The organism is Pseudomonas sp. TE24901, from assembly GCF_054058375.1.
In genome coordinates this window covers 341,254-385,429 of sequence record NZ_JBSSAF010000007.1, presented here as the reverse complement: position 1 = coordinate 385,429, position 44,176 = coordinate 341,254, and the positions used below count along the sequence as shown (strand labels likewise).

38 protein-coding genes, 4 tRNA genes, 1 pseudogene and 1 riboswitch (1 of these 44 cut by a window edge) are annotated in these 44,176 nt (G+C 60.5%); of the genes and pseudogenes, 30 read left to right on the top strand and 13 right to left on the bottom strand.

From position 1 onward, the window contains the following. Both ACVWVP_RS16965 and ACVWVP_RS16960 read right to left on the bottom strand, forming a co-directional pair. Positions 1 to 308, bottom strand: a pseudogene (locus ACVWVP_RS16965) (ribonucleotide-diphosphate reductase subunit beta); the annotation flags it as partial. Positions 309 to 866: 558 nt separating this feature from the next. Then, positions 867 to 1,136, bottom strand: coding sequence for a DUF2790 domain-containing protein (locus ACVWVP_RS16960; RefSeq protein ID WP_178925465.1), 270 nt, complete (start codon positions 1,134 to 1,136; stop codon positions 867 to 869). A 396-nt stretch (positions 1,137 to 1,532) separates the two neighbouring features. On the opposite strand from ACVWVP_RS16960, the gene acs reads away from it, so the two are divergent. The 7 genes from acs to argR all read left to right on the top strand — a co-directional run bounded on the left by acs (position 1,533) and on the right by argR (position 9,588). Continuing rightward, a complete protein-coding gene (gene acs, locus ACVWVP_RS16955) occupies positions 1,533 to 3,488 on the top strand; it encodes an acetate--CoA ligase (RefSeq protein WP_176997966.1) in 1,956 nt (651 codons plus the stop codon). 705 nt (positions 3,489 to 4,193) lie between these two features. Then, a complete protein-coding gene (locus ACVWVP_RS16950) occupies positions 4,194 to 4,979 on the top strand; it encodes an ABC transporter substrate-binding protein (protein ID WP_178925467.1) in 786 nt (261 codons plus the stop codon). 91 nt (positions 4,980 to 5,070) lie between these two features. Beyond that, positions 5,071 to 5,760 carry an ABC transporter permease gene (locus ACVWVP_RS16945; protein ID WP_016973726.1) on the top strand — a complete coding sequence of 230 codons (690 nt, stop codon included), beginning with the start codon at positions 5,071 to 5,073 and terminating at the stop codon, positions 5,758 to 5,760. Further along, on the top strand, positions 5,757 to 6,455 hold the full coding sequence (locus ACVWVP_RS16940) for an ABC transporter permease (RefSeq protein WP_176997965.1): 699 nt from the start codon (positions 5,757 to 5,759) through the stop codon (positions 6,453 to 6,455). Before ACVWVP_RS16945 ends, ACVWVP_RS16940 begins: the two co-directional genes overlap by 4 nt. A gap of 1 nt (position 6,456) precedes the next feature. After that, positions 6,457 to 7,569 carry a succinylglutamate desuccinylase/aspartoacylase family protein gene (locus ACVWVP_RS16935; RefSeq protein WP_259173105.1) on the top strand — a complete coding sequence of 371 codons (1,113 nt, stop codon included), beginning with the start codon at positions 6,457 to 6,459 and terminating at the stop codon, positions 7,567 to 7,569. 27 nt (positions 7,570 to 7,596) lie between these two features. Next, positions 7,597 to 8,361 (top strand): ABC transporter ATP-binding protein, encoded by a 765-nt coding sequence (locus tag ACVWVP_RS16930; protein ID WP_016973723.1) that lies wholly within the window; start codon positions 7,597 to 7,599, stop codon positions 8,359 to 8,361. 246 nt (positions 8,362 to 8,607) lie between these two features. Beyond that, positions 8,608 to 9,588: a transcriptional regulator ArgR gene (gene argR / locus ACVWVP_RS16925; RefSeq protein WP_259173104.1), complete on the top strand. Its 981-nt coding sequence runs from the start codon at positions 8,608 to 8,610 to the stop codon at positions 9,586 to 9,588. Positions 9,589 to 9,594: 6 nt separating this feature from the next. Here argR and ACVWVP_RS16920 read toward each other — a convergent pair whose 3' ends face one another. After that, positions 9,595 to 11,076, bottom strand: coding sequence for a leucine-rich repeat domain-containing protein (locus ACVWVP_RS16920; protein ID WP_457407283.1), 1,482 nt, complete (start codon positions 11,074 to 11,076; stop codon positions 9,595 to 9,597). 1,069 nt (positions 11,077 to 12,145) lie between these two features. Next, entirely contained in the window at positions 12,146 to 15,460 is a 3,315-nt protein-coding gene (locus ACVWVP_RS16915; protein WP_457407266.1) for a dermonecrotic toxin domain-containing protein, read from the bottom strand. A 244-nt stretch (positions 15,461 to 15,704) separates the two neighbouring features. On the opposite strand from ACVWVP_RS16915, the gene ACVWVP_RS16910 reads away from it, so the two are divergent. From ACVWVP_RS16910 to astE, 7 genes are all read left to right on the top strand, one after another. Next, positions 15,705 to 16,925, top strand: coding sequence for an aspartate aminotransferase family protein (locus ACVWVP_RS16910; RefSeq protein WP_457407264.1), 1,221 nt, complete (start codon positions 15,705 to 15,707; stop codon positions 16,923 to 16,925). A 181-nt stretch (positions 16,926 to 17,106) separates the two neighbouring features. Next, complete coding sequence (aruF, locus tag ACVWVP_RS16905) at positions 17,107 to 18,126, top strand: arginine/ornithine succinyltransferase subunit alpha (protein ID WP_176997960.1); 1,020 nt, start codon at positions 17,107 to 17,109, stop codon at positions 18,124 to 18,126. A 53-nt stretch (positions 18,127 to 18,179) separates the two neighbouring features. Next, complete coding sequence (astA, locus tag ACVWVP_RS16900) at positions 18,180 to 19,205, top strand: arginine N-succinyltransferase (RefSeq protein WP_178925476.1); 1,026 nt, start codon at positions 18,180 to 18,182, stop codon at positions 19,203 to 19,205. Continuing rightward, positions 19,205 to 20,671 carry a succinylglutamate-semialdehyde dehydrogenase gene (gene astD / locus ACVWVP_RS16895; protein WP_457407260.1) on the top strand — a complete coding sequence of 489 codons (1,467 nt, stop codon included), beginning with the start codon at positions 19,205 to 19,207 and terminating at the stop codon, positions 20,669 to 20,671. Before astA ends, astD begins: the two co-directional genes overlap by 1 nt. Before the next feature lie 190 nt (positions 20,672 to 20,861). Then, a complete protein-coding gene (gene astB, locus ACVWVP_RS16890) occupies positions 20,862 to 22,208 on the top strand; it encodes an N-succinylarginine dihydrolase (protein WP_178925480.1) in 1,347 nt (448 codons plus the stop codon). Between the two features lie 25 nt (positions 22,209 to 22,233). Then, a complete protein-coding gene (locus tag ACVWVP_RS16885; RefSeq protein ID WP_003214319.1) occupies positions 22,234 to 22,524 on the top strand; it encodes a hypothetical protein in 291 nt (96 codons plus the stop codon). Between the two features lie 11 nt (positions 22,525 to 22,535). Beyond that, positions 22,536 to 23,540: a succinylglutamate desuccinylase gene (gene astE, locus ACVWVP_RS16880; protein ID WP_178925482.1), complete on the top strand. Its 1,005-nt coding sequence runs from the start codon at positions 22,536 to 22,538 to the stop codon at positions 23,538 to 23,540. Here astE and ACVWVP_RS16875 read toward each other — a convergent pair. Both ACVWVP_RS16875 and ACVWVP_RS16870 read right to left on the bottom strand, forming a co-directional pair. Beyond that, a complete protein-coding gene (locus ACVWVP_RS16875) occupies positions 23,537 to 25,057 on the bottom strand; it encodes a M91 family zinc metallopeptidase (protein ID WP_259173100.1) in 1,521 nt (506 codons plus the stop codon). The genes astE and ACVWVP_RS16875 overlap by 4 nt on opposite strands. A 146-nt stretch (positions 25,058 to 25,203) precedes the next feature. Further along, positions 25,204 to 25,710, bottom strand: coding sequence for a 6,7-dimethyl-8-ribityllumazine synthase (locus tag ACVWVP_RS16870; protein ID WP_178925486.1), 507 nt, complete (start codon positions 25,708 to 25,710; stop codon positions 25,204 to 25,206). A gap of 113 nt (positions 25,711 to 25,823) precedes the next feature. Further along, positions 25,824 to 25,993: riboswitch (FMN riboswitch) on the bottom strand. 190 nt (positions 25,994 to 26,183) lie between these two features. Here ACVWVP_RS16870 and ltaE point away from each other — a divergent pair. The 8 genes from ltaE (at position 26,184) to mgtE (ending at position 33,927) form a co-directional block, all read left to right on the top strand. Then, entirely contained in the window at positions 26,184 to 27,188 is a 1,005-nt protein-coding gene (gene ltaE / locus ACVWVP_RS16865; RefSeq protein ID WP_178925488.1) for a low-specificity L-threonine aldolase, read from the top strand. A 146-nt stretch (positions 27,189 to 27,334) separates the two neighbouring features. Beyond that, a complete protein-coding gene (alaS, locus tag ACVWVP_RS16860) occupies positions 27,335 to 29,953 on the top strand; it encodes an alanine--tRNA ligase (RefSeq protein WP_457407257.1) in 2,619 nt (872 codons plus the stop codon). 97 nt (positions 29,954 to 30,050) lie between these two features. Next, positions 30,051 to 31,292 carry an aspartate kinase gene (locus ACVWVP_RS16855; protein WP_024076998.1) on the top strand — a complete coding sequence of 414 codons (1,242 nt, stop codon included), beginning with the start codon at positions 30,051 to 30,053 and terminating at the stop codon, positions 31,290 to 31,292. A gap of 176 nt (positions 31,293 to 31,468) precedes the next feature. Beyond that, on the top strand, positions 31,469 to 31,657 hold the full coding sequence (csrA, locus tag ACVWVP_RS16850) for a carbon storage regulator CsrA (protein WP_003175645.1): 189 nt from the start codon (positions 31,469 to 31,471) through the stop codon (positions 31,655 to 31,657). Between the two features lie 62 nt (positions 31,658 to 31,719). After that, a tRNA-Ser gene (locus ACVWVP_RS16845) sits at positions 31,720 to 31,810 on the top strand. A gap of 108 nt (positions 31,811 to 31,918) precedes the next feature. Continuing rightward, a tRNA-Arg gene (locus ACVWVP_RS16840) sits at positions 31,919 to 31,995 on the top strand. 72 nt (positions 31,996 to 32,067) lie between these two features. Then, positions 32,068 to 32,144, top strand: a tRNA-Arg gene (locus tag ACVWVP_RS16835). Between the two features lie 340 nt (positions 32,145 to 32,484). Then, positions 32,485 to 33,927 carry a magnesium transporter gene (gene mgtE, locus ACVWVP_RS16830; protein ID WP_176997952.1) on the top strand — a complete coding sequence of 481 codons (1,443 nt, stop codon included), beginning with the start codon at positions 32,485 to 32,487 and terminating at the stop codon, positions 33,925 to 33,927. A gap of 165 nt (positions 33,928 to 34,092) precedes the next feature. On the opposite strand, the gene ACVWVP_RS16825 is transcribed toward mgtE, so the two are convergent. The 3 genes from ACVWVP_RS16825 to ACVWVP_RS16815 all read right to left on the bottom strand — a co-directional run bounded on the left by ACVWVP_RS16825 (position 34,093) and on the right by ACVWVP_RS16815 (position 35,225). Next, entirely contained in the window at positions 34,093 to 34,419 is a 327-nt protein-coding gene (locus ACVWVP_RS16825) for an Arc family DNA-binding protein (protein ID WP_024076996.1), read from the bottom strand. A 394-nt stretch (positions 34,420 to 34,813) separates the two neighbouring features. Continuing rightward, on the bottom strand, positions 34,814 to 34,993 hold the full coding sequence (locus tag ACVWVP_RS16820) for a PA3371 family protein (RefSeq protein WP_178925494.1): 180 nt from the start codon (positions 34,991 to 34,993) through the stop codon (positions 34,814 to 34,816). A 10-nt stretch (positions 34,994 to 35,003) separates the two neighbouring features. Continuing rightward, positions 35,004 to 35,225: a hypothetical protein gene (locus ACVWVP_RS16815; RefSeq protein WP_178925497.1), complete on the bottom strand. Its 222-nt coding sequence runs from the start codon at positions 35,223 to 35,225 to the stop codon at positions 35,004 to 35,006. 323 nt (positions 35,226 to 35,548) lie between these two features. Here ACVWVP_RS16815 and ACVWVP_RS16810 point away from each other — a divergent pair. Together ACVWVP_RS16810 and ACVWVP_RS16805 are read left to right on the top strand one after the other, a co-directional pair. After that, positions 35,549 to 35,625, top strand: a tRNA-Arg gene (locus tag ACVWVP_RS16810). 269 nt (positions 35,626 to 35,894) lie between these two features. Further along, positions 35,895 to 37,280, top strand: coding sequence for an MFS transporter (locus tag ACVWVP_RS16805; RefSeq protein ID WP_259173093.1), 1,386 nt, complete (start codon positions 35,895 to 35,897; stop codon positions 37,278 to 37,280). 59 nt (positions 37,281 to 37,339) lie between these two features. Here ACVWVP_RS16805 and ACVWVP_RS16800 read toward each other — a convergent pair whose 3' ends face one another. The 4 genes from ACVWVP_RS16800 to flgA form a co-directional block, all read right to left on the bottom strand. Beyond that, on the bottom strand, positions 37,340 to 38,089 hold the full coding sequence (locus tag ACVWVP_RS16800; RefSeq protein WP_178925508.1) for a flagellar brake protein: 750 nt from the start codon (positions 38,087 to 38,089) through the stop codon (positions 37,340 to 37,342). 96 nt (positions 38,090 to 38,185) lie between these two features. Beyond that, positions 38,186 to 38,656, bottom strand: coding sequence for a flagella synthesis protein FlgN (locus ACVWVP_RS16795; protein ID WP_457407252.1), 471 nt, complete (start codon positions 38,654 to 38,656; stop codon positions 38,186 to 38,188). Between the two features lie 48 nt (positions 38,657 to 38,704). Beyond that, positions 38,705 to 39,028 (bottom strand): flagellar biosynthesis anti-sigma factor FlgM, encoded by a 324-nt coding sequence (gene flgM / locus ACVWVP_RS16790; RefSeq protein ID WP_176997946.1) that lies wholly within the window; start codon positions 39,026 to 39,028, stop codon positions 38,705 to 38,707. A 142-nt stretch (positions 39,029 to 39,170) separates the two neighbouring features. Then, positions 39,171 to 39,935, bottom strand: coding sequence for a flagellar basal body P-ring formation chaperone FlgA (flgA, locus tag ACVWVP_RS16785; protein ID WP_457407248.1), 765 nt, complete (start codon positions 39,933 to 39,935; stop codon positions 39,171 to 39,173). Positions 39,936 to 40,015: 80 nt separating this feature from the next. Here flgA and ACVWVP_RS16780 point away from each other — a divergent pair, with 80 nt between their 5' ends. The 6 genes from ACVWVP_RS16780 to flgE form a co-directional block, all read left to right on the top strand. Then, positions 40,016 to 40,948: a chemotaxis protein CheV gene (locus ACVWVP_RS16780; RefSeq protein ID WP_178925512.1), complete on the top strand. Its 933-nt coding sequence runs from the start codon at positions 40,016 to 40,018 to the stop codon at positions 40,946 to 40,948. 42 nt (positions 40,949 to 40,990) lie between these two features. Then, positions 40,991 to 41,818, top strand: coding sequence for a protein-glutamate O-methyltransferase CheR (gene cheR, locus ACVWVP_RS16775; protein WP_178925514.1), 828 nt, complete (start codon positions 40,991 to 40,993; stop codon positions 41,816 to 41,818). A gap of 307 nt (positions 41,819 to 42,125) precedes the next feature. After that, on the top strand, positions 42,126 to 42,533 hold the full coding sequence (gene flgB, locus ACVWVP_RS16770) for a flagellar basal body rod protein FlgB (RefSeq protein ID WP_178925516.1): 408 nt from the start codon (positions 42,126 to 42,128) through the stop codon (positions 42,531 to 42,533). Between the two features lie 3 nt (positions 42,534 to 42,536). After that, positions 42,537 to 42,980 carry a flagellar basal body rod protein FlgC gene (gene flgC / locus ACVWVP_RS16765; protein ID WP_016973698.1) on the top strand — a complete coding sequence of 148 codons (444 nt, stop codon included), beginning with the start codon at positions 42,537 to 42,539 and terminating at the stop codon, positions 42,978 to 42,980. A 16-nt stretch (positions 42,981 to 42,996) separates the two neighbouring features. After that, a complete protein-coding gene (gene flgD, locus ACVWVP_RS16760; RefSeq protein ID WP_178925518.1) occupies positions 42,997 to 43,725 on the top strand; it encodes a flagellar hook assembly protein FlgD in 729 nt (242 codons plus the stop codon). A gap of 31 nt (positions 43,726 to 43,756) precedes the next feature. Next, on the top strand, positions 43,757 to 44,176 hold the beginning of the coding sequence (flgE, locus tag ACVWVP_RS16755; RefSeq protein WP_178925520.1) for a flagellar hook protein FlgE. The gene runs 897 nt beyond the window's last position; 420 of the gene's 1,317 nt are visible here — the first part of the coding sequence; the start codon lies at positions 43,757 to 43,759; its stop codon lies beyond the right edge, outside the window.

Below are 44,176 nucleotides of genomic sequence, written 5' to 3'. Positions count from 1 at the left end.
TACTTGAAGGGTACGAGTTGGTTGAGGTCGGCGCGGCAGTTGATCATGCGCTTTTCGTCAACGGCGACGCGGGCGGAGGCGCCTTCGAGTTCGGCAAGGCCTTCGGCGACGTCGAGGCTGTCGAGGGCGGCCTTGGCGCGCTTGATGGCGGCGGAGTCACTGGCGGTGACGGCGCGGGCTTCGATGGCGGCGGCGGCGCCGGCACCGTCGAGGCGGTCCATGTTGGCTTCGGTGGCGTGGCCGGCGTTGGCGCCTTTGGTGGCTACTTCGCCTTCTTCTTCTTTGTCGAATTCGTCCCAGCTCAGCATGACGTGTCGTCTCCTGCGTGAGGGCTCAAAGGTGCCCGTGTGAAACCGGATGGTTGGGTGTTCACACGGCCCTGAGGCCGCGGTGGATCTTAAGGAATCGTTTGTTGCAACAGCTCGCGCAGGCAAATAAACGGAATTGGGTTACGGGTTCTGCGTGAGGCTTGAGGTGCGGAGCGCTAGGTGCATGCTCCAGCGGAGGCCTCAGGTCTGGCTCTTCATCCCAGTGTAAAGGGATATTGCAGGCCCGATTTACCCGCGCATTATAGGGAAAAAATCGGGTTTGTGTTGCGGCGGATGGTCTCGGATCACAGACAAAAAGCCTGCTATTTGAGCCAGAGTGAGGGTTTACAGGGGTTTGGTGGGGTGACAGGCGGTGGAGGTATTTTGTTGAGCCTGGAGGAGGGGGTGTAGCTGATTGCATCGGTGTGGCGGCTACCGCCATCGCAGGCAAGCCAGCTCCCACATTGGGATAGGGGAATTCAGGGGGAGGGTTCTTGGCCGCAAGAACGATTTCTTGCGGCGGCCAAGATCCGGGTTTACAGCGAACTTGAGAAGTTGTTATCCGTTAGAGCAACCATTGCCCATGACTTGGTATTTAAGAATATGTCGTTGGCCTTGTGAATCTTCATATTCCATTTGTACCGGTACAACTTCGCAGACTTCTGGAACAGTGCTCATGGACACTACTTTGGCAACGTCCAGGTGGGTGCTGTAAGTGTAGTCTTCAACAATCGGGGTATTGCGGCCAGCTACGTCAGTCGCGGCCTCGTCGGCCAGGGCGGCGGTGGCGCACAAGCTGCTGAGGGCCATAACTACTAAAGCTTTCATTTCTCTATTTACCTTATTGAGGTCGAAGTGGGTCACGGGGCCCTCGTGAGGCCACGTGTGTAACTTGGGGTTGGAAAGTTCGGATTAACGTTGCCTTCGTGGGGGCTGTTGCGTTGTTAATCACAGTGTCGCGTTGACGGAATGAATTTTAGGCTCCCGGGTTATATTCATATACCCGTGCTTTTGATAAACACTATTGGCGGTTTTTGTAACAATCCCGTGGTAAAGCTTTTTTCATCAAGGCGCAAAGCGCCGCGGGCTGCGGGCCAGAGCTGTGAACGCACATAGCAGGGCAAAATGTAGGGGCTTGTTACTACCATCGTCGAATGGTTCTATGGGGCAGCCCCGGCTACAACGGGGCATACAAAAACAACTATTGTCACCGAGGTAAGAAAGATGAGTGCGGCTTCCCTGTACCCCGTTCGCCCCGAAGTAGCAGCCAACACGCTGACCGACGAGGCGACCTACAAGGCCATGTACCAGCAGTCGGTGGTCAACCCCGACGGTTTCTGGCGCGAGCAAGCCAAGCGCCTTGACTGGGTCAAGCCTTTCACCGCGGTGAAGCAGACCTCTTTCGACGATCACCATGTCGATATCAAATGGTTTGCCGATGGCACCCTGAACGTTTCCTACAACTGCCTGGACCGTCACCTCGCCGAGCGCGGCGATCAGGCAGCCATCATTTGGGAGGGCGACGACCCTTCCGAAAGCCGCACCATCACCTACCGCGAATTGCATGAAGAAGTCTGCAAGTTCGCCAACGCCCTGCGCGGCCAGGATGTGCACCGCGGCGACGTGGTGACTATCTATATGCCGATGATCCCCGAAGCCGTGGTCGCCATGCTGGCGTGTACCCGCATCGGTGCGATCCATTCCGTGGTGTTTGGCGGCTTTTCGCCGGAAGCCCTGGCTGGTCGCATCATCGACTGTCGGTCGAAGGTGGTGATTACGGCCGACGAAGGCATTCGCGCCGGTAAGAAAATTCCGCTGAAGGCCAACGTCGACGACGCCCTGACCAACCCGGAAACCAACAGCATCCAGAAAGTCATCGTGTGCAAGCGCACCAATGGCAACATCAAGTGGAACCAGCACCGCGACATCTGGTACGAAGACCTGATGAAAGTGGCGGGCACCGTGTGCGCGCCTAAAGAGATGGGCGCCGAAGAAGCGCTGTTCATCCTGTACACCTCCGGCTCCACCGGCAAGCCAAAGGGCGTGCAGCACACCACCGGCGGCTACCTGCTCTACGCAGCCCTGACCCATGAGCGCGTGTTCGACTACCGCCCGGGCGAAATCTACTGGTGCACCGCCGACGTCGGCTGGGTCACCGGCCACACCTATATCGTCTACGGCCCGCTGGCCAACGGCGCGACCACCTTGCTGTTCGAAGGCGTGCCGAACTACCCGGACATCACTCGGGTGGCGAAGATCGTCGACAAGCACAAGGTCAACATCCTCTACACCGCGCCGACCGCCATCCGCGCGATGATGGCTTCCGGCACCGCTGCCGTGGAAGGCGCCGATGGCAGCAGCCTGCGCCTGCTGGGGTCGGTGGGTGAGCCGATCAACCCGGAAGCCTGGGACTGGTACTACAAGAATGTCGGCCAATCCCGTTGCCCGATCGTCGATACCTGGTGGCAGACCGAAACCGGCGGCAACATGATGAGCCCGCTGCCAGGCGCCCATGCGCTCAAGCCGGGGTCGGCGGCACGGCCGTTCTTCGGCGTGGTGCCGGCGCTGGTGGATAACCTGGGCAACCTGATCGAAGGGGCGGCCGAGGGTAACCTGGTGATCCTCGATTCGTGGCCGGGCCAGGCGCGTACGCTGTACGGCGACCATGACCGCTTTGTTGATACTTACTTCAAGACCTTCCGTGGCATGTACTTCACCGGTGACGGTGCGCGTCGTGACGAGGACGGTTACTACTGGATCACCGGGCGTGTGGACGACGTGTTGAACGTGTCCGGCCACCGCATGGGCACCGCCGAGATTGAAAGCGCCATGGTCGCCCACCCGAAAGTCGCCGAGGCGGCGGTGGTCGGTGTGCCCCATGACATCAAAGGGCAGGGCATCTATGTGTATGTCACCCTCAAGAACGGTGAAGAGCCGAACGAAGCGCTGCGCCTGGAGCTGAAAAACTGGGTGCGCAAGGAGATCGGGCCGATTGCCTCGCCGGATGTGATCCAGTGGGCACCGGGCTTGCCGAAGACGCGTTCGGGCAAAATCATGCGGCGTATCCTGCGCAAGATTGCCACGGCGGAATATGACGGGTTGGGGGATATCTCCACCCTAGCAGACCCGGGCGTGGTGGCGCATTTGATTGAGACCCACAAGACCATGAACGTCGCGTAAGGCGGGTTAGTGGTAACGAGCCCCATTCGGCGCAAGCCGGGTGGGGCTTTTTTGTTAGGCGCAGTTCAATACCGCTGAAGAAACCGGGTCACTGTGGGAGCTGGCTTGCCTGCAATGAGGGTGTATCAGGCATAGGTGGGCTAACTGACAGATTGCCATCGCAGGCAAGCCAGCTCCCACAGTTGGAGTGCATCTCAAATCAAGGTCGGTGGGCTGTCTGACGGCCTTACTCAACGCAGAGGCCAATAAATATCGGTTTCCCTTGTGGGAAGTTTCTGAATGTTACCGCGCCCCCTGAATGTGTAACCCCACGCCCAAACATGAGGCAATGTGCTACGCCAGTGCCCCGAAAACCCTCGTCCCAGACACCCCCAGAAATAAGATTAAACGCCAGACTTGCCGTGCTAGAAGGGTTTGCGAATAATAGGCCCGCAATTTGCAGCATCAACAGGTTTAATATCTTTTGTCTCTGCATAAAATCCAGGGACTGTCAATGTGCTGGAACCGCTTTCTCAGTGCTTCTGTAAATTGTTGTCGCATTGAGGAAATATCGGCTTCCGGCCTGTCGTTAGAATGCCGATCACTCGCTCGTCGTCGCAGGCGTATAGCTCGCGTAGGACGCAGCACCGCTATTCGGTTTCACTTAAGTCGCATCGTGGGCCCCGGCTCATACTGCTTTTTGCCCTATACCGATGGAGTCCCAAGATGAAGAAACTCGTGCTGTTGGGCGCCCTGGCGCTGTCCGTGCTGTCCATGCAGGCTTTCGCTGATGAGAAGCCCCTGAAGATTGGTATCGAAGCGGCTTACCCTCCGTTTGCCTCGAAGGCGCCGGATGGCAGCATCGTGGGTTTTGACTACGACATCGGCAACGCCCTGTGCGCAGAGATGAAGGTCAAGTGTGTATGGGTCGAGCAAGAGTTCGACGGCCTGATCCCGGCGCTGAAAGTGCGCAAGATCGACGCGATCCTGTCGTCCATGTCCATCACTGAAGACCGCAAGAAGTCCGTGGACTTCACCACCCGCTACTACCTGACACCGGCGCGCCTGGTCATGAAGGAAGGCACCACCGTCAGCGACAGCCTGGACGAACTCAAAGGCAAGAAAATCGGCGTGCAGCGCGGTTCGATCCACGATCGTTTCGCCAAGGAAGTCCTGGCTCCGAAAGGCGCCACCGTCGTGCCTTACAGCTCGCAGAACGAAATCTACCTGGACGTGGAAGCTGGTCGCCTTGACGGCACCGTGGCCGACGCCACCCTGCTGCAAGATGGCTTCCTGAAAACCCCGGCCGGTAAAGGCTACGCGTTCGTGGGCCCACAGTTCACCGACGTCAAATACTTCGGCGACGGCGTAGGCATCGCGGTGCGCAAAGGCGACAAGGCCGAGCTGGACAAGATCAACGCAGCCATCGCGGCGATCCGTGCCAACGGCGAATACAAGAAAATCCAGGACAAATACTTCGACTTCGATATTTACGGCGCTGACCCTAAGTAACTCGTCGCAGCTGTCTGTCCCCAATGGCGCAAGCAACAGAATTCCTGAGGTTTGCGCCATTTTTTCATCCCCCTTTTCGAGGACCTGAATCATGTTGAAAGGCTACGGGGCCGTCATCCTCGATGGCGCATGGTTGACGCTTCAGCTCGCCTTGTCGTCCATGGCCTTGGCCATTGTTCTGGGTCTGATCGGGGTCGCGTTACGCCTGTCGCCGGTGCGCTGGTTGGCCTGGCTGGGTGACCTGTATTCCACCGTGATCCGTGGGATCCCGGACCTGGTGCTGATCCTGCTGATTTTCTACGGCGGTCAGGACCTGCTCAACCGCGTCGCGCCGATGCTCGGCTACGACGACTATATCGACTTGAACCCCTTGGCCGCCGGCATCGGCACCCTGGGTTTCATCTTTGGCGCCTACCTCTCGGAAACCTTCCGTGGCGCCTTCATGGCCATTCCCAAGGGCCAGGCCGAAGCCGGCATGGCGTATGGCATGAGCCCGTTCCAGGTGTTCTTCCGGGTGATGGTGCCGCAGATGATTCGTCTGGCGATCCCCGGGTTTACCAACAACTGGCTGGTACTGACCAAGGCCACCGCGCTGATCTCGGTGGTGGGCCTGCAAGACATGATGTTCAAGGCCAAGCAGGCGGCAGACGCCACCCGCGAGCCTTTTACCTTCTTCCTCGCAGTGGCGGCGATGTACCTGGTGATCACCAGCGTTTCGTTGCTGGCCTTGCGTCATCTTGAGAAGCGCTACTCGGTAGGCGTAAGGGCGGCTGATCTATGATCTTCGACTACAACGTCATTTGGGACGCCATGCCGCTGTACCTCGGCGGCTTGTTGACCACCCTGAAACTGCTCGCCATCTCGCTGTTCTTCGGCCTGCTCGCCGCCTTGCCCCTGGGCTTGATGCGTGTGTCCAAGCAGCCGGTGGTCAACGGTGCAGCCTGGTTGTTCACCTACGTGATCCGCGGCACGCCGATGTTGGTGCAGCTGTTCCTGATCTACTACGGCCTGGCCCAGTTTGACGCGGTGCGCGAAAGCTTCCTCTGGCCGCTGCTGTCCAGCGCCACGTTCTGTGCGTGCCTGGCGTTTGCGATCAACACCAGCGCCTACACCGCCGAGATCATCGCCGGCAGCCTCAAGGCCACGCCCAATGGCGAGATCGAAGCCGCCAAGGCCATGGGCATGTCGCGCTACAAGCTGTACCGCCGCATCCTGCTGCCGTCGGCCCTGCGCCGCGCACTGCCGCAGTACAGCAACGAAGTGATCATGATGCTGCAGACCACCAGCCTGGCCTCCATCGTCACCCTGATCGACATCACCGGTGCCGCGCGCACGGTGAACGCCCAGTTCTACCTGCCGTTCGAGGCCTACATTACGGCTGGTGTGTTCTACCTGTGCCTGACCTTCATCTTGGTGCGCTTGTTCAAGATGGCCGAAGGCCGCTGGCTGAGCTACCTGGCCCCACGGAAGCATTGATATGGAACGTATCGATCATCGGTTGCCCTGGGGTCACCTGGGCTGCGAGCGCCAGCTGAGCGTGTTCCGTTTCGGCAGTGGCGAGCGCAAGGCCTATATCCAGGCCAGCCTGCACGCCGATGAATTGCCCGGTATGCGCGCCGCGTGGGAGCTGAAAAAACGCCTCACCGAGCTGGAACAGCAAGGCGCCCTCAATGGCGTGATCGAGCTGGTACCGGTGGCCAACCCGATGGGCTTGGGGCAGTTGCTGCAAGGCAGCCACCAGGGCCGTTTCGAGATCGGCAGCGGCAAGAATTTCAACCGTGATTTCGTCGAGTTGAGCGAGCCGGTGGCCGAGTTGCTCAAGGGCAAGCTGGGGGATGATCCCCATGCCAATGTGCGCCTGATCCGCCAGGCGATGAGCGATGTGCTCAACGCCTTACCGGCGCCGAGCAGTCAGCTGCAAGGCATGCAGCGCTTGTTGCTCAGCCACGCCTGTACCGCCGACGTGGTGCTCGACCTGCATTGCGACGCCGAAGCCGCACTGCACATGTACGCGCTGCCCCAGCACTGGCCGCAGTGGCGTTCGCTGTCGGCGCACCTGAATGTCAAAGTCGGCCTGCTGGCGGAAGACTCCGGCGGCAGCTCGTTCGATGAAGCTTGCTCGTTGCCGTGGTTACGCCTGTCCCAGGCGTTCCCCGAGGCGCAGGTCCCGCTGGCGTGCCTGGCGACTACCCTGGAACTGGGTGGCCAGGCGGACACCGGGCGCGACGAGGCGATCTTCCACGCTGAAGGCATCCTCGCGTTCCTGGCCGAACAAGGCTTGATCAAAGGCGAATGGCCCGCACCACAATTTGAACCCTGTGAAGGCTTGCCCTTCGAGGGCACTGAATTGCTGTTCGCCCCTCACGCCGGGGTCATCAGCTACCTGCGTAAAGCCGGTGACTGGATCGAAAAAGGCGAGGCGATTTTTGAAGTGATTGATCCTCTGACCGACCGCGTGAGCATTGTCTGCGCGGGCACGTCCGGGGTGTTGTTTGCCGTTGAACGGCTACGTTATGCCCAAGCGGGTTTCTGGCTGGCCAAGGTGGCGGGGCGCGAAGCGCTGCGTCACGGGCGCTTGCTCAACGACTGACCACCTGTTTTTGTGAGAACCGACCGCATGTACAAACTTGAAGTCCAAGACCTGCATAAACGCTATGGCAGTCATGAAGTGCTCAAAGGTGTGTCCCTGGCCGCCGCGGCCGGTGATGTGATCAGCATCATCGGTTCCAGTGGTTCGGGCAAAAGTACCTTTTTGCGCTGCATCAACCTGCTGGAGCAACCCCACGCCGGCAAGATTCTGCTCAACAACGAAGAGCTGAAACTGGTGGCCAACAAGGACGGCGCCATGAAGGCTGCCGACCCCAAGCAACTGCAGCGCATGCGTTCGCGTCTGTCCATGGTGTTCCAGCATTTCAACCTGTGGTCCCACATGACCGCGCTGGAAAACGTGATGGAAGCCCCGGTGCACGTGCTGGGTGTGTCGAAGAAAGAGGCCCGTGAAAAGGCCGAGCATTACCTGGCCAAAGTCGGCGTGGGTCATCGCAAGGATGCGTTCCCCGGCCACATGTCCGGTGGCGAGCAGCAGCGCGTGGCGATCGCCCGTGCCCTGGCGATGGAGCCTGAGGTGATGCTGTTCGACGAACCCACCTCGGCGCTCGACCCGGAGCTGGTCGGCGAAGTGCTCAAGGTGATGCAGGACCTGGCCCAGGAAGGCCGCACCATGGTGGTGGTGACCCACGAAATGGGCTTTGCCCGTGAAGTGTCGAACCAGCTGGTGTTCCTGCACAAAGGCATCGTCGAAGAGCGCGGCAACCCGCGTGAAGTGCTGGTGAATCCGCAGTCCGAGCGTTTGCAGCAGTTCTTGTCCGGCAGTTTGAAATAATCAAGGCTGCTTTTGTGCACTGAAGTAGTGCATGCTTCACAGCTTTGAAATTGACCTCAATCCCCTGTGGGAGCTGGCTTGCCTGCGATAGCGGTCTATCAGAAACAGATGTGCCCACTGACCGACCGCTATCGCAGGCAAGCCAGCTCCCACATTGGATCTCCACATGTTTTGAGATTTGTGTTCGTTTACCGGCTAGCATTGGCCTTTGTCTTCATTACCGTTACTCGCTTCGGATAGCTCCCCATGACCGCCCATCGAATTGGTTTCCTGATTTGGCCCAGCACAAAAGCCCTGACGCTTGCGCTGGCTGAGGAGGCCTTGCGCGTTGCCCAGCGGGTGCATCCGGAAGTGGTCTACGAGCTGTCATTCCTGCTCGCCGAACCCGCCACCGAAGGCGCCTGGCAACTGCCGGGCGAGCCATGGGCCGGCAAGCTGGAAGGGTTCCAGAAGCTGTTCCTGCTGGCGGACGAACCGCCCACCGTCATCGCTTCGCAACTGAGCACCGCCCTCAAGCAGCTGGTGCGCGCCGGTTGTGTGATCGGCGGCCTGTCGGCGGGGGTCTACCCGCTGGCCCAGCTCGGCCTGCTCGACGGTTATCGCGCCGCGGTGCACTGGCGCTGGCAGGACGATTTCGCCGAACGTTTCCCCAAGGTCATCGCCACCAGCCACCTGTTCGATTGGGACCGCGACCGCCTCACCGCCTGTGGCGGCATGTCGGTGCTCGACCTGCTGCTGGCAGTACTGGCCCGTGACCATGGCGCCGAACTGGCTGGCGCCGTCTCCGAAGAACTGGTGGTCGAGCGCATCCGCGAAGGCGGCGAGCGTCAGCGTATTCCGCTGCAAAACCGCCTGGGTTCCAGCCATCCCAAGCTGACCCAGGCGGTTCTGCTGATGGAAGCCAATATCGAAGAGCCGCTGACCACCGACGAAATCGCCCAGCACGTGTGCGTGTCGCGACGACAACTCGAACGCATCTTCAAGCAATACCTCAATCGCGTCCCCAGCCAGTATTACCTGGAACTGCGCCTGAACAAGGCCCGCCAGATGCTCATGCAAACCAGCAAGTCGATCATCCAGATCGGCCTGTCCTGCGGCTTCTCCTCGGGGCCGCATTTCTCCAGCGCCTACCGCAACTTCTTCGGCGCCACCCCCCGCGAAGACCGCAACCAGCGCCGCAGCAGCAGCCCGTTCGAACTGTCCTCGGTGCCCGCCGAGCGCGGTTGAACCCGTTCATTCCTCCTGTGGTTGAGCCTGGGGAGACGGCAGTGGATTGCCGTGTTCGTCCTGAGTGGCTTCGATCACCTGGAACTCGTTGCCCGTGCGCTGGAAGTAGCGCCTGAGCAAGTCCAGGCTTTCGGGCGACAGCGGGTTGCCGCTCAGGTCGCTGTCATCGTGAAACACAGGAATCATTTCCAGCAGGTCGGGCGGAATCTCCGTAATCAGGTTGTCACTCAGGTCCAGGGTTTGCAGTTCGGTCAGTTGGAACACCCCTGCGGGCACCGTGCTGATGTGGGTGGCGCGCAAATGCAGTGCCACCAATTGGCTCATGCCGCTGACGTCAGGAGACAACGTCAGCGGGTTGTCGCAAAGGTCGAGAAACTCCATTGCGCTCAAGTCCGCGATGGCCCGTGCACTGTCTGCTGTCAAGGTGATTGCACACTCGTTCATTTCCAGGCTGGAGAGCTTGGGCAGGTTGAACAGCGCAGTGGGCAGGGTCTGCAGCTGGCAGCGGCGCACATTCAGTGTCTGCAAGTTGGGAAAGCAACGCAGCGTGCCGTCCAGCGACGTGGTCGTGCCGTCGCCGTTCATTTCGAACCGTGAGATATGTTCAAGCCGTGCACTCAGCTGTGGCAACGCGCCCATGATCGGTGTATCGAGGTTCAGGCTGTGGGTGAGTTCATCGTCGAGGCTTTCATCGTCTTCTGCGCTTTCGCGGCGCCATGCCTGCTCCAGCAGTGTTTTGAAAGCACGTCGTTGCAATTGCTCCCGGGCTTGTGTGTCCTCATCCAAGGGGACGTCCAGGATGGGATGGCGTTGCGGAACGTCCAGGACCCAGTGCTCCAGGTCCGTCGTCAGTTGTTCATACTCGGCTTCCAGGTGCGTCAGGTAGGCGGCGATCTCATCCATGTGCCCGGGTAGCGTGAAGACAAACCGGTCCGCTTCTTTTTCCAGCAGCAGCGGGTACAGCGCCTCGACCCTTTCACGTTCGGTCGTCGGGCTTTGGGCGTTGAAGAATTCACCGGTGCGTTGGCAGTAGGCCTTGATCAGGTCCAGGCTGCGGCGCGACAACGGGTTGGCATAGAGGTTGAAACGGTGAGTGGCGGTGACAGGCAGCGTAAAGCTGGCCTCGGGCAGTTCGGTAATGGCGTTGTGGCTGAGGTTGATGGCCATTGGGCGGTCCTGGGTCAACAAGCCCAGAGGAACTTCTCGCAGGCCGGTGCCTTGCAGCGAAATATCCTTCAAGTGGGCCAGGCGCTGAAAGTCCACCACCAGGCCCAGAGGGTTGTAGGACAGGTCCAGGTGCTCCAGGCGCGTCATCCCCGCGAGTGCATTCCTGCTGGTCTGCGACAGTGTGATGCCGCAGCGCGTCAGGCCCAGGTGCGTGAGCTTGGGCAGGTCGAACACCGAGGCGGGAATGTCCCCCAGCTGTGCGTTCTGGATACTGAGAATGTCCAGTGCAGTGAAGCTCTTGAGAAAGGCCTCCGGCTGCATGGGGGCGCCGTTGCCTTCAAGGCTCAGGTAACCGATGTGGTTGAACTGTGCGCTCAGTGTCGGCAGGTCGCCGGCCAGGGCTGCGGGCAAGTTCAAGGCATGGATCAAGCGCGTATCCTGGGGTGTTTCCCGGCGCCAGCTGTTTTCCAGCACGCGGTGCAGCGACTGACGCCTGGCGTGTTCCAGCCCGGAGAGTCCCGGAGCACTCGACCAGCCTGTCAATTCGCTCTGCAAGGTCTTCAGTTCGTCTGCCAGCCGTGCCAGTTCGCGCCGCCCGGCTTCGATGTCGCCCGGCAGGCTGAAGATGAATTGATTGAGGGCATCATGACTGAGCGAGGGATACAGCAGGCGCGCGTCTCGTTGGTCAACCTCGGCAGCGTCGGCCTCCCAGTGGATGCCATGCTGTTGGTAATAGGCTTTGATGCGCTCCAGTGTGGGCTGCGTAAGCGGGTTACCCGAAAGGTCGAAGCGTTGGCTGGCCGCAGGTGGCAGTTCAAACAGGCTCGGCGGCAGTTCGCGCAGTTGGTTGCCGCTCAAAAAGACAGTCTCCAGGTCGGGCAGGTTGAGCAGGCCCACGGGCATGTGCTCAATGCCCGTCTCGGACAGGTCCAGGTCTTGCAGGTCACGCATGGCTTGAAGGTCTGGCACTTGCCCCAAGGGGTTCTGATGCAGGTTGAGCCCCTGCAGGTCGCTCAGGGCGGCCAGGCGCGCGGCGCTGGCGGTGCTGAGGGTGATGCGGCAGTTATCCAGGCTCACGATGCGCAGATGGGGCAGGTTGTTGATTGAGGGCGGGAGGTCGTCGAGGGGGATGTCCCTGATTTCGAGGTGGCGCAGGCGTGGAAAGGCCTCGATAAAACGCGCAACCCCCAACGTGCCGTCGGCGCCGATCAACGTCAGGGAGGAGACGTGTATCAGCGGGTGATCGAGCGTCGGCAGTTCGCCGAGGATCGGCCACCTCAAACGCAGCGTGAAGCCGTCGCGCGCCGGGTCCTCGTAGTAGTTGTCAGCCTCGGTTTCCCGACGCCAGCAGCGCCGCAGTTGCTCGGCGATATGCGCGCGGTTTTGTCGCTCATAACGACGCCGGCTCGGGCTCAGCGGTGTGCCAGTGTCGGGATGTTGCGAGGGCAGGGTGCGTTGCCAGGTGGCCAGCGACGTGTCCAGGTCCTGATATTCGGTTTCCAGCAAGGCGAGTGCCGCGCTGGCGTCGCCGGGAGGCGCGGCCAATTGGTCGATCAACTGCTGCGCTTGTTGCTCGTTCAGAATCGGAAACAGGCTGCGAGCGCGTTGCAACGGCGTCGCAGGCTGGGCCGGGGCAGCAGGTTCTGCGGTGTAGCCCTCGGTGTTGCCGAGCAGGCGCAGGGTTTCGAGGCGCACAGGGCGCGATTGAGGGGGCCATCTGGGCACGTACCACTTCGCGTGGCAGCGGCTGGTGTGCCAGGCGTCTTCGCAGCTCGGGGCTGTCATGGATGTCGATGTTCAACGCCTGGCGTTGCTTATCAGGCAGGGCGTGGAGGATCGCGCCGTACAGGTCGGTTTCCCCGGACAAGGTTTGGCTGCCGTCATGGGGCACGTACAGGCCGGAACCCAGGCGCACCAGTGTGCGACGGATCGGGGCATCAGCCGGGCCGATGCTGTTCCACAAGGCCCCTTCGTGGCGGTGGTGGCGTGCGTCCAGCCGGACTTGATCCGACCAGCCAGGTTGCAGCCGCAGGGAGTTGAGGATCAGCCGATCGCTGTCGACACTGCGTTGTGAGGTTAGATACAGGCCCTCATAGGCCCGATTGAGACGCACCTCATCCAGGGCCGCCTGGGCCAGCTCCGCCAGGCGCGCAGGCGTGCGGCGCTGGTCGAGGGTTTCGAGTTCGGCGCCGCTGGCATCGCCTGCCAGTCGCTGCGCTACGCTGGCGGGTAGGCCGGCCGTGGTGTGCTGAATCTGCCGCGCGTCAGGTGTTGGCGCAGAGGGCAGGGCCCCATAGCGGGAGTCGAACAAGGCCGCACGTTGGTGTTCGGCCCTTTGCGCCAGTGTTTGACGCAGTTGCCGGCTGCGAACGTCCAGGCTCAACTGCGGGTCGCCGATGCGTTCGTCGAATTGAACGCGTAGTTCATCCGGGGTGAGGCTCTGGAGGATGATCTTGAGCAAGTCGCCGTTTTTCAACTGCGCTTCATGGATTTGCACCCGGGGTTTGCGCGTGTCACCAAAGGACCAGGTGACCTGGCCCCGGCTGTCAAGAAACAGCAGTGACTTCTCTTTCGGCCAGTTGCCGTAAGTGGTCAGCAGTTGCAATGTGTCCTGGGGGTCGATGCTGCCGTATACCGCCGGGTCGTCGCTGCGCAAGCTGTCGATCAGGCGTGTGAGGTCACGGTCTATGCGCAGGCGTGCAAGGCTGTCGTCCAGCAAGGGCGGCAGGGGCAGGCTGTTGACGTGCACCTTGCGCAGGGCGTCTTCCTGTACGCCACTGATGCCCAAGGCCTGTTCACGGTCTGCCAGGCTCAACCCCTCGGCATTGTGGCCCAGGCGCTGCAGCAGGGTGCTGCGGTCCCATTGCAGGGGGCGCTCCAGTTCGGTGTGCCAGATGCCTGCGCCGTTATGCCGAACCAGGGGTTGATAGGCCTCTGGGCGTGTGGGGTGTTTGAGGCGGTAGTGCGTACTGTGTTCAACCGGTTCTACGGCGTACAGCTTGTCATCCAGGGGCAGGATCAATTCGCCACGCACGGTGTGCAAACCGTGTTCGTTGATACCCAGGCGAGGTGGCAAGCTGAGGTCGCGTTGATAGGCGCTGAGGTCGGGTTTCCAGTAACGGCTGTTGCCGTTGGCGAGGGTCACCGGTTTGAAGCGTTCGATGAACGCCACCATCTGTGTCGGTAGCACCTTGCGCAGTTCGGCGATGCCGATCGTGCTGCCCACGCCGAAGGCACCCAGTTCCACCAGGGATTGCAGCACACCCATCAAGTGGGTGAAGGCCTCCCGCGTAGTGTTTTCTGCCCAGTCGATGACGCCCTCGAATACCTCATCGAGCAGTTGATAGGCCATATAGCCCAGCATCAACTCTCCCAGTCCCGGAATAAACGGGGCGACTATCAGTAAGGCTGCGTTGAGGATGGACGACGCGACATTGACGAACGAGTCCCACAGCGCCCAGCGGGCATTGCGGTCGACGTCGGCCGTCGACACGGCCTGGGTTCGCGCATCGTTGAGAATCTGGTTGAGCCTTTGCTGATAGGCGTGTTGCCACGGCTCACCCTGGATCACGTCTGCGGCAAAGCGCAGCCTGGGGTCATCGGTCGGCTGATTGCGCCACGGCGCCAGGTTGCTGCCACGCTCGGGCGGGTGCCAGGTGACTCGGCCCAGGCGCTGGCTCAGGTCGGCAAAAAAGCGCCCACGCTGGTCATGGGCGACGAAACGGCTGAAAAAAGCCTGGTAGTCGGTGCTGCGCAACTGCTGCGTGAGGGCCTGCTTGAACGCCAGTGGCGATGCATATTCCTTGAGCGGATGCTGCGGGTCGTCCGGTACATAGGCCAGCAGGCGCTGCACGGAGCGGGTGTGTTCCAGGTCGGGGGCGAGCAGCAGGATGCCGGTCAGCGGCACGTCCATCATCGTTAAAGCGTGGCAGCGCAGTGCCAGGTTACCCAGCTTCAGCGTGGGGCGACCTTCCAGCAGTTCTTGCACCTGCTGTGCAAAGTCGTCACCGATGTCGCCCCGCGCACGGGCCAGTTGCAGGGCCCCCCGCAAGGCCGCTTTCTGGCTGACGGTGACCTTGTGCTCAAGCACCGCTGCGCTGACAGGTTCGTCGAGGCCCAGTTGCTCGCGCAAATAGCGTTGGTAGCGCGCGCCGATATCCAGTTCGCGGCACAGGCGGGTGAAGGTGCTCACACTGATTTTTTCGCGGATCCCGGGCAGCGTGTCGAACTGGCCGGTATCGGAGGGTGTGGTGATGAATGTCGAGGCGGGTTCGAAGGCGCCTTCAAGGGTTTCGTCGTGTTCGAAGTTATGCAAGGCCGCGTCCAGCAACGACACGGTCCAGGTGCGCGCAGCCCCGGAAGGGATCGAAAACCAGGGGGTGTGCTGGGGGATGTACAGGCGCAGAAACACGGTTTCACTGTTGAGGTTCAGGCCGTGGCGCGTTTTCAGGGCCTCTTCAAGTACCTGACGGGCAAAGTCCTTGGGACCTTTGACGTGTTTGAGTGCGTCATCCACTGCATTTTGAGCGTTCCAGTGCTCCGCGTTCAGGCGCTTGAGCGCGGCGTTGGCGGGCAACGGCCGGGGTTGGGCGCGGGCCAGGGCGTGCTGTTTGGCGCTGGAGGCCTTGCCTATCCAGCTTGGGATGGCGTTTCGGAGAAGCTGGTAGTGGCTGTCGGGCTGGCGGGAGGAGGAGGGTGTGCTCATGCTCAATCTCTGATGGCAGGAAAGCACATCAGTAGATCAGCGTGTTTCACCCCGTCGGCTCTAGATAGTTAGTTTAAACTGCGCCATTGCGATGGTATTTGTCGCATTGGCGTAAACCCGCCAAAATCGCGGGTTGGCGCTATAAGAAGTTGTCGCTTGGCGACAAGGCCGCACTGAAAACTGTCCTTACAATCCCTGCATCGCCCGCCAGTTCCAGGCAGGCGTTCCTCTTCAGGAGACTCCGATGTCCGTTGAGCAAGCCCCGGTGCAACGTGCCGATTTCGACCAGGTCATGGTGCCTAACTACGCACCTGCCGCCTTCATCCCCGTGCGTGGCGAAGGTTCTCGTGTATGGGACCAGGCGGGGCGCGAGCTGATCGACTTTGCCGGCGGCATCGCGGTCAACGTGTTGGGCCACGCCCATCCGGCGCTGGTCGGCGCGCTGACCGAACAGGCCAACAAGCTGTGGCACGTCTCCAACGTCTTCACCAATGAGCCGGCCCTGCGCCTGGCCCACAAGCTGATCGACGCCACCTTTGCCGAGCGCGTGTTTTTCTGCAACTCCGGCGCCGAGGCCAACGAGGCCGCGTTCAAGCTGGCCCGTCGCGTTGCGTTCGACCGCTTCGGCACCGAGAAGTACGAGATCATCGCCGCGCTGAACAGCTTCCACGGCCGTACCCTGTTCACCGTCAACGTTGGTGGCCAGTCCAAGTACTCCGATGGTTTCGGCCCTAAAATCACCGGCATCACCCACGTTCCTTATAACGACCTGGCGGCGCTCAAAGCCGCTGTGTCGGACAAGACCTGCGCCGTGGTGCTGGAGCCGATCCAGGGCGAAGGCGGCGTGCTGCCGGCCGAAGTGGCTTACCTGCAAGGCGCCCGTGAACTGTGTGATGCCAACAACGCGCTGCTGGTGTTCGACGAAGTGCAGACCGGCATGGGCCGCAGCGGCCACCTGTTCGCCTACCAGCATTACGGCGTAGTGCCAGACATCCTCACCAGCGCCAAGAGCCTGGGCGGCGGTTTCCCGATTGCGGCCATGCTCACCCGTGAAGACCTGGCCAAGCACCTGGTGGTCGGCACCCACGGCACCACCTACGGCGGCAACCCGCTGGCGTGCGCGGTGGCAGAAGCGGTGATCGACGTGATCAACACCCCTGAGGTATTGGCCGGCGTGAACGCCAAGCACGACCTGTTCAAGGCGCGCCTGGAACAGATCGGCAAGCAATACGGCATCTTCACCGAAGTGCGCGGCATGGGCCTGCTGCTCGGTTGCTTGCTGAGCGATGCGTACAAGGGCAAGGCCAAGGACGTGTTCAACGCGGCCGAGAAAGAAAACCTGATGATCCTGCAAGCCGGCCCGGACGTGGTGCGTTTTGCCCCAAGCCTGGTGGTGGAAGAGGCGGACATCAAGGAAGGCCTGGACCGTTTTGAACGTGCTGTGAAAGCGCTGACGCAAGCTTGATACACCGTTTGGCGTCCGAACGATCGGGCGCCGAACACACATTCAAAAGGCCGGACTGGATCAAATGTGGGAGCCGCTTGTGTGGCGAGGGAGCAAGCTCCCTCGCCACACAAGCCCGCTCCGAATCAGAATCTGTCCGGCATTTTTTCCTCTGCAAGTTTTCGAGTTAAGGAGTGACACCATGCTGGTGATGCGCCCCGCGCAAATGGCTGATCTGGGCGAGGTACAGCGTCTGGCTGCGGACAGCCCGATTGGTGTCACCTCCTTGCCGGACGATGTGGAACGCCTCAGCGACAAGATCGCCGCCAGCGAAGCGTCCTTCGCCGCCGAGGTGAGTTTCAACGGTGAAGAAAGCTATTTCTTCGTGCTCGAAGACACCGAGAGCGGCAAGCTCGCCGGCTGCTCGGCCATCGTCGCTTCGGCCGGTTATTCCGAGCCGTTCTACAGCTTTCGTAACGAGACCTTCGTGCACGCCTCCCGCGAGCTGAAGATCCACAACAAGATCCACGTGCTTTCCCAATGCCACGACCTCACCGGCAACAGCCTGCTCACCAGTTTCTACGTGGTGCCCGAGCTGGTCGGTTCGCCGTGGTCGGAACTCAATTCCCGTGGCCGCCTGCTGTTCGTCGCCAGCCACCCCGAGCGCTTTGCCGACTCGGTGGTGACCGAGATCGTCGGCTACAGCGACGAGAACGGTGACTCGCCGTTCTGGGACGCCATCGGCCGCAATTTCTTCGACCTCAACTACGCCGCCGCCGAGCGCCTGTGCGGGCTGAAAAGCCGTACCTTCCTCGCCGAGCTGATGCCGCATTACCCGATCTACGTGCCGCTGCTGCCGGACGAAGCCCAGGAAGCCATGGGCCAGGTGCACCCGCGTGCGCAGATCACCTTCGACATCCTGATGCGCGAAGGCTTCGAGACCGACCACTACATCGACATCTTCGACGGTGGCCCGACATTGCACGCACGGGTCTCGGGCATTCGCTCCATCGCCCAGAGCCGCGTGGTGCCGGTGAAGATCGGCGAGATGGTCAAGGGGGCCGGCCGCCAGTACCTGGTGAGCAACGGGCAGTTGCAGGATTACCGTGCGGTGATGCTGGAGCTGGACTACGCGCCGGGCAAGCCAGTGACCCTGGACCTGGCCGCCGCCGAGGCCCTGGGTGTTGGCGAAGGCGCGAGTGTGCGCCTGGTCGCGGTTTAAAGAATTGAGTGTCGCGGGTGGCTGCCAGGCAGCGGCCCGTCTGAGGAGATAGCATGATCGTTCGTCCCGTACGCAGCAGCGATTTACCGGCCCTGATTGATCTGGCGCGCAGCACTGGCACCGGCCTCACCACCTTGCCGGCCAACGAAGAGCGCCTGACACACCGGGTTGGCTGGGCGGAAAAAACCTTTCGCGGCGACGCCGGGCGTGGCGATGCCGACTACCTGTTCGTGCTGGAAAACGACGAAGGCCGCGTAGTGGGCATTTCCGCCATCGCCGGTGCCGTCGGCCTGCGTGAGCCCTGGTACAACTTCCGGGTGGGCCTGACCGTCAGCGCCTCCCAGGAACTGAATATCTACCGCGAGATTCCGACGCTGTTTTTGGCCAACGACCTCACCGGCAACTCCGAGCTGTGTTCGTTGTTCCTGCACGCCGATTACCGCACCGGCCTCAACGGCCGCATGCTGGCCAAGGCACGCCTGCTGTTCATCGCCGAATTCCCGCAGCTGTTTGGCAACAAGATCATCGCCGAGATGCGCGGTGTGTCCAACGACGCGGGGCGTTCACCGTTCTGGGAAAGCTTGGGCCGTCACTTCTTCAAGATGGAATTCAGCCAGGCGGATTACCTCACCGGCGTGGGCAACAAGGCGTTTATCGCCGAGTTGATGCCAAAGTTTCCGCTGTACAGCTGCTTCCTGTCCGAAGACGCGCGCAACGTGATCGGCAAGGTGCATCCGGACACCGAGCCGGCGCTGAGCATGCTCAAGAGCGAAGGTTTCAGCTACCAGGGCTATGTCGATATCTTCGACGCCGGCCCGGCCGTGGAGTGTGAAACCACCAAGATCCGTGCGGTGCGCGACAGCCAGTCGCTGGTGTTGGCCATCGGCACGCCGGGGGACGACGCCACGCCGTTCCTCATCCACAACCGCAAACGCGAAGAGTGCCGTATTACCGCCGCACCGGCCCGCCTGGCAGCGGGCACTTTGGTGGTCGATCCGCTGACCGCCAAGCGCCTGCAACTGGTGGTGGGTGATCAAGTGCGTGCCGTACCGTTGTCCGCTGCTCGGGAGTCCAAGTAATGAATTCGCTGTATATCGCAGGTAGCTGGCTGGCTGGCCAGGGTGAACTGTTCGAATCGCGCAACCCGGTGACCCAGCAGGTGCTGTGGGCGGGCAATGGCGCCACGGCCGAGCAGGTTGAATCCGCCGTGCAGGCCGCGCGCCAGGCATTCCCGGCCTGGGCCAGGCGCCCGTTGGAAGAACGCATCAGTGTGCTGGAAACCTTCGCTGCTACCCTGAAACAACGCGCCGATGAAATCGCCCATTGCATCGGTGAAGAGACCGGCAAGCCGCTGTGGGAGTCGGCCACCGAAGTCACCAGCATGGCCAACAAGATCGCCATCTCGGTGCAAAGCTACCGCGAGCGTACCGGCGAGAAGAGCGGCCCCCTGGCCGACGCCACTGCCGTATTGCGCCACAAGCCCCACGGCGTGGTGGCGGTGTTTGGCCCCTATAACTTCCCGGGTCACTTGCCCAACGGGCACATCGTGCCGGCGTTGCTGGCGGGTAACACCGTGCTGTTCAAGCCCAGCGAGCTGACCCCCAAGGTTGCCGAACTGACCGTGCAATGCTGGATCGAAGCCGGCCTGCCGGCGGGTGTGTTGAACCTGCTGCAGGGCGCGCGGGAAACCGGTATCGCCCTGGCGGCCAACCCGGGTATCGACGGGTTGTTCTTCACCGGTTCCAGCCGTACCGGCAACCATCTGCACCAGCAGTTCTCGGGGCGTCCGGACAAGATCCTGGCCCTGGAAATGGGCGGCAACAACCCGCTGGTGGTGGATGAAGTGGCTGACGTGGATGCGGCGGTCTATACCATCATCCAGTCGGCGTTCATCTCGGCAGGCCAGCGTTGCACCTGTGCGCGCCGCCTGCTGGTGCCGGAAGGCGCGTGGGGCGATGCGCTGCTGGCGCGCCTGGTGGCGGTCAGCTCGACCATTGCAGTGGGCGCGTTTGACCAGCAACCCGCGCCGTTCATGGGCTCGGTGATTTCCCTCGCGGCAGCCAAGGCACTGATGGAAGCCCAGGAATTGATGTTGGCCAACGGCGCGGTCGCGTTGCTGGAAATGACCCAGCCCCAGGATCAGGCGGCGTTGCTGACCCCAGGCATCATTGACGTGACCGGCGTGACCGAGCGTGAAGACGAAGAGCTGTTCGGCCCGCTGCTGCAGGTGATCCGCTACACGGGTTTCGAAGCGGCGATTGCCGAGGCCAACAACACGCAATACGGCCTGGCGGCGGGCTTGTTGTCGGACTCCGAGGCGCGCTACCAGCAGTTCTGGCTGGAAAGCCGGGCGGGGATCGTCAACTGGAACAAACAGCTGACCGGCGCCGCCAGTACCGCGCCGTTTGGTGGGGTAGGGGCCTCGGGCAACCACCGCGCCAGTGCGTATTACGCGGCGGATTATTGCGCGTACCCGGTGGCGTCGTTGGAGACCCCAACCTTGGCGGTGCCAGCAACCCTGACCCCTGGCATTACGCTGATCTAAAGGTGGGGCTGATTTGTGTGGGAGCAGGCTTGCCTGCGATTGCATCACCCTGGTCCAACTGACGGACCGAGGTGTCTGCATCGCCGGCAAGCCAGCTCCTACAGTTGATTGGGTTTACAGATAGAGAGTTGCGGTGATTTAAGCGTCGCAGCTGATGCCTATAAAAACAGATGTTCGTGGAGCCTCGCCGATGAAATCCTATGAAGTCAATTTTGACGGTCTAGTGGGGCCGACCCATAACTATGGCGGTTTGTCCTTCGGCAACGTCGCGTCCCAGAGCAACAGCCAGCAGCATTCCAACCCCAAGGAAGCGGCGTTGCAGGGCCTGCAGAAAATGAAAGCCCTGATGGACATGGGCTTTGTGCAAGGCGTATTGGCGCCCCAGGAACGTCCTGATGTGGCCGCCTTGCGCAGCCTCGGTTTCAGCGGCAGCGACGCCCAGGTGATCCAGCAGGCCGCCAAGCAAGCCATGCCGCTGCTGGTGGCGAGCTGCTCGGCGTCGAGCATGTGGGTGGCCAACGCCGCCACGGTCAGCCCGAGCGCCGACACCTTTGACGGCCGCGTGCATTTCACCGCCGCCAACCTCAACTGCAAATACCACCGCAGCATCGAGCACCCGACCACCAGCCGCGTGCTGGGTGCGATGTTCGCCGATGGGAAGCACTTCGCCCATCACGCCGCCTTGCCGGCCGTGGCGCAGTTTGGTGACGAAGGCGCCGCCAACCACACGCGTTTCTGCCGTGAGTACGGCGAGGCGGGCGTTGAGTTTTTCGTGTTCGGCCGCAGTGCGTTCGACCCGCGCTACCCGGCGCCGCAGAAGTACCCGGCGCGCCAGACCCTTGAAGCGTCCCAGGCCGTTGCACGCCTGCACGGGCTCAAGGACGACGGCGTGGTCTACGCCCAGCAGAACCCGGCGGTGATCGATGCCGGCGTGTTCCACAACGACGTGATCGCGGTGGGCAACGGCGAAGTGCTGTTCTATCACGAGGACGCGTTCCTCAATACCGAACAGATGCTGGGCGAACTGCACGCCAAGTTGGGCAAGCTGGGCGGCAACTTCCAGTCCGTTTGCGTGCCGCGCGCCCAGGTCAGCGTCGAGGACGCCGTGCGTTCGTACCTGTTCAACAGCCAGTTGCTCAGCCGTGCCGACGGCTCGATGCTGTTGATCGTGCCGGAAGAATGCCGCGCCAACGAGCGCGTCTGGCAGTACTTGCAGGGCCTGACCGCTTCCGGTGGGCTGATCCGCGAAGTGAAGGTGTTCGACCTCAAGCAAAGCATGCAGAACGGCGGTGGCCCGGCGTGCCTGCGCTTGCGCGTGGCGTTGAATGAAACGGAACTGGCGGCGGTGAATCCAGGCGTTATCATGACGGCGCCGTTGTACGAAACGCTGACCCAATGGGTAGGCAAGCATTACCGCGACAGCCTGCGCGAAAGCGACCTGGCTGACCCGCAGTTACTGCTTGAATGCCGGACGGCACTGGATGAACTGACGCAAATCCTTAAACTGGGCTCGGTTTATCCTTTCCAGATCAATTAACGCCATACGGCTGAGAACTATAGTTATGACCACCGACACCCTGAAGCTGATCCTTGAAGACACCGACGGCACCCAGCTGGAAACTTCCTGCACCCGCGTCGCGGTGGTGTGGCAGGGCAAGGAGATCTGGATCCAGCACGACGGCCGTGGCCAACTGCTGATCGGCGTGGACGTGGAAGAAGGCGACGCCGAGTACGCCAACCTGCTGATGCGCCCGCTGGCCACCAACCTGATGAGCCTGCAACTGGAAATGGAACCGGCCGACGTTGAAGGTGACGACGACGATCACGTCCACGGTCCAGGCTGCAACCACTAAGGAAGCTGCTTATGCTCGCCCTCGGCAAACTGCTTGAACTGACCCTCGCCGGTCGTGAACCGGCGCAAAAAATTCAACTGACTGTCGACGGCGTGCAGATGCGCTGGCTCAGCGAGGGCGCGCTTGAAGTACGCCCGCCGCAGGGCCGCGACAACGGCAGCGACTTGCTGCTGTCGTCTGGCATCCATGGCAACGAAACCGCGCCGATCGAACTGCTCGACCGCCTGTTGCATGGCATTGCCCGTGGGGAGATCAAGCCCCGCAACCGCATCCTGTTCCTGTTCGGCAACCCCGAGGCCATGCGTCGCGGCGAGCGTTACCTGGAACTGGACGTCAACCGGCTGTTCAACGGCCGTCACGAACAAAACATCGGCCCGGAGGCCATGCGCGCCGCCGAGCTGGAGCAACTGGCCCGCACCTTCTTCAGCCTGCCGGGCCGTTCGCGCCTGCATTACGACCTGCACACGGCGATTCGTGGTTCGAAGATCGAACAGTTTGCGCTGTACCCGTGGAAGGACGGGCGCCAGCATTCACGCCGCGAACTGGAACGCCTGCGTGCCGCCGGCATGGAAGCGGTGTTGTTGCAGAACAAGACCTCGATCACCTTTACCGCATTCACCTACGAGCAACTGGAGGCTGAAGCCTTCACCCTGGAATTGGGCAAGGCGCGGCCGTTCGGGCAGAACCAGGGCGTGGACGTGTCCCGCCTGGAAACCCGCTTGAAGCAGATCATCGAAGGCACCGAACCTGAGGTGTCCAGCCTGGATGGCCTGCAACTGTTTGCCGTGTCCCGTGAAGTCATCAAGCACAGCGATGCTTTCCTGATGCACTTGCCAGCGGATGTGGAAAACTTCTCTCCGCTGGCCAAGGGGTATCTGCTGGCAGAAGACGTGGCCAAGACCCGTTGGGTGATCGAGGAGGAGGGCGCGCGGATCATCTTCCCCAACCCGAAGGTCAAGAATGGCCTGCGGGCAGGGATTCTGATTGTGCCTTGCTCGGATGCGGCGCTGGGCTAGTCGCCTTTCTTGCTCGAAAAGTAGCTGCTGCGCAGCGGCAGTCCGAACTCCTTGCGAATGCCATTTTCGGTGAAGGCTTCGGGGTTGGTCTGTGTGGGCGGCGTCGCAGGGTTGAAGTCGAAGTCAAAAGGCTCCATGGCAATGGGCAGGCCCACGGCCTGACGCTCTCGGTTGGGCGTCTGTACGGTTTTGCTCCCTTCTGTTTCTGCGGTCTCGCCAGGGACTGCGGTGCCGGTCACAGCGTTGTAGGCGTGACACAGCTCGTGATACAGCCCGATGATCGGCAGCAGACCTGACGGGCTGAAGTTCGGGTTGTATTTCACCAACCCCCCGTAGGCCGGGGTGCCAGGTTGACCGCTGCGAAGGACGGGTTCCTCTGTTGTGGAGGACAGCGTGAACGACGCGTTCGCCATTTCAAAGAACTCAATTCGCACCGGTTGCCCGCCCTTTCGTGCCGCAGTATCCAGCGCCAGCAACAGCTGTTGCCCATTGGGTGAGAGGCGAAACAGTGCAAGGTCTGCCTCTACGCGCGCGATGAAATCCGCCGTGCCCTCGACCCGTACGCCGGTTTTACCGGCGTCACTGGCAGCCACCAGCGTGTGATTGACGGCATGGGGATCGTCAGGCATCAGCACCGCCATGATCTGTTCGACACTGGGTAAAGGCAGGGTGTTGAGTTTTTCCAGCATCCACTCACGGCGTTGAGCATTGCTGATGGCGACCATTTTCGTATCCGGCTGGCTGTATACCGTGTCGATCGGTTTTAGCCGACTGACAAGGTCATGCCCCTGGCCGGGGTAGATGACATGGGTGCCAGTGCCGGCATTGATGGCGTCGTTGCCGTCACCCCCACTGAGAATGTTATGCCCGCTGCCGCCGGTGATGACATCATCGCCGGGGCCGCCGTCGATGAAGTTCAACCCGCTGCCTGCTTGAACACGGTCGTCGCCCAGGCCGGCATAAACCCGGGTGTTCTCAGCGCTGGAAATGTGGATGCTGTCATCGCCGCTCCCGGCGTCCAGGTTGCAGATGCCCGAGGTGACTTTAACGGTATCGTTACCCTCGCCGGTCAAGAGGGTAGTATGCCGACCGCCGACATTCAGGTAGTCATCTCCGGAACCTGAGTTGATAACGACGGGGTTTTCTATGCCATCGTCCAGGTGCAACGTGTCTGCGCCCTCACGGGTAGTGAGGATGAGGGTCTGTTGTCTGGATGAAGGGATGATCCGGTAGAGCGTGTTGGCCACATGGAGATGTAACTGATCGCCCTCGGTGGTGAGCCAGAGCGAGTTTTGCTCGGCCTTGAAGGTAAACCGCAGCAGGTCGTCCAGCGGGGGCTTGCGGTTAAGCGTGCGCAACCTGACGCGCACGACGTTCAGGTGATTGTCCTGGTAGACCATTTTTTCCGACGATAAAGGCAGGATGGGCTCCAGTCCCAGGTCGTTGAGGGACGGGCAGCCACCGTATATGGCATAGGTGTCGCTGGGGGTGTCAGGCACAAAGTGGGGGCGGGTCATGGTCGTGCAGGCCTCATGTGAGTGGTGGGCTGGGGATCAGCCGGTGGCTCACTAGACCGCATCTACCTGGAACGTCGGTGGTAGATGCTTCAATGAAAACGCCCCGGTCACGGGGGTGAGCGGGGCGTTTTCGACGCGGCCTGGATTCAGACCGCCAGCTTCTGCTCGCTGCGGCGGATTGCACGTACCTTGTGCAGGGTATCGGCACAGGTGCGGGCGGCTTCCTGGCCCTTGTGCACGAAGTGATCGAAGAAGAAGGTGTGGTGTTCGCTGCCCGCGTGGAAGTGGTGCGGGGTCAGGGACACCGAGAACACCGGTACTTCCGTTTCCAGCTGCACTTGCATCAGGCCGCTGACCACCGATTGGGCGACGAATTCGTGGCGGTAGATGCCGCCGTCCACCACCAGCGCGGCGGCGACGATACCGGCGTAACGACCGGTCTTGGCCAGCAGCTTGGCGTGCAGGGGCATTTCAAAGGCGCCGCCGACTTCGAAGAAATCGATGTCCGATTCCTGGTAGCCCTGCGCGATCATTTCGGCGAGGAAGCCTTTGCGCGATTGGTCGACAATATCCTTGTGCCAGCAGGCCTGGATAAACGCGACGCGCTCGCCGTGGTGGTGCTTGATTTTGCTGTCGATTGCGGTGGGTTGCATGTTCTGACTCCTGTTTAAGAAAAAAACAGGGCGTTATGAATCGAATGGGATTTAAGGGTACGGACAGCTTCGTCATGCAAGCATGAGGTCGGCGCGCGGCTCTTAGGTGCCAATCCCGTTCTCTCTTCATCCGGACTATGACCGTCGGCCCCGGGATCACACCGGGTCTGCTGACCTTGTCGCCGTCCTGCGCGAGCAGTTCGAGGCGCCAAGCGCTCGCGGGCTATGCACATTGCGTGCAATTACCGCCGGTGGGGAATTGCACCCCGCCCTGAGAACGTTGCCGCCAGAACCCTGGCGGCGGAGAGTTTTTAACACGGTTTTTCAAAAACTGCACCACCGCTGTATCGATAAGCTATATCGGTTTGTTTGGTTGGTATTCGATTGAAGGGGTTTGGGGCTTGATATTCCGTGGCTTTGCCCGCAGTAATCTGTTTCAAAAGGAACTTACTCATCCCTCAGAGGCTTGTTTCATGTCTGTGATCGACCTGCGCAGCGACACCGTGACCCAACCCACCCCCGGCATGCGGGACGCCATGGCCAATGCGGCCAGCGGTGATGACGTGTACGGCGAAGACCCCAGCGTCAACCATCTGGAAGCCGAACTGGCCAAACGCCTGGGTTTTGCCGCTGCGTTGTTCGTGCCCACCGGCACCATGAGCAACCTGTTGGCGTTGATGGCGCACTGTGAGCGTGGCGAGGAATACATCGTCGGCCAGCAGGCCCACACCTACAAGTACGAAGGTGGCGGCGCGGCGGTGCTCGGTTCGATCCAGCCCCAGCCACTGGAAGTGCAGGCGGACGGCTCGCTGGACCTGGACCAGGTGCTGGCGGCGATCAAGCCTGATGACTTCCACTTTGCCCGCACGCGTCTGCTGGCGCTGGAAAACACCATGCAAGGCAAGGTGTTGCCGCTGGAGTACCTGGCGAAGGCGAGGGCGTTTACCCGTGAACACGGCCTGGCCCTGCATTTGGATGGCGCGCGGCTCTACAACGCGGCGGTCAAGCTGGGCGTGGATGCGCGGGAAATTGCCCGGCATTTCGATTCGGTGTCGGTGTGCCTGTCCAAGGGCCTCGGCGCGCCGATTGGTTCGGTGCTGTGCGGCTCCACGGCGTTGATCGCCAAGGCGCGTCGCCTGCGCAAGATGGTCGGCGGTGGCATGCGTCAGGCCGGTTCGCTGGCGGCAGCGGGGCTGTATGCCCTGGATCATCAGGTGCAGCGTCTGGCCGAGGACCACGCCAACGCCCAATGGCTGGGGGATGAACTGCGCAAGGCCGGTTTTGAGGTCGAGCCGGTGCAGACCAACATGGTCTACGTGCAGATCGGCGACCGGGCGCAGGCCCTGAAGGCGTTTGCCGCCGAGCGCGGCATCACGTTGAGCGCCGCACCGCGCCTGCGCATGGTCACGCATCTGGACGTGAGCCGGGCGCAGATGGAGCAGGTGCTGCAGACATTTGTCGAGTTTTCCCGAAAATGACAGTGCAGACCGTCTAATTGACTGTTTCTATCGCATAAACACGCTGTACCACCGGCAAAGGGCCGATATAATGCGGCCCTTTGCCGTCGCTCCGTCTGATGATGTTGCGCACTGGCCTTTGGCCGCAGCCTCCGTGGAAGAACCTAATGAAAAGCGCAGAAATCCGTGAAGCCTTCCTTCGCTTCTTCGAAGAGCAAGGTCACACCCGTGTAGCCTCCAGCTCCTTGATCCCAGGCAATGACCCCACCCTGCTGTTCACCAACGCGGGCATGAACCAGTTCAAGGACTGCTTCCTGGGTCAGGAAAAACGTGCCTACACCCGTGCTGTCAGCAGCCAGAAGTGCGTGCGCGCCGGTGGTAAGCACAACGACCTGGAGAACGTCGGCTACACCGCCCGTCACCACACCTTTTTCGAAATGCTCGGCAACTTCAGCTTTGGCGACTATTTCAAGCAGGACGCGATCAACTTCGCCTGGACCTTCCTCACCGGCGTGCTGAAGCTGCCGAAGGAAAAACTCTGGGTGACCGTCTACGCCAGCGATGACGAAGCCTACGACATCTGGACGAAGCAGGTTGGCGTACCGGCCGAGCGCATGGTGCGTATCGGCGATAACAAAGGCGCACCGTACGCGTCCGACAACTTCTGGACCATGGGCGACACCGGCCCGTGCGGCCCTTGCACCGAGATCTTCTACGACCACGGCGCCGACATCTGGGGCGGCCCTCCGGGTTCGCCGGAAGAAGACGGCGACCGTTACATCGAGATCTGGAACAACGTGTTCATGCAGTTCAACCGCACCGCCGATGGCGTGCTGCATCCACTGCCAGCGCCGTCGGTGGACACCGGCATGGGCCTGGAGCGGATCAGTGCGGTGATGCAGCACGTGCATTCCAACTACGAAATCGACCTGTTCCAGAGCCTGCTGGCCGCGGCTGCCAAGGCCATCGGTTGCGCCAACGAAGAGCAGGCTTCGCTCAAGGTGGTGGCTGACCACATCCGTTCCTGCGGTTTCCTGATTGCCGACGGCGTGCTGCCGTCCAACGAAGGTCGTGGTTATGTGCTGCGCCGCATCATCCGTCGCGCCTGCCGCCACGGTAACAAGCTGGGTGCCAACGGCAGCTTCTTCTACCAGATCGTTGCGGCCCTGGTGGCCGAGATGGGCGACGCGTTCCCTGAGCTGACCCAGAACCAGGCGCACATTGAGCGCGTGTTGAAGGCCGAGGAAGAGCAGTTCGCCAAGACCCTGGAGCAGGGCCTGAAAATCCTCGAGCAGGACCTTGCCGGCCTGCAGGGCACCGTGGTGCCGGGCGACGTGGTGTTCAAGCTCTACGACACCTATGGTTTCCCGATGGACCTGACCGGCGACATCGCCCGTGAGCGCAACCTGACCCTCGACGAGGAAGGTTTCGAGCGCGAGATGGAAGCCCAGCGCGTGCGCGCACGTTCGGCCAGCTCGTTCGGCCTGGACTACAACAGCCTGGTCAAGGTTGACGTGGCCACCGAGTTCACCGGCTACACCGCCACCCAAGCCTCGGCCAAAGTGGTTGCCCTCTATAAAGAAGGCCAGTCGGTCGACGTCTTGAATGAAGGTGACGACGGTGTTGTGGTGCTGGACCAGACCCCGTTCTACGCCGAATCCGGTGGCCAGATCGGCGACTGCGGCTTCCTCAAGGCTGCCTCCGGCCGTTTTGACGTGCGCGACACCACCAAGACCGGTGGTGCGTTCCTGCATCACGGTGTGCTGGCTTCGGGCAGCCTGACCGTAGGTTCGCCGGTAGACGCGCAAGTGGACGCGGACGTGCGTCACGCCACGTCGCTGAACCACTCGGCCACTCACTTGCTGCACGCTGCACTGCGCCAGGTACTGGGCGAGCACGTTCAGCAGAAAGGTTCGTTGGTGGACAGCCAGCGCCTGCGTTTCGACTTCAGCCACTTTGAAGCGATCAAGCCTGAGCAGATCAAGGCGCTGGAAGACATCGTCAACGCCGAGATCCGCAAGAACACCGCAGTGGAAACCGAAGAGACCGATATCGAGACCGCCAAGGCCAAGGGCGCCATGGCGCTGTTCGGCGAGAAGTACGGCGACAGCGTGCGCGTGCTGAGCATGGGCGGCGATTTCTCGGTGGAACTGTGTGGCGGTATCCACGCCAACCGTACCGGCGATATCGCCTTGCTCAAGATCATCAGCGAAGGCGGCGTGGCCTCTGGTGTACGTCGTATTGAAGCAGTGACCGGCGCTGCGGCCCTGGCCTACCTCAATGCGGCCGAAGAACAACTCAAGGAAGCGGCCAGCCTGGTCAAGGGCAGCCGCGACAACCTGATCGACAAGCTGTCCGCTGTGCTGGAGCGCAACCGTGCGCTGGAGAAACAGCTGGAACAGTTGCAAGCCAAGGCAGCCAGTGCGGCGGGTGACGATTTGTCTGCTACCGCGCTGGACGTCAAGGGTGTGAAAGTCCTGGCTGCGCGCCTGGATGGCCAGGACGGCAAGGCGTTGTTGGCCTTGGTCGATCAGTTGAAGAACAAGCTCGGCCGCGCAGTGATCCTGCTCGGCGGTGTCCATGAGGATAAGGTCGTTCTGGTTGCCGGTGTAACCAAGGACCTGACTGGCCAACTCAAGGCCGGTGATTTGATGAAGCAAGCCGCTGCGGCAGTGGGCGGGAAGGGCGGTGGTCGTCCGGACATGGCGCAAGGCGGTGGTGTAGACGCAGGCTCCCTGGACGCGGCCCTGGCCCTGACCGTGCCGTTTGTCGAGGCAGGCATTTAAGGCACTGTTAATGAGCCCATGGTCTAGTCATGGGCTCGCTGCGGTGCTGGAAGATTTGTTTATTGGGCGCCCCTTTACGGGCTGAGGCGGCTTAGAAATGGCTTTGATCGTACAGAAATTTGGAGGCACCTCGGTCGGCTCTGTCGAAAGAATCGAGCAGGTCGCCGACAAGGTTAAGAAATTCCGCGATGCCGGCGACGACCTGGTGGTGGTGCTGTCGGCCATGAGCGGTGAGACCAATCGCCTGATCGACCTGGCCAAGGCAATCAGCGGTGATCAACAGCCGCTGCCGCGTGAGCTGGATGTGATCGTGTCGACCGGTGAGCAGGTGACCATTGCTCTGTTGGCCATGGCGCTGAACAAGCGTGGCGTGCCCGCGGTGTCCTACACTGGCAGCCAGGTACGTATCCTGACCGACAGTGCGCACACCAAGGCGCGCATCCTGCAGATCGACGATCAGAAGATTCGTGCGGACCTGAAGGAAGGTCGAGTGGTCGTTGTCGCCGGTTTCCAGGGCGTTGACGAGCAAGGCAACATCACCACCCTCGGGCGTGGCGGTTCGGACACCACTGGCGTAGCGTTGGCAGCGGCCCTGAAGGCCGATGAATGCCAGATCTACACCGATGTCGACGGCGTCTACACCACTGACCCGCGTGTGGTGTCCGTGGCCCAGCGCCTGGACAAGATTACCTTTGAAGAGATGCTGGAAATGGCCAGCCTCGGTTCCAAGGTGCTGCAGATTCGCGCGGTGGAGTTCGCCGGCAAGTACAACGTTCCGCTGCGCGTATTGCACAGCTTCAAAGAGGGTCCGGGCACCCTCATTACTATTGATGAAGAGGAATCCATGGAACAGCCGATCATTTCCGGCATCGCTTTCAACCGCGATGAAGCCAAGCTGACGATCCGTGGCGTGCCAGACACCCCGGGCGTGGCCTTCAAGATCCTGGGCCCTATCAGTGGCGCGAACATTGAAGTCGACATGATCGTGCAGAACGTTTCGCACGATAACACCACCGATTTCACTTTCACCGTGCACCGCAACGAGTACGATGCGGCGGAGCGGATCCTGCAGAACACCGCCAGCGAGATCGGCGCACGTGAAGTGGTCGGCGACACCAAGATTGCCAAGGTGTCGATCGTGGGTGTGGGCATGCGTTCCCATGCCGGCGTTGCCAGCCGCATGTTCGAGGCCCTGGCCAAGGAAAGCATCAACATCCAGATGATCTCCACGTCTGAGATCAAGGTCTCGGTGGTGATCGAAGAGAAGTACCTGGAGTTGGCTGTGCGCGCCTTGCACACCGCTTTTGAGCTCGACGCTCCGGCCCGACAGGGCGAGTGATGCAGTGCCAGGAAGGCGCGGTTTACCGCGCCTTTCCTTTTTTTGTGGGGCGCATGTTCTTTTGCGTGGGCTCGACAATACTTAGGCGGGTAGGGCTATGACCTTTTTGGTTGTAGGTCGAAGGCCTTTTTTTTGCAGACTGTTGTTCCTGAACTGAAATGCGTGAGGAGAAAGGTATGCTGATTCTGACTCGTCGGTGCGCAGAAAGCCTGATTATCGGTGATGGCGAAATCACCGTGACCGTGCTCGGCGTCAAAGGCAATCAAGTACGTATCGGGGTTAACGCTCCGAAAGAGGTAGCGGTCCACCGCGAGGAAATCTACCTGCGGATCAAGAAAGAGAAGGACGAAGAACCAAGCCTTTAATTTTTATCGTTTTTTATGTTTGCAAACGGGGATGAACGTGGTTAATATACGCCCCGTGTTGCGGAGAGCTGGCCGAGTGGCCGAAGGCGCTCCCCTGCTAAGGGAGTACACCTCAAAAGGGTGTCGGGGGTTCGAATCCCCCGTTCTCCGCCATTATTTGCTTAGTACGTTGCAATCTGGTTTTTTCGCTAAGTTGTTGAAATTAAACGAAAAAATAGCTTTACATAGAGATTGAACGGCCTATAATGCGCGGCAACAAATGCACTCGTAGCTCAGCTGGATAGAGTACTCGGCTACGAACCGAGCGGTCACAGGTTCGAATCCTGTCGAGTGCACCATTTAAGAGTTAGTTGCAGCGATGCAGGTAGCTTGGCTTCAACCAGTTGTGATCTGGTCTAAAAACACAATCTGCACTCGTAGCTCAGCTGGATAGAGTACTCGGCTACGAACCGAGCGGTCACAGGTTCGAATCCTGTCGAGTGCACCATACAAACAAAAAGCCCGCCGAGTGCGGGCTTTTTGCCGTCTGGGGTTTGTGTAGGACTTCATCTTTTTCTCCTGCCTTCATGTGTTTTCCTTCTCCGCTACGTCGTCGCAGTTCATAGATGCAGCCGATGCTCAGCTTTGGCTCGCAAGCGCTTGTTCTTTCCAGTTTTTTGACGTTAAAAGCGCGCGCAGCGTGTATCATTGCGCCCGTCAGCCCCGCCGGGGCTTGTGGAATACCTCCATGGACTTACCCAGTAGTTACTCAGTACCCCGCTTTACCAATCATGAATTGACTGATTGATCCTTCCGGCGTGCCCCGCTGCTGGGAGTGGAGTTCGCCTATGACCGAAGTAGAAGTAAAGAAAACACAAGAAAGCCTGCAGGATCGTCTGGCTCAAGTCATCGAGCTGCTGCAGCGCCAGCGCGTGGTCGAAGACCTCACGCACCGCCAGGAAGGTCCGAACCACGACCGCGTCGAAAACCTGGTCCATCGGCAAAACCTCGTCGAGCTGCAACGCAAGCTTGATGACCTGCACTCCGCCGACGTCGCCTACATTCTTGAAGCCTTGCCGCTTGATGATCGACTGACTCTCTGGCAGTTGGTCAAGGCGGACCGCGACGGCGACATCCTCCTCGAAGTATCCGATTCGGTTCGCGAAACCCTGATCGCCGACATGGACGATCACGAGCTCCTGGCTGCCGCCAAGGAGATGGACGCTGACGAACTGGCAGACCTGGCCCCTGAGCTGCCGCGTGACGTTGTCCATGAGCTGATGGAGGCCCTCGACGGCCAGCAGCGTGAGCGCGTGCGTTCCGCCTTGTCTTACGACGAGGATCAGGTTGGCGCCCTGATGGACTTCGAGATGGTCACCATCCGTGAAGACGTCAGTCTGGAAGTGGTTCTGCGCTACCTGCGCCGCCTCAAGGAGCTGCCGGGGCACACCGATAAGCTGTTCGTGGTCGATTACGAAGGCATCCTCAAGGGTGTGCTGCCGATCAAGCGTCTGCTGGTCAACGACCCCGAGAAGAAAGTGGCGGATGTCATGGCCAGTGATCCGGTGAGTTTCCACCCGGACGAAGACGCCTATGATGCCGCCCAGGCCTTCGAGCGTTATGACTTGATTTCGGCCCCGGTGGTCGACAAGAACGGCAAGCTGATCGGCCGACTGACCATCGACGAAATGGTCGACCTGATTCGTGAAGAGAGCGAAACCGAAGTCCTCAACATGGCGGGTCTGCGTGAGGAGGAAGATATCTTCGCCTCGGTCTGGCGCTCGCTGCGTAACCGCTGGGCGTGGCTGGCGATCAACCTGATCACGGCGTTCATCGCGTCTCGGGTCATCGGCTTGTTCGAAGGCTCGATCGAGAAATTGGTGGCCCTGGCGGCGCTGATGCCGATTGTGGCCGGTATTGGGGGTAACTCGGGTAACCAGACCATCACCATGATCGTGCGGGCCATGGCCCTGGACCAGGTGAACACCGGCAATACATCACGCCTGATGCGCAAGGAGTTGGCGGTTGCGTTGATCAATGGCGTGGTGTGGGGCGGGGTGATCGGTATCGTGGCCTACTTGCTGTACGGCAGTTGGTCGCTTGGCGTCGTCATGACCGCCGCCATGACGCTCAACCTGCTGCTGGCCGCATTGATGGGGGTGTTGATCCCCATGACCCTGGCGCGCCTTGGGCGCGACCCTGCAATGGGTGCCAGCGTGATGATCACGGCCATGACCGACAGTGGCGGCTTCTTCATCTTCCTGGGCCTGGCCACGATCTTCCTGCTTTGATCCCTCAAGGCAAACCAGCTCCCCGCAGGAGCTGGCTTGCCAGCGATCGCATCCCTTCGGTCCAGTTGACGGACCCCGTCGCCTAGATCGCCGGCAAGCCGGCTCCTACAAAAAAACGCGCAAAAAAAAGCCAGCACATGGCTGGCTTCGGCTTTCAGTTGCAGATCAGTCGGCTTCTGCGGCCGCTTCAACGTCGTGCGCAATAAGCGAGACGAGAGCATTTTGCTGGCGGTGGGAGAGCTGACGAAAACGCTGCAGCAGTTCGCGTTCGTGCAGTGACAGCTCGGGGCTGTCCAGGCGCATGCTCAACTCTTCGCCCAACGCACCTTCCTGAATGAGGCTCTGTTCCAGGCGCGCGATGATTTCGGAGTTCATGCTGCGGTGATGATTGCGAGCCACCTCGGCAATGCGTTCCCGCATTCCGTCTGGCAGACGTACGACGAACTTGTCAGCCGTACGGCTGGAATAAATTGCCTGTTTCAATGGGCGCATATATTTAACCGGTTAGTTCAGGGGAGCGGTTTTTGGAATTGGCCGCAAGATGAGTGTTAAGACAAGACTCACGACCAAAGTTCAACCCGAATTGCAAAGAGGCCGCATCATGCCTCAGATTTGACAGTTCCTTGGCGTCAATTCTGTGACAAATATTGAACTGCCTAAAGGCTTTATGCCAGCACTGATTTGCATTTTTGCGGACTGGTTGGAAAACTTTTCCACGAGTGATTCCGCAAGGGAACTTCCCGTAAGTCCAGGCCACCACAGGGTTTGAGGCCGCACATCCTATAGCAATATGGCCTTTTGCCCTTAATTTTAAGACTAGTGGCAATTTGCCGATTTACTAGGGCTAGGCGACATAAGGTAGCGGTGGGGGGGGCTGCAGGAGGTGTCAGCGCAACACCGGGTCAAATTTGAATCGGCGGCCAACGATGAGCGATAGCACCAGCAGGCTGGCAAATACCCCGGTAGCGATGAATGCAGTGGTCTGCCCGTCCTGGGCGGATGTGTTCAGGCCAAAAATGCCTGCGCCGAGGGTCAGGCACAGCAACAGCCAGGCAGGTTTGTTCATGGCCGCCACCTCAGAAAATCCAGTGTTCGGAGGCAGGTGTCGCCTGGGTATTCACGCGAATCGGTGATTGCGCACCGGGCGTCATCACAGCCAGTTGTGGGCGCTGTTGCAGGTGATGAGGCACCGCCTGGCTGATTTGCTCTGCGTCTTCGGAGTGGGCGGATTGGAAATGAAACATGACCAGTGCCGCCAAGGCTGCAGCATTAAGGGTCAACAGAAGGGCGCTGTTCATGTTCTTGTGCTCCGCAGTGGCTGGGCCGGATAAGTTTTGTAGGATATGTATTGCAGGCCTCGTGCCAACCTTTTAAGTTAATAAAATCAAATGGTTAGGCGTAATTTAAAGTGCGGGCTCGTTGCATTTTGCAAGACGGGCAATTCGCAGGATTGCATTTTGCACGATGCCGCCAAGTGCCCGGCATTGCTGGGTGAAGCGTGGATCTATTGGCTAAGGTGCGGCCTACACTCAAAAAGCCTACGGACGACATGACAAACGCCAACCTGGCCGTTAACATGCACGCCGTCCGTCGCCGCCCGCTTGGCAGGCGCCTGTCATTTGTCCCAGTAGCTCAATTGGATAGAGCATCCCCCTCCTAAGGGGAAGGTTGGCCGTTCGAACCGGCCCTGGGACACCAGATTCAAAGCCCCGCTCAGACTGTTCTGGCGGGGCTTTTTTGTGGGCGGGTGCCCACATCGCGTCGAACCTTGCGGGCGATCAGGGTTCACAGCCAATGCGCTATGTATTTGTTGCAACCGGTGTACCTCCCGGGCGATCAAGCAGCGTCTGAGCTATTAAGCAAAAAATTCCCCGGAAACAGCCGATACCGCCTGTCCGGATCCGGCAACCCCGGACTATCATGCCGATAGCCCTGTCTCTCACTGCAAGGAGCCGCTCGGAACGCCGATGCGCCAGATCTGGAAATCTTTTCGAGCCCTTTATTTCGCCTCCTTGATGATGCTGATCGGCTCCGGCCTGCTCAGCACTTACCTGGCCCTGCGCCTGGCCGCCGACCATGTCGACAGCCTGTGGGTGGGTGCGTTGATGGCCGCCAACTACTTTGGCCTGGTGCTGGGCGGCAAGATCGGGCACCGCCTGATCGCCCGGGTCGGGCATATTCGCGCCTACGCCACCTGTGCCGGCATCGTCGGTGCGGCGGTGCTCGGCCACGGGTTGATCAACTGGCTGCCGGCCTGGATCGTGCTGCGTACGATCGTGGGTTTGGGGATGATGTGCCAGTACATGGTCATTGAAAGCTGGCTCAACGAGCAGGCAGACGCCAAGCAACGTGGCGTAGTGTTCAGTGGCTACATGATTGCGTCCTACCTGGGCCTGGTGCTGGGGCAATTGATTCTGGTCATGCACCCCCAGCTTGGACTTGAACTGCTGATGCTGGTCGCGGTGTGCTTTGCCCTGTGCCTGGTGCCGGTGGCCATGACTCGACGCATCCACCCCGCGCCGCTGCACCCGGCGCCGATGGAGCCGCGTTTCTTCATTAAACGGGTACCGCAGTCACTGAGTACGGTGCTGGGAGCAGGGGTGATCGTGGGTTCGTTCTACGGTTTGGCGCCGCTCTATGCGTCACAGCAAGGGCTGACGACCGAACAGGTCGGCCTGTTCATGGGCTGCTGTATTTTTGCCGGCCTGCTGGTGCAGTGGCCGTTGGGCTGGTTGTCGGACCGCTATGACCGGGCTTTGCTGATTCGCTGCTTTGCGTTGTGCCTCGCGGTGGCGGCATTGCCCCTGGCGATCCTGTCGCAGGTGCCGCTGGAGGTATTGTTCGTCGCCGGTTTCCTGTGTTCGCTGGTGCAGTTCTGCCTGTACCCGCTGGCCGTGGCGTTTTCCAATGACCACGTCGAAGGTGATCGCCGGGTGTCGCTGACCGCCATGTTGCTGGTGACCTACGGCATTGGCGCCAGCATCGGGCCGCTGCTGGCGGGTGTGGCGATGAAGCTGTTTGGCAGTCACATGCTCTATGCGTTCTTCAGCCTGTGTGCGTTGATCCTGGTGTGGCGTATCCGGCCGAAGGCGGTGACCAACTTGCATCAGGTGGACGACGCGCCGCTGCACCACGTGGCGATGCCTGACAGCATGTCCAGCTCGCCCCTGGTGGCTTGCCTTGACCCACGGGTGGATGAGGCGGTGGTGCAGGAACAGATGCAGGCCACGCCCGTGGATCCCGCGCCCGAAACCGATCCGGCGCCGGTGGTGGATGAGTCCGTTGTCGAAGGGCCGCCGCCGCCTCTGGACCCGGATGACCACCCTCACGACCTGAGCCGCGCGCGGCCCTGAAAGCAAAAACGGGCAGATCCCATCAGGATCTGCCCGTTTTTTATTGCGCTCGAAAAAGCTTAGAAGTCGTCGTCTTTATCGAAACGACGGGCTTCGCGCTGCAACTGGTACACGAAGCGCTCAACCTGGCGCTGCACCAGGCCGCTCATGTTGTGGAAACGCACGCCGGCAAAGGTGGTGTTGATCTTCTCTTCGAAGTGCAGGTAACGCAGCTCTACTGAGGTGGTCATGCTGCCAAAGGGCAGGGCCGCGATAAAGCGGTCGTAGACCTGGCCCAGTTGCAGGCGCTCGGAGATATCGCCTTCAAAGCGCAGTTTGCAGCCGGTGGCGGAGATGTCGAGCAACTTGCCGCTGATCGGCGCCTTGAGCTTCTCGCCACCCAATTCGATATTGACCAGTTGGGCCAGCTTCAATGCGGCGCGGAAGGCATTGCGACGCTGATGGTAGACCACCTCGTCGGGCATACTGCCGGTGTAGATGCGATGGCCGTCTTTTTCGCTGACGGTCAGGGTGCCCTTGCTTTCCCAGGCAACACGCACGCCGTCATGGAAACCCTCGATGCGGAACGGTTCGCCATTTTCGAGGTGGCGCTCACCGTCGCGCGGGATCATTTCGTCCAGGGCCAGCGTCCCGCTGTCCCGGTCAACGTCCACCAGGTAGCTTTGGAAGCGCTGGCTGCGTTCATGGAAAGTGATGATCAACGGATCATGGCTTTCTTGCAGCATCCGCAAAGTGCCGGCGATTTCCAGAGGCGTGGTGAGGACCTTGGGTGGCTGCGGGGCATCTTCCGCATTGAGGGCGTTGAACACGGTTCTTCCATCTCCAGACAAAATACGACTTCACGCAAGAACAGGCATTTTGCCAGCATGTAGCGCGCCTTGGATAGGGCGCGCTGAAAACCGGCGTCAGGCTTGGCTGCGAGTGCTTGGCTTGACCAGGCGCGAGGTGGAGCCTTGGGCGTTGTAGAGGGCCGGAGGCTCTCCGCCGTGGAGTATACGCAACTGGTTGGCGGTCGTGGCTTGCTGAAGCTGGATCGACTGACCGTTGAGCAGGTTGGCTTCCTGGCACTGGGCGAGCAATAGATTGAGGGCGTTGCTCTGTGCCAGCAGTTGGTCGCCGACCGAGGAGTGACTGGCCAGCTGTGCGAGGCCGTCGTGATCAGCCGACAGGCCCAGGCTGATGAGAATCTGGCTGCGCTTCTTGCCATGCTGTTCCAGCAGCACAATCAGCGACTGCTTGCGTGCGAGGATTTCCTCCAGCAAGCGCATGTCCCGGCCGTACAAGGCCAGGGACTCTTCTTTGAGCAGCTCGAGCAAATGTTGCGTCGGCGCCAGATCGTCAATGATCAGTTGAAGCAAATGTTCGTCGTGGTGCATGGCTGGCCTTGGGTTTTAAGCGTCCAAAAGCCCTGCGCAGGCCTTTGCCTAGCGCTCGGCTTCGAAGTTAAGCAGCTTGCTGGCTACACGGTTGCTGTCGACTTTATAGCTGCCATCGGCGATCGCCTGTTTCAACTCGGCCACACGGGCTTTGTTGACTACCGGTTGATCGCGCAGCGAGTCAGTGACCTTCTGCAACTGTTGAGCCTCATTGCTCAGGTGTACCGATTCCCCGCTTTGGCTGGCACCGGCCTGCTCTGCCTTGGCGGGCAGGGGCTGGGACTTGGCATCTACGCTGTCCTTGGCACCGCTGGTGCGCGTAGAGCCGGGCAAAGCCTGGGCGTTATTCAAACGGCTGAAATCAATGACCATAATAAAAAAACCTCTGGGTATTTGGACGCTTGCCATGTTTTCGGCCATACCCGGACAAACTTTAGGCTCGATTGACAATAAACCTGTTTGCGCGAACGTCTGGCGCACAGTGTAGGAAAAGCTGGCGTCCGATACCAGTGATCTATAAAGCCACCTCGACTTGACCGGGGGCTGTCACCCGCGCCTTGATCACGCGGTTGGAATTCAGGTTTTTCACGCGGATCTGCTCGCTCATGCCGCCGTTGGACAGCGCCTCCCCGGGCATTTTCACGTTCAGCGCGCCGCTGCTGGCAGAGATCACCACCTGATCGCCCTTGCGCACAACCTCGGCCTGCTCCAGATGCACCAGGGTTATCACTTGGTCAGTGACCATTGGTCGGGTCAATTTCTGCCCGATGGCCTGGTCCAGCGAAGTCAGGTAGCCCTGGTTGATCAGGCTGATATCCCGTTCACGTAGGGCGACGTCCTGGTCACCAATGATGCCGGTGCGCTTGAGCGGGCGGGTCACCACCACCACGTCACGGAACAGCTTGACCTGCGCCGGCACGAACACCGTCCAGGGCGACGCACCTTCACAGCGTACTTTTACCGTCACGCGGCCAATCGGCTGGGCCGGGCTTTCCAGGGTGGCTGTCAATTCCTTGTCGCACGCCGGCATGCGCAGGCGGGGGTCCAGCTGGTTGACCTGGATTTCGTAGCGCCCGGGCGTCTGGGTGGTCGCCAGATAATCTTCTACAGTGAACTCAAGAAAGCCCTGGGTGACGCCGATAAGTAGATCAGGCAAGGTGACGTTATCTGCGCGGGCCGTGGCCCCTGTGCCCACGGCAAGCAATGCCAGCGACGCACAGAGGAAGCTGCGTAGTCGTTGGGGAGCAAGGCGTCGGGAAACTGTCGTTTTAAGGTTCATGACCAATAAAAAGCAAAGCTCGTGCCGTTTAATGTTGGGTACGCGTCGTACCCTTTAGGTTTTAGCGTAGGAGTCTGGGCATGGCAGGTGTAATGGATTCAGTAAACCAGCGCACACAGCTGGTAGGGCAGAATCGCCTGGAGTTGTTGCTTTTTCGCCTGGACGGCAAGCAGCTATATGGCATCAACGTGTTCAAGGTGCGGGAAGTGCTGCAGTGTCCCAAGCTGACGATCATGCCCAAGTCCAGCCCGGTGGTGTGTGGCGTTGCCAACATCCGCGGGGCGACGATCCCGATTCTTGACCTGGCCATGGCCACCGGTTCTGCCGGCTTGCAGGACCGTGAGAGCCCGTTCGTGATCATCACCGAGTACAACACCAAGACCCAGGGCTTCCTGGTGCGCTCGGTGGAGCGCATCGTCAACATGAACTGGGAAGAGATCCATCCGCCGCCCAAGGGCACCGGCCGCGATCACTACCTCACGGCAGTGACGCGGGTCGACAACCAGTTGGTGGAAATCATCGACGTGGAGAAGATCCTCGCCGAAGTGGCGCCGACCTCGGAGAACATCTCGGTGGGTGTGGTCGATGCCGAAACCGCGCACAAGGCTGTATCGCTGCGGGTGTTGACCGTGGATGACTCCTCCGTGGCGCGCAAACAGGTCACTCGTTGCCTGCAAACCGTCGGGGTGGAAGTGGTCGCGCTCAACGACGGCCGCCAGGCCCTGGATTATCTGCGCACGCTGGTGGATGAGGGCAAGAAGCCCGAAGAAGAATTCCTGATGATGATTTCCGACATCGAGATGCCGGAAATGGACGGCTACACCCTCACGGCCGAGATACGCAACGATCCGCGCATGCAAAAACTACATATCATCCTGCATACTTCGTTGTCGGGTGTATTCAATCAGGCGATGGTCAAGAAGGTCGGCGCCGATGACTTCCTGGCCAAATTCCGCCCTGATGACCTGGCATCCCGGGTAGTCGACCGGATCAAGGCAGCAGATCACGGCTAGGGGATTTCCCCTGGCGGTCACACGATTTAAGAGGCGGTATCATTGTCTACGGGTAATTTGGATTTCGAACAGTTCCGGGTCTTCCTGGAAAAAGCCTGTGGCATATTGCTCGGTGAAAACAAGCAGTACCTGGTATCCAGCCGTCTCAACAAACTGATGGAACAGCAGGGCATCAAGTCGTTGGGTGAGCTGGTCCAGCGCATCCAGGGTCAACCGCGCAGCGGGCTCAAGGAGATGGTGGTCGATGCCATGACCACCAACGAAACCCTGTGGTTTCGGGATACCTACCCCTTCGAGGTGCTCAAGAGCAAAGTGCTGCCCGAAGCCATCAAGGCAAGCCCGGGCCAGCGCCTGCGCATCTGGTCGGCGGCGTGCTCCTCGGGGCAGGAGCCGTACTCGATCTCGATGGCTATCGACGAGTTCGAACGGACCAACATGGGCCAATTGAAGGCCGGTGCGCAAATCGTTGCCACCGACCTGTCCGGCACCATGCTCACCAACTGCAAGACCGGCGAGTACGACAGCCTGGCCCTGGGCCGTGGTTTGTCCCAGGAACGCCTGCAGCGTTACTTTGACCCGAAAGGGGCAGGGCGCTGGGCGGTCAAGGCGCCGATCAAGAACCGGGTGGAGTTCCGCTCGTTCAACCTGCTCGACAGCTACGCCAGCCTGGGCAAGTTCGACATGGTGTTCTGCCGCAACGTGCTGATCTACTTCTCGGCCGAAGTGAAGAAAGACATCCTGTTGCGCATCCACGGCACGCTCAAGCGCGGCGGCTATCTGTTCCTCGGTGCTTCCGAGGCGCTGAACGGTCTGCCGGATCATTACCAGATGGTGCAGTGCAGCCCGGGGATCATCTACCAGGCCAAGTAAGAGTTACGCGGTTAACAATGTGGGAGCGGGCTTGCTCGCGAATGCGGTTTGTCAGTCAGATATAAATTGACTGACCTGCCGCATTCGCGAGCAAGTCCGCTCCCACATTTGTTTTGCGGCAAGGTAAATGAAGGCGGCAACTCACCATTGCCGCTTTACTGGCGCCACGCGGAAACCCGTTGCCGCTTTTCTGGCATTGCCACCGGCAAACCCCTCGCAAACCCTTGAGTTACGGCCTTTTCGTTAATTGGCATGCGCCTTGCTATAACCCAGTTACGAAAAGCAGGTCAGCCTAAAGGTTTCCGCCATGAGCATCAGCTTCGATAAAGCGCTCGGTATTCACGAACAAGCCCTGGGCTTCCGCGCCCAGCGTGCTGAAGTCTTGGCCAACAACATTGCCAACGCCGACACCCCGAACTACAAGGCTCGGGATTTGGACTTCTCCGCCGTGCTCGCTGCACAGCAGGACAAGACCAAGAATGGCACCTTCGCCTTGAACGTGACCAATACCCGTCACATTGAAGCGCAAGGCCTGGGCAATGGTGACGAGTCGCTGCTGTATCGCACGCCGATGCAGCCGTCGATCGACCAGAACACCGTCGACGCCCAGCTGGAGCAATCGGCCTACGCCGAGAACTCGGTGAACTTCCAGGCCAGCTTCACCCTGCTCAACAGTAAATTCAAAGGGCTGATGTCAGCCCTGCGTGGAGAGTAAGCCATGTCCCTAGCCAGTGTTTTCAATATTGCCGGCAGTGGCATGAGCGCGCAGACCACGCGTTTGAACACCGTCGCCAGTAACATCGCCAACGCCGAGACCGTGTCTTCGAGCATTGACCAGACCTACCGCGCCCGTCACCCGGTGTTCGCCACCATGTTCCAGGGCGGCCAGAGCGGCGGCAGCGATTCGCTGTTCCAGAACCAGGATGCCGCCGGCCAAGGCGTGCAGGTGCTCGGCGTGGTTGAAGACCAGAGCAACCTGGAAGCCCGCTACGAGCCGAACCACCCGGCCGCGAACGAAAAAGGCTACGTGTACTACCCGAACGTCAACGTGGTCGAGGAGATGGCTGACATGATCTCTGCCAGCCGCTCGTTCCAGACCAACGCGGAAATGATGAACACCGCCAAAACCATGATGCAGAAGGTCCTGACCCTGGGTCAGTGATAAGGGGCGCCAAATAATGGCCATTGTTGATACCACTTCTACCAACACGGCGGTTCAGGACCTTTTCAACTCGAAGGTCAAGTCCGCGACAGACAACAGCAGCGTCGGTGATGCTTCCAAGGCGGCGACGGGCAACCAGTCGCTGGGCAAGGACGCATTCCTGCAACTGCTGGTGACCCAGCTCAAAAACCAGAACCCGCTGTCGCCTCAGGACAACGGCGCGTTCGTGGCGCAACTGGCGCAGTTCAGCAGCCTGGAAGGGATCAACACCCTGAACGATTCGGTGAACGCGATCTCCAGCAACTTCAGCTCGTCGCAAGCGCTGCAAGCGTCGTCGCTGGTGGGGCGTTCGATCATCACCCAGACCGACAAGGCCATGGTTGATACCAGCAAGAGCATGACCGGTTCGGTGGCGGTGACGGCGGCGACGGGTAACGTCTCCGTGAAGATCACCGACAAGGACGGCAACGTGGTGCGCACCATCGACATGGGTGCCCAGAGCGCTGGCGATGCGAGCTTTATCTGGGATGGCAAGAACGACAAGGGCGAAGTCGCCCCTGCCGGTACCTACACCTTTGCCGCCACCACGAAGAACGACAAGGGTGACTCGGTTGCCTTGGCCACTTCGCTGCCGGCAACCGTTACCAGCGTGACGCTGAGCAAGACCGGCGGCGAAATGCTGTTGAACCTTGCAGGCGGCATGGGCAGCGTCAAGCTGTCGCAAATTCAGACTATCGGTACATAGAGCCGGCTAAATACGGCAGAAGGAGAGAAACATGTCTTTTAACATCGGCCTGAGCGGCCTCTATGCGGCCAACAAACAACTGGACGTGACCGGCAACAACATCGCCAACGTCGCGACCACGGGCTTCAAGTCGTCCCGTGCGGAGTTCGCGGACATCTACGCGGCCTCCAAACTGGGCACCGGCCAGAACAGCATCGGCAACGGTGTGAACCTGGCGGCTGTGTCCCAGCAGTTCACCCAGGGTGACGTGAACAACAGCGGCGGCATCCTGGACATGGCGATCCAGGGCGGCGGCTTCTTCGTGCAGAAGGCCAGCGACGGTTCGCTGGAATACACCCGTAGTGGTGCCTTCCGTGCCGACAAAGACGGCTACATCACCAACAACACCGGCACCTCGCGCCTGCAAGGCTACGCGGCGGACGCCGATGGCAATATCATCAAGGGCGGCCTG

Coding starts and splice junctions, on each gene's coding strand:
- ACVWVP_RS16960 (WP_178925465.1), bottom strand. CDS start 1,136: ATGAAAGCTTTAGTAGTTATGGCCCTCAGCAGCTTGTGCGCCACCGCC.
- acs (WP_176997966.1), top strand. CDS start 1,533: ATGAGTGCGGCTTCCCTGTACCCCGTTCGCCCCGAAGTAGCAGCCAAC.
- ACVWVP_RS16950 (WP_178925467.1), top strand. CDS start 4,194: ATGAAGAAACTCGTGCTGTTGGGCGCCCTGGCGCTGTCCGTGCTGTCC.
- ACVWVP_RS16945 (WP_016973726.1), top strand. CDS start 5,071: ATGTTGAAAGGCTACGGGGCCGTCATCCTCGATGGCGCATGGTTGACG.
- ACVWVP_RS16940 (WP_176997965.1), top strand. CDS start 5,757: ATGATCTTCGACTACAACGTCATTTGGGACGCCATGCCGCTGTACCTC.
- ACVWVP_RS16935 (WP_259173105.1), top strand. CDS start 6,457: ATGGAACGTATCGATCATCGGTTGCCCTGGGGTCACCTGGGCTGCGAG.
- ACVWVP_RS16930 (WP_016973723.1), top strand. CDS start 7,597: ATGTACAAACTTGAAGTCCAAGACCTGCATAAACGCTATGGCAGTCAT.
- argR (WP_259173104.1), top strand. CDS start 8,608: ATGACCGCCCATCGAATTGGTTTCCTGATTTGGCCCAGCACAAAAGCC.
- ACVWVP_RS16920 (WP_457407283.1), bottom strand. CDS start 11,076: ATGCAGCCGGAGGCCTTTCTCAAGAGCTTCACTGCACTGGACATTCTC.
- ACVWVP_RS16915 (WP_457407266.1), bottom strand. CDS start 15,460: ATGAGCACACCCTCCTCCTCCCGCCAGCCCGACAGCCACTACCAGCTT.
- ACVWVP_RS16910 (WP_457407264.1), top strand. CDS start 15,705: ATGTCCGTTGAGCAAGCCCCGGTGCAACGTGCCGATTTCGACCAGGTC.
- aruF (WP_176997960.1), top strand. CDS start 17,107: ATGCTGGTGATGCGCCCCGCGCAAATGGCTGATCTGGGCGAGGTACAG.
- astA (WP_178925476.1), top strand. CDS start 18,180: ATGATCGTTCGTCCCGTACGCAGCAGCGATTTACCGGCCCTGATTGAT.
- astD (WP_457407260.1), top strand. CDS start 19,205: ATGAATTCGCTGTATATCGCAGGTAGCTGGCTGGCTGGCCAGGGTGAA.
- astB (WP_178925480.1), top strand. CDS start 20,862: ATGAAATCCTATGAAGTCAATTTTGACGGTCTAGTGGGGCCGACCCAT.
- ACVWVP_RS16885 (WP_003214319.1), top strand. CDS start 22,234: ATGACCACCGACACCCTGAAGCTGATCCTTGAAGACACCGACGGCACC.
- astE (WP_178925482.1), top strand. CDS start 22,536: ATGCTCGCCCTCGGCAAACTGCTTGAACTGACCCTCGCCGGTCGTGAA.
- ACVWVP_RS16875 (WP_259173100.1), bottom strand. CDS start 25,057: ATGACCCGCCCCCACTTTGTGCCTGACACCCCCAGCGACACCTATGCC.
- ACVWVP_RS16870 (WP_178925486.1), bottom strand. CDS start 25,710: ATGCAACCCACCGCAATCGACAGCAAAATCAAGCACCACCACGGCGAG.
- ltaE (WP_178925488.1), top strand. CDS start 26,184: ATGTCTGTGATCGACCTGCGCAGCGACACCGTGACCCAACCCACCCCC.
- alaS (WP_457407257.1), top strand. CDS start 27,335: ATGAAAAGCGCAGAAATCCGTGAAGCCTTCCTTCGCTTCTTCGAAGAG.
- ACVWVP_RS16855 (WP_024076998.1), top strand. CDS start 30,051: ATGGCTTTGATCGTACAGAAATTTGGAGGCACCTCGGTCGGCTCTGTC.
- csrA (WP_003175645.1), top strand. CDS start 31,469: ATGCTGATTCTGACTCGTCGGTGCGCAGAAAGCCTGATTATCGGTGAT.
- mgtE (WP_176997952.1), top strand. CDS start 32,485: ATGACCGAAGTAGAAGTAAAGAAAACACAAGAAAGCCTGCAGGATCGT.
- ACVWVP_RS16825 (WP_024076996.1), bottom strand. CDS start 34,419: ATGCGCCCATTGAAACAGGCAATTTATTCCAGCCGTACGGCTGACAAG.
- ACVWVP_RS16820 (WP_178925494.1), bottom strand. CDS start 34,993: ATGAACAAACCTGCCTGGCTGTTGCTGTGCCTGACCCTCGGCGCAGGC.
- ACVWVP_RS16815 (WP_178925497.1), bottom strand. CDS start 35,225: ATGAACAGCGCCCTTCTGTTGACCCTTAATGCTGCAGCCTTGGCGGCA.
- ACVWVP_RS16805 (WP_259173093.1), top strand. CDS start 35,895: ATGCGCCAGATCTGGAAATCTTTTCGAGCCCTTTATTTCGCCTCCTTG.
- ACVWVP_RS16795 (WP_457407252.1), bottom strand. CDS start 38,656: ATGCACCACGACGAACATTTGCTTCAACTGATCATTGACGATCTGGCG.
- flgM (WP_176997946.1), bottom strand. CDS start 39,028: ATGGTCATTGATTTCAGCCGTTTGAATAACGCCCAGGCTTTGCCCGGC.
- flgA (WP_457407248.1), bottom strand. CDS start 39,935: ATGAACCTTAAAACGACAGTTTCCCGACGCCTTGCTCCCCAACGACTA.
- ACVWVP_RS16780 (WP_178925512.1), top strand. CDS start 40,016: ATGGCAGGTGTAATGGATTCAGTAAACCAGCGCACACAGCTGGTAGGG.
- flgB (WP_178925516.1), top strand. CDS start 42,126: ATGAGCATCAGCTTCGATAAAGCGCTCGGTATTCACGAACAAGCCCTG.
- flgC (WP_016973698.1), top strand. CDS start 42,537: ATGTCCCTAGCCAGTGTTTTCAATATTGCCGGCAGTGGCATGAGCGCG.
- flgD (WP_178925518.1), top strand. CDS start 42,997: ATGGCCATTGTTGATACCACTTCTACCAACACGGCGGTTCAGGACCTT.